At 68.6% G+C, this 55,896-nt stretch carries 54 protein-coding genes and 1 riboswitch (2 of these 55 only partly in view); of the genes, 29 read left to right on the forward strand and 25 right to left on the reverse strand.

Going from position 1 to position 55,896, the window contains the following annotated elements; genetic code table 11:
* Positions 1–65 carry the 5' end (the start) of an ArsR/SmtB family transcription factor gene (locus ACFVV5_RS06610; RefSeq protein ID WP_387240771.1) on the reverse strand. The gene continues 259 nt to the left of window position 1, outside the view, so 65 of the gene's 324 nt are visible here — the first part of the coding sequence; the start codon lies at positions 63–65; its stop codon lies off the left edge, out of view.
* 79 nt (positions 66–144) lie between these two features.
* On the opposite strand from ACFVV5_RS06610, the gene ACFVV5_RS06615 reads away from it, so the two are divergent.
* Positions 145–666, forward strand: a complete 522-nt coding sequence (locus ACFVV5_RS06615; protein WP_387240773.1) for a DUF2269 family protein — start codon at positions 145–147, stop codon at positions 664–666.
* A gap of 90 nt (positions 667–756) precedes the next feature.
* On the opposite strand, the gene ribH is transcribed toward ACFVV5_RS06615, so the two are convergent.
* Genes ribH through ribD form a run of 4 tightly spaced genes read right to left on the reverse strand, consistent with a single transcriptional unit; the run spans position 757 to position 4,224 of the window.
* Positions 757–1,227 carry a 6,7-dimethyl-8-ribityllumazine synthase gene (gene ribH, locus ACFVV5_RS06620; protein ID WP_387240776.1) on the reverse strand — a complete coding sequence of 157 codons (471 nt, stop codon included), beginning with the start codon at positions 1,225–1,227 and terminating at the stop codon, positions 757–759.
* Complete coding sequence (ribA, locus tag ACFVV5_RS06625) at positions 1,224–2,492, reverse strand: GTP cyclohydrolase II (RefSeq protein WP_387240779.1); 1,269 nt, start codon at positions 2,490–2,492, stop codon at positions 1,224–1,226. The genes ribH and ribA overlap by 4 nt, the downstream gene beginning before the upstream one ends.
* Positions 2,489–3,151, reverse strand: coding sequence for a riboflavin synthase (locus ACFVV5_RS06630; RefSeq protein WP_387240782.1), 663 nt, complete (start codon positions 3,149–3,151; stop codon positions 2,489–2,491). The genes ribA and ACFVV5_RS06630 overlap by 4 nt, the downstream gene beginning before the upstream one ends.
* Positions 3,152–3,153: 2 nt before the next feature.
* Positions 3,154–4,224 (reverse strand): bifunctional diaminohydroxyphosphoribosylaminopyrimidine deaminase/5-amino-6-(5-phosphoribosylamino)uracil reductase RibD, encoded by a 1,071-nt coding sequence (gene ribD / locus ACFVV5_RS06635; protein ID WP_387240785.1) that lies wholly within the window; start codon positions 4,222–4,224, stop codon positions 3,154–3,156.
* Positions 4,225–4,310: 86 nt separating this feature from the next.
* Positions 4,311–4,468: riboswitch (FMN riboswitch) on the reverse strand.
* 243 nt (positions 4,469–4,711) lie between these two features.
* On the opposite strand from ribD, the gene ACFVV5_RS06640 reads away from it, so the two are divergent.
* The gene (locus tag ACFVV5_RS06640; protein WP_387240788.1) at positions 4,712–5,947 is read left to right on the forward strand and encodes a DUF222 domain-containing protein; all 1,236 of its coding nucleotides are present in this window, start codon (positions 4,712–4,714) and stop codon (positions 5,945–5,947) included.
* A 17-nt stretch (positions 5,948–5,964) separates the two neighbouring features.
* Here the strand turns inward: ACFVV5_RS06640 and ACFVV5_RS06645 are convergent, their stop codons facing one another.
* On the reverse strand, positions 5,965–6,291 hold the full coding sequence (locus tag ACFVV5_RS06645) for a hypothetical protein (RefSeq protein WP_387240791.1): 327 nt from the start codon (positions 6,289–6,291) through the stop codon (positions 5,965–5,967).
* Positions 6,292–6,799: 508 nt separating this feature from the next.
* On the opposite strand from ACFVV5_RS06645, the gene ACFVV5_RS06650 reads away from it, so the two are divergent.
* Positions 6,800–7,381 (forward strand): dihydrofolate reductase family protein, encoded by a 582-nt coding sequence (locus ACFVV5_RS06650; protein WP_387240793.1) that lies wholly within the window; start codon positions 6,800–6,802, stop codon positions 7,379–7,381.
* A gap of 30 nt (positions 7,382–7,411) precedes the next feature.
* Here ACFVV5_RS06650 and ACFVV5_RS06655 read toward each other — a convergent pair whose 3' ends face one another.
* Positions 7,412–8,389, reverse strand: coding sequence for a sugar-binding transcriptional regulator (locus tag ACFVV5_RS06655; RefSeq protein ID WP_387240796.1), 978 nt, complete (start codon positions 8,387–8,389; stop codon positions 7,412–7,414).
* Between the two features lie 103 nt (positions 8,390–8,492).
* Between ACFVV5_RS06655 and ACFVV5_RS06660 the strand changes: the two genes are divergently transcribed.
* From ACFVV5_RS06660 to glpK, 3 genes are all read left to right on the forward strand, one after another.
* Positions 8,493–10,241, forward strand: a complete 1,749-nt coding sequence (locus tag ACFVV5_RS06660) for an FAD-dependent oxidoreductase (protein ID WP_387240799.1) — start codon at positions 8,493–8,495, stop codon at positions 10,239–10,241.
* A gap of 132 nt (positions 10,242–10,373) precedes the next feature.
* Entirely contained in the window at positions 10,374–11,150 is a 777-nt protein-coding gene (locus ACFVV5_RS06665; RefSeq protein WP_387240802.1) for an MIP/aquaporin family protein, read from the forward strand.
* 68 nt (positions 11,151–11,218) lie between these two features.
* Positions 11,219–12,739, forward strand: a complete 1,521-nt coding sequence (gene glpK / locus ACFVV5_RS06670; RefSeq protein ID WP_387240805.1) for a glycerol kinase GlpK — start codon at positions 11,219–11,221, stop codon at positions 12,737–12,739.
* Positions 12,740–12,833: 94 nt separating this feature from the next.
* Here glpK and ACFVV5_RS06675 read toward each other — a convergent pair whose 3' ends face one another.
* The 10 genes from ACFVV5_RS06675 to ACFVV5_RS06720 all read right to left on the reverse strand — a co-directional run bounded on the left by ACFVV5_RS06675 (position 12,834) and on the right by ACFVV5_RS06720 (position 22,094).
* The gene (locus tag ACFVV5_RS06675) at positions 12,834–13,571 is read right to left on the reverse strand and encodes an HAD family hydrolase (RefSeq protein WP_387240808.1); all 738 of its coding nucleotides are present in this window, start codon (positions 13,569–13,571) and stop codon (positions 12,834–12,836) included.
* Positions 13,568–14,179 (reverse strand): GNAT family N-acetyltransferase, encoded by a 612-nt coding sequence (locus ACFVV5_RS06680; RefSeq protein ID WP_387240811.1) that lies wholly within the window; start codon positions 14,177–14,179, stop codon positions 13,568–13,570. Before ACFVV5_RS06680 ends, ACFVV5_RS06675 begins: the two co-directional genes overlap by 4 nt.
* Positions 14,180–14,187: 8 nt before the next feature.
* The gene (gene trpS, locus ACFVV5_RS06685; protein WP_387240814.1) at positions 14,188–15,198 is read right to left on the reverse strand and encodes a tryptophan--tRNA ligase; all 1,011 of its coding nucleotides are present in this window, start codon (positions 15,196–15,198) and stop codon (positions 14,188–14,190) included.
* A 37-nt stretch (positions 15,199–15,235) separates the two neighbouring features.
* Positions 15,236–16,072 carry an exodeoxyribonuclease III gene (locus tag ACFVV5_RS06690; RefSeq protein ID WP_387240817.1) on the reverse strand — a complete coding sequence of 279 codons (837 nt, stop codon included), beginning with the start codon at positions 16,070–16,072 and terminating at the stop codon, positions 15,236–15,238.
* 9 nt (positions 16,073–16,081) lie between these two features.
* Positions 16,082–17,314, reverse strand: coding sequence for a YihY/virulence factor BrkB family protein (locus ACFVV5_RS06695; RefSeq protein WP_387240820.1), 1,233 nt, complete (start codon positions 17,312–17,314; stop codon positions 16,082–16,084).
* Positions 17,315–17,357: 43 nt separating this feature from the next.
* Positions 17,358–18,119, reverse strand: a complete 762-nt coding sequence (locus tag ACFVV5_RS06700; RefSeq protein ID WP_387240823.1) for a succinate dehydrogenase iron-sulfur subunit — start codon at positions 18,117–18,119, stop codon at positions 17,358–17,360.
* On the reverse strand, positions 18,119–19,921 hold the full coding sequence (gene sdhA / locus ACFVV5_RS06705; RefSeq protein ID WP_387240825.1) for a succinate dehydrogenase flavoprotein subunit: 1,803 nt from the start codon (positions 19,919–19,921) through the stop codon (positions 18,119–18,121). Before sdhA ends, ACFVV5_RS06700 begins: the two co-directional genes overlap by 1 nt.
* A gap of 22 nt (positions 19,922–19,943) precedes the next feature.
* A complete protein-coding gene (locus ACFVV5_RS06710) occupies positions 19,944–20,390 on the reverse strand; it encodes a succinate dehydrogenase hydrophobic membrane anchor subunit (RefSeq protein ID WP_387240828.1) in 447 nt (148 codons plus the stop codon).
* A 2-nt stretch (positions 20,391–20,392) separates the two neighbouring features.
* A complete protein-coding gene (gene sdhC, locus ACFVV5_RS06715; protein WP_387241331.1) occupies positions 20,393–20,731 on the reverse strand; it encodes a succinate dehydrogenase, cytochrome b556 subunit in 339 nt (112 codons plus the stop codon).
* Between the two features lie 238 nt (positions 20,732–20,969).
* Positions 20,970–22,094 carry a mannose-1-phosphate guanylyltransferase gene (locus ACFVV5_RS06720; RefSeq protein ID WP_387240831.1) on the reverse strand — a complete coding sequence of 375 codons (1,125 nt, stop codon included), beginning with the start codon at positions 22,092–22,094 and terminating at the stop codon, positions 20,970–20,972.
* A gap of 75 nt (positions 22,095–22,169) precedes the next feature.
* On the opposite strand from ACFVV5_RS06720, the gene ACFVV5_RS06725 reads away from it, so the two are divergent.
* The 11 genes from ACFVV5_RS06725 to ACFVV5_RS06775 all read left to right on the forward strand — a co-directional run bounded on the left by ACFVV5_RS06725 (position 22,170) and on the right by ACFVV5_RS06775 (position 33,772).
* Positions 22,170–23,324, forward strand: a complete 1,155-nt coding sequence (locus ACFVV5_RS06725) for a glycosyltransferase family 4 protein (RefSeq protein WP_387240834.1) — start codon at positions 22,170–22,172, stop codon at positions 23,322–23,324.
* 53 nt (positions 23,325–23,377) lie between these two features.
* Positions 23,378–24,517 carry a magnesium and cobalt transport protein CorA gene (locus tag ACFVV5_RS06730; RefSeq protein ID WP_387240837.1) on the forward strand — a complete coding sequence of 380 codons (1,140 nt, stop codon included), beginning with the start codon at positions 23,378–23,380 and terminating at the stop codon, positions 24,515–24,517.
* 171 nt (positions 24,518–24,688) lie between these two features.
* On the forward strand, positions 24,689–25,771 hold the full coding sequence (locus tag ACFVV5_RS06735; RefSeq protein WP_387240840.1) for a BMP family protein: 1,083 nt from the start codon (positions 24,689–24,691) through the stop codon (positions 25,769–25,771).
* 212 nt (positions 25,772–25,983) lie between these two features.
* The gene (locus tag ACFVV5_RS06740; protein WP_387240843.1) at positions 25,984–27,504 is read left to right on the forward strand and encodes an ABC transporter ATP-binding protein; all 1,521 of its coding nucleotides are present in this window, start codon (positions 25,984–25,986) and stop codon (positions 27,502–27,504) included.
* Positions 27,501–28,766, forward strand: coding sequence for an ABC transporter permease (locus tag ACFVV5_RS06745; protein WP_387240846.1), 1,266 nt, complete (start codon positions 27,501–27,503; stop codon positions 28,764–28,766). The genes ACFVV5_RS06740 and ACFVV5_RS06745 overlap by 4 nt, the downstream gene beginning before the upstream one ends.
* A complete protein-coding gene (locus ACFVV5_RS06750) occupies positions 28,763–30,052 on the forward strand; it encodes an ABC transporter permease (RefSeq protein WP_387240849.1) in 1,290 nt (429 codons plus the stop codon). The genes ACFVV5_RS06745 and ACFVV5_RS06750 overlap by 4 nt, the downstream gene beginning before the upstream one ends.
* Positions 30,053–30,075: 23 nt before the next feature.
* Positions 30,076–30,519 (forward strand): cytidine deaminase, encoded by a 444-nt coding sequence (locus tag ACFVV5_RS06755; RefSeq protein ID WP_387241334.1) that lies wholly within the window; start codon positions 30,076–30,078, stop codon positions 30,517–30,519.
* Positions 30,520–30,528: 9 nt separating this feature from the next.
* Complete coding sequence (locus ACFVV5_RS06760; protein ID WP_387240852.1) at positions 30,529–31,836, forward strand: thymidine phosphorylase; 1,308 nt, start codon at positions 30,529–30,531, stop codon at positions 31,834–31,836.
* A gap of 62 nt (positions 31,837–31,898) precedes the next feature.
* The gene (locus tag ACFVV5_RS06765) at positions 31,899–33,017 is read left to right on the forward strand and encodes an adenosine deaminase (protein WP_387240855.1); all 1,119 of its coding nucleotides are present in this window, start codon (positions 31,899–31,901) and stop codon (positions 33,015–33,017) included.
* A 24-nt stretch (positions 33,018–33,041) separates the two neighbouring features.
* Positions 33,042–33,503: a PTS sugar transporter subunit IIA gene (locus ACFVV5_RS06770; RefSeq protein WP_387240858.1), complete on the forward strand. Its 462-nt coding sequence runs from the start codon at positions 33,042–33,044 to the stop codon at positions 33,501–33,503.
* Positions 33,500–33,772, forward strand: coding sequence for a PTS sugar transporter subunit IIB (locus ACFVV5_RS06775; protein WP_387240861.1), 273 nt, complete (start codon positions 33,500–33,502; stop codon positions 33,770–33,772). The genes ACFVV5_RS06770 and ACFVV5_RS06775 overlap by 4 nt, the downstream gene beginning before the upstream one ends.
* A gap of 58 nt (positions 33,773–33,830) precedes the next feature.
* Here the strand turns inward: ACFVV5_RS06775 and ACFVV5_RS06780 are convergent, their stop codons facing one another.
* Positions 33,831–35,567 carry a phospho-sugar mutase gene (locus ACFVV5_RS06780; protein WP_387241337.1) on the reverse strand — a complete coding sequence of 579 codons (1,737 nt, stop codon included), beginning with the start codon at positions 35,565–35,567 and terminating at the stop codon, positions 33,831–33,833.
* 23 nt (positions 35,568–35,590) lie between these two features.
* Positions 35,591–36,424 (reverse strand): purine-nucleoside phosphorylase, encoded by an 834-nt coding sequence (locus ACFVV5_RS06785; RefSeq protein WP_387240863.1) that lies wholly within the window; start codon positions 36,422–36,424, stop codon positions 35,591–35,593.
* Positions 36,425–36,507: 83 nt separating this feature from the next.
* Between ACFVV5_RS06785 and ACFVV5_RS06790 the strand changes: the two genes are divergently transcribed.
* Both ACFVV5_RS06790 and ACFVV5_RS06795 read left to right on the forward strand, forming a co-directional pair.
* A complete protein-coding gene (locus ACFVV5_RS06790) occupies positions 36,508–37,944 on the forward strand; it encodes an NAD(P)H-quinone dehydrogenase (RefSeq protein WP_387240866.1) in 1,437 nt (478 codons plus the stop codon).
* A gap of 170 nt (positions 37,945–38,114) precedes the next feature.
* Positions 38,115–38,996, forward strand: coding sequence for a type IV toxin-antitoxin system AbiEi family antitoxin domain-containing protein (locus ACFVV5_RS06795; protein WP_387240869.1), 882 nt, complete (start codon positions 38,115–38,117; stop codon positions 38,994–38,996).
* 40 nt (positions 38,997–39,036) lie between these two features.
* Here the strand turns inward: ACFVV5_RS06795 and ACFVV5_RS06800 are convergent, their stop codons facing one another.
* Together ACFVV5_RS06800 and ACFVV5_RS06805 are read right to left on the reverse strand one after the other, a co-directional pair.
* On the reverse strand, positions 39,037–40,806 hold the full coding sequence (locus ACFVV5_RS06800) for an acetyl/propionyl/methylcrotonyl-CoA carboxylase subunit alpha (RefSeq protein ID WP_387240872.1): 1,770 nt from the start codon (positions 40,804–40,806) through the stop codon (positions 39,037–39,039).
* Between the two features lie 79 nt (positions 40,807–40,885).
* Complete coding sequence (locus ACFVV5_RS06805; RefSeq protein ID WP_387241340.1) at positions 40,886–41,524, reverse strand: Maf family protein; 639 nt, start codon at positions 41,522–41,524, stop codon at positions 40,886–40,888.
* Between the two features lie 24 nt (positions 41,525–41,548).
* Here ACFVV5_RS06805 and ACFVV5_RS06810 point away from each other — a divergent pair, with 24 nt between their 5' ends.
* Genes ACFVV5_RS06810 through ACFVV5_RS06825 form a run of 4 tightly spaced genes read left to right on the forward strand, consistent with a single transcriptional unit; the run spans position 41,549 to position 45,765 of the window.
* The gene (locus ACFVV5_RS06810; RefSeq protein ID WP_387240875.1) at positions 41,549–42,808 is read left to right on the forward strand and encodes a class I SAM-dependent RNA methyltransferase; all 1,260 of its coding nucleotides are present in this window, start codon (positions 41,549–41,551) and stop codon (positions 42,806–42,808) included.
* A 38-nt stretch (positions 42,809–42,846) separates the two neighbouring features.
* Positions 42,847–43,506 (forward strand): response regulator, encoded by a 660-nt coding sequence (locus ACFVV5_RS06815; protein WP_387241343.1) that lies wholly within the window; start codon positions 42,847–42,849, stop codon positions 43,504–43,506.
* A complete protein-coding gene (locus ACFVV5_RS06820) occupies positions 43,493–44,740 on the forward strand; it encodes a sensor histidine kinase (RefSeq protein WP_387240878.1) in 1,248 nt (415 codons plus the stop codon). Before ACFVV5_RS06815 ends, ACFVV5_RS06820 begins: the two co-directional genes overlap by 14 nt.
* Entirely contained in the window at positions 44,737–45,765 is a 1,029-nt protein-coding gene (locus tag ACFVV5_RS06825) for a hypothetical protein (protein ID WP_387240881.1), read from the forward strand. Before ACFVV5_RS06820 ends, ACFVV5_RS06825 begins: the two co-directional genes overlap by 4 nt.
* A 706-nt stretch (positions 45,766–46,471) precedes the next feature.
* Here the strand turns inward: ACFVV5_RS06825 and ACFVV5_RS06830 are convergent.
* Entirely contained in the window at positions 46,472–46,708 is a 237-nt protein-coding gene (locus tag ACFVV5_RS06830) for an acyl-CoA carboxylase epsilon subunit (RefSeq protein ID WP_387240884.1), read from the reverse strand.
* The gene (locus tag ACFVV5_RS06835; protein WP_387240887.1) at positions 46,705–48,318 is read right to left on the reverse strand and encodes an acyl-CoA carboxylase subunit beta; all 1,614 of its coding nucleotides are present in this window, start codon (positions 48,316–48,318) and stop codon (positions 46,705–46,707) included. Before ACFVV5_RS06835 ends, ACFVV5_RS06830 begins: the two co-directional genes overlap by 4 nt.
* 76 nt (positions 48,319–48,394) lie before the next feature.
* On the opposite strand from ACFVV5_RS06835, the gene ACFVV5_RS06840 reads away from it, so the two are divergent.
* Both ACFVV5_RS06840 and ACFVV5_RS06845 read left to right on the forward strand, forming a co-directional pair.
* The gene (locus ACFVV5_RS06840; RefSeq protein ID WP_387240890.1) at positions 48,395–49,159 is read left to right on the forward strand and encodes a biotin--[acetyl-CoA-carboxylase] ligase; all 765 of its coding nucleotides are present in this window, start codon (positions 48,395–48,397) and stop codon (positions 49,157–49,159) included.
* Positions 49,160–49,165: 6 nt separating this feature from the next.
* Positions 49,166–49,714 (forward strand): PH domain-containing protein, encoded by a 549-nt coding sequence (locus ACFVV5_RS06845; RefSeq protein ID WP_387240893.1) that lies wholly within the window; start codon positions 49,166–49,168, stop codon positions 49,712–49,714.
* On the opposite strand, the gene ACFVV5_RS06850 is transcribed toward ACFVV5_RS06845, so the two are convergent.
* Positions 49,676–50,257 (reverse strand): GtrA family protein, encoded by a 582-nt coding sequence (locus tag ACFVV5_RS06850; RefSeq protein WP_387240896.1) that lies wholly within the window; start codon positions 50,255–50,257, stop codon positions 49,676–49,678. The two genes, ACFVV5_RS06845 and ACFVV5_RS06850, sit on opposite strands and share 39 nt — an antisense overlap.
* A gap of 122 nt (positions 50,258–50,379) precedes the next feature.
* Here ACFVV5_RS06850 and ACFVV5_RS06855 point away from each other — a divergent pair, with 122 nt between their 5' ends.
* From ACFVV5_RS06855 to ACFVV5_RS06870, 4 genes are all read left to right on the forward strand, one after another.
* Complete coding sequence (locus tag ACFVV5_RS06855; protein WP_387240899.1) at positions 50,380–51,519, forward strand: 5-(carboxyamino)imidazole ribonucleotide synthase; 1,140 nt, start codon at positions 50,380–50,382, stop codon at positions 51,517–51,519.
* A gap of 18 nt (positions 51,520–51,537) precedes the next feature.
* Positions 51,538–52,044 carry a 5-(carboxyamino)imidazole ribonucleotide mutase gene (gene purE, locus ACFVV5_RS06860; RefSeq protein ID WP_387240902.1) on the forward strand — a complete coding sequence of 169 codons (507 nt, stop codon included), beginning with the start codon at positions 51,538–51,540 and terminating at the stop codon, positions 52,042–52,044.
* Positions 52,041–53,399: an LCP family protein gene (locus ACFVV5_RS06865; RefSeq protein ID WP_387240905.1), complete on the forward strand. Its 1,359-nt coding sequence runs from the start codon at positions 52,041–52,043 to the stop codon at positions 53,397–53,399. Before purE ends, ACFVV5_RS06865 begins: the two co-directional genes overlap by 4 nt.
* A gap of 88 nt (positions 53,400–53,487) precedes the next feature.
* A complete protein-coding gene (locus ACFVV5_RS06870) occupies positions 53,488–54,774 on the forward strand; it encodes an acyltransferase family protein (RefSeq protein ID WP_387240908.1) in 1,287 nt (428 codons plus the stop codon).
* Between the two features lie 15 nt (positions 54,775–54,789).
* Here ACFVV5_RS06870 and ACFVV5_RS06875 read toward each other — a convergent pair whose 3' ends face one another.
* Positions 54,790–55,896: the 3' portion of a glycosyltransferase family 4 protein gene (locus ACFVV5_RS06875; RefSeq protein ID WP_387240911.1), read on the reverse strand. The gene runs 42 nt beyond the window's last position; 1,107 of the gene's 1,149 nt are visible here — the last part of the coding sequence; its start codon lies off the right edge, out of view; it ends in the stop codon at positions 54,790–54,792.

The following is a 55,896-nucleotide window of genomic DNA, read 5'->3' on the forward strand; positions in this document are numbered from 1 at the left end:
AGCATCTCGACGATGCGCCGCCGGGTCGGGTCTCCCAGTGCATCCCACACCACATCCGTAGCCACCACGACAATATATAGCCGCTGAGCTAACTAACACAAGTACTGAAACGGCCCGAAATCCGGCGTTCGTTAGGCTGGCGGGATGGATACCTTGTTCAATGTTCTCCACGTCGCCACGGCCGTCTTCATCGTCGGGCCCATGGCGATCCTGCCGATGACGGCCATGCGCGCAGTGCGCGCCGGCAACGCCTCCCAGGTGAGGACGCTGGCCAAATCCACCAACCTGTTCGCGCTGCTCTCGCTGGCGACCGTCGTGTTCGGCTTCGGCGTGATGGGGATGTCCGACCCCAAGTACAAGCTCTCGGTGACGACGCCGTGGATCCTGTGGTCGATCATCGCCTACATCATCGCGCTCGGTCTCACCCTGCTCCTGGTGGTCCCTGCCATGCGCCGTGCGGCCGACGCCATCGAGACGCTGCCGGCCGCATCCGGCGTCGCGCCCGGTGCCGCCCCCGCCCCCGCCGCCGCCGTCGCGCCTGCCGCCGCCGTCGCGCCTGCCGCCGCCGGCCTCGAGTCGCGCGGCTACCCCGCGATCGCGGCCGGCTCCGGCGTCGCGAGCCTCCTGCTGGTGCTCGTCGTCGTGCTCATGGTCTGGAAGCCCTGACCTGACCCCCGACGCAATCGAGTCCGGACTTATTCGGCCGAAATCGATGATTTCGAGCGAACAAGTCCGGACTCGATGTCGTTGCTGCGGCTAGAGCGCCCGGAGTGCCAGCGCGGTGGTGAGCGCGGCGTGGGCCGACTCGGCGCCCTTGTCTTCGCGCGAGCCCTCCAGGCCGGCGCGATCCAGCCCCTGTGCCTCGTCGTCGAGCGTCAGCACGCCGAAGCCGACCGGCTTGCCCGTGTCGAGCGCGACCCGGGTCAGCCCGTCGGTCGCCGCCGACGACACGTACTCGAAGTGCGGGGTGCCGCCGCGGATGATCACGCCCAGGGCGACCACCGCATCCGCCCCCGCCTCGAGCGCGCGCTTCGACACCACCGGGAGCTCGAAGCTGCCGGGGACTCGCACGATCGTGTACTCGGCGCCCGCCGCGGTCAGCGTGCGCTCCGCGCCGGCGATCAGACCGTCGGTGATCTGTTCGTGCCAGGTGCCGGCCACGATCACGACCCTCAGGCCGCTCCCGTCGATCTGCTCCTCGGCGTTCGGCGCTCCTGCTCCGCTCATCGTGTGGTCCTCTCCGCTGCGATCTCTTCCTGGGGGATGACGTGACCCATCCGGTCACGCTTGGTCTCGAGGTAGCCCTCGTTGAATGCGCCGACGCCCACGACGAGCGGCACGCGCTCCTCGACGGCGACGCCGTGCTCTTCGAGCTGGCGCACCTTCTCGGGGTTGTTGGTGAGCAGGCGCACCGACTCGATGCCGAGGTCCTGCAGGATGGCCGTGGCCGCCCCGTAGTCACGGGAGTCGATCGGCAGGCCGAGCGCGAGGTTCGCGTCGAGCGTGTCGAGCCCCTCCTCCTGGAGCTTGTAGGCGCGGAGCTTGTTGATGAGGCCGATGCCCCGGCCTTCGTGCCCACGCAGGTACACGACGACCCCGCCTTCGCGCTGGATCGTGTCGAGGGCCGCGTCGAGCTGCGGTCCGCACTCGCACTTGAGCGAGCCGAACGCCTCTCCGGTGAGGCACTCCGAATGCACGCGCACGAGGGTGGCCTCGCTGGTCGGGTTCCCGGCCACGATCGCCACGTGGTCGGCCCCGGTCATCCGGTCGCGGTAGGCGCGCATCTTGAACGGGCCGTGCGTGGTCGGCACGGTCGTCTCGACCTCGAAGATCACCCGCGAGGACTCCGGGATCGGCGCGACCGACGCCAGCTGCTGGTCGCAGTGGAACTCCTGCAGGTAGGCGATCAGCGCCTCGATCGTGATGACCAGGACGCCTTCGCGCTCGCCGAGTTCGATGAGGCCGGGGAGCCGCATCATCTCGCCGTCGTCGGCGACGATCTCCGCGATCGCGGCCACCGGGGTGAGCCCGGCGAGCTTCAGGAGGTCGACGGCGGCTTCGGTGTGGCCGTCGCGCTCGCGCACGCCGCCGTCCACCGCCCGAAGGGGCAGGACGTGGCCGGGACGGTGCAGGCTCGCCGGCGTCGAATCGAGGTCGGCCAGCACGCGGAGGGTGTGCGCCCGGTCGGCCGCGCTGATGCCGGTGCTGAGACGGTTGGCCGCATCGACGCTCACCGTGTAGTTGGTGCCGCGGTCGTCCTCGTTCGTGGCCACCATCACGGGCAGCTCGAGGCGGTCGGCGATCTCGTTGGTCATCGGCGCGCAGATGAAGCCGGACGAGTTCTTCACCGTCCAGGCGATCCACTCCTGGCTGGCGAGCTCGGCGGCGATGATCACGTCGCCCTCGTTCTCACGGCTCTCGTTGTCGGCGACGATGACGGGCCGGCCGGCGCGCAGCTCGGTCAGTGCCTGGGGGATGGTGGCGAGGCTCATGAAGCGCTCCGTTCCGGTTCGATGATGGACGAGGGGAGGTCCGACTCTCGTCCGGCGTAGCCCAGGCCGAGCATCCGCTCGACGTGCCGGGCCAGGATGTCCGTCTCGATGTTCACGCGCTCGCCGACCACGCGGTCGCCGAGGGTGGTGGCGGCGAGGGTCTCCGGGATGAGAGACACCTCGAACCAGCCGTCGACGAGACCGCCGCCGACCTCGCTGACCGTGAGTGAGACGCCGTCGATGGCGATCGATCCCTTGCGGGCGACCAGCGGTGCGTGCTCGGGGTCGAGGCTGAGTCGCACGACCCGCCACGCGCTGCCCTCGGTGATGGCGAGCACGGTCGAGGTCCCGTCGATGTGGCCCTGGACGATGTGGCCGCCGAGCCGGTCGCCCACCTGAGCGGCGCGCTCGAGGTTCACCCGGCGGCCCGGCTGCACTCCGTCGAGGGTGCTCATCGCCAGCGTCTCGGCCATGACGTCGGCGGTGAAGGTCTCTGCGTTCTGGTCGATGACCGTCAGGCACACACCGCTGACCGAGATGGAGTCGCCGTGTTTCGCGTCGCTGACCACGATCGGGCCGCGCACGGTGACGCGTGCGGCGTCGTCCGCCCAGTCGACGGCGGTGATCTCGCCCAGCTCTTCGATGATTCCGGTGAACATTCTCAGTTTCCTTCTCTCTGTGCGTGCTCGTGCTCGTGCTGTGCGTGCTCAGGCTGTGCGTGCTCAGGCTGTGCCGGCACCGCCCGGATGAGCAGGTCGGCACCCAGTTGTTCGACCGACCGGATGTTCAAGCGACGTTGCTCTCCAATGGTTCTCACTCCGATGTCGCCGAGTGCGAGCCGGTTTCCGCCCAGCAACGTCGGCGCGAGGTAGATCGCGTACTCGTCCACGAGGCCCGCCGCCGCGAATGCGCTCGCAAGGGTCGGCCCACCCTCCACATAGATCCGCCGGAACCCCCGGGCCCGCAGATCGTGGACCACCTCGGCCACGTCGTGCGTGCCTTCGAAGATCACCGGATGCGGGTGGCGGAACACCGCCGCATCCTTGGGGATCGCCCGGGTGCCGACGATGACCGGAGCCGGCTGCCGCGCGAGCAGTTCGCCTGCGTCGCCGCGCGCGGTCAGACTCGGGTCGTCGGCGAGCACCGTGCCGGTGCCCACCACGATCGCATCGGAGGCCTCGCGCTGTTCGTGAACGCGCTGGCGGGCCGCGGCTCCCGTGATCCACTTGCTGGTTCCGTCGAGGGCAGCGATGCGTCCATCGAGGCTGCTCGCCCACTTGAGCGTGATGTAGGGGCGGCCGAGCCGGGCGGCGGTCAGCCAGTCGTCGAGGAAGGATTCGACCTCCTCGGCGAGCACGCCCGCGACCACGTCGACGCCCGCTTCGCGCAGCCGTGCTGCACCGCCGCCGGAGGCGTGGCCGGGATCGCTGACCGCGTAGACGACACGGCCGATCCCCGCGGCGATCAGGGCTTCGGAGCACGGTCCGGTGTGGCCGGTGTGGTTGCACGGTTCCAGGGTGACGACGGCCGTAGCGCCGCGTGCGCCTCCCTCCGGGAGCTTGCTGAGCGCGTCCACTTCGGCGTGCGCCGTCCCGACCCCGCGGTGCCAGCCTTCGGCGATCACGGTGCCGTCCGCGTCGAGGATCACGCAGCCGACGCGAGGGTTCGCCCCGGTCGCGGGCCCGTTGTGCGCCAGCTCGATGGCGGTGCGCATCGCCGCTTCCCACGTCATCCCAGTCAGTCCTGTCTCTCGTTCGAGACGTCTTCCGGGGTCGCGCGACGAAAGTCACCCGTGCAGCGCGGTCGCAATCGACCGTCTGCCGTGCTGCCTCCCATCCGGACTGAGTTGCCAGGCGACTGCCTGACCCCATTACCGTCGGTGCCGGAATTCCACCGGCTCAGCAGGCCTGCTCTCGCAGTCCCGCTCGCGGACTATCACCGCCGGTTCGGACTTTCACCGACCCCGGAGCACGTTTATGTTTCTGAGTCTAGATCAACGCGTCGGCGGGCGGTCTATTCCCGCCGACAGCGCGACGCTGCGCAATGGGGCTGCGCCGCGGGGTCGCGGCGTGGCCGGGGGAGTGCGGATGGACGGGCGCGTGGGGTTGCAGGCGCCCCTCCACAGATAACGGTCTTTTGAAGTTATCCACAGAAAATATCCTGATCAGGAGCCAGTTTCACGCCCCCTGAATGTCAGTGGCTCATGATGAACTGAATCCATGACCGCCACCGTCGCCTCCGGCATCCGGAGCCTGCTCGCGAACATCGCGACGCCCGCTCTGCTCGACCGCGACGACCTGCTGAACGCGCTGACCGTCCTGGGTGAGGCGCAGGCGGCCATCGATGCCGTCAAGCTGCGGGTTGTGGGCGAGCTCGTCGGGCGCTCGACCATGATCGGCGAGGCGAACCCGACCACGCGCGCCGGGCACGCACAGCCGGCTGCGCTGGTCGCCGAACGGTGGCAGATCGCACTCCCGGCGGCGCGACAGTACTGCCGGGTGGGCGAAGCCACGGCGCCCCGGATGAGCCTGGCCGCCGAAACGCTGCCCGCCCGCTTCCCGGCGCTGGCAGCCGCTCTGGGTGTCGCCGTCGACGACCACGACGCAGCGCCTCACGGCCGAATCTCCGTGGATCAGGCGGCGGTGATCGTGCGGGAGCTGGACAAGGCTGCGCCCGCGTGTTCGGCTGCGTCGCTGGCGCTGGGTGAGAAGACGCTGGTCGAGCATGCTCCCGGCCTGACCGTCGAGGACGTGCGGGTGCTGGCCGGGCAGGTGCGTGACCGGTTGGATCAGGATGGGGTCGAGCCGCGCGAGGACCGGCAACGGCGCAGACGCTCCCTCACCATCTCCACCACTACCGATGGCATGACCCATCTCGACTGGTTTCTGGATCCGGAGTCGGCGGGTTTCGTGGTCACTGCGATCGATGCGGTCGTCGGCCACGAGTTGCGGGCCGTGCGGTTCCGCCCGAGCACACCGGATCCCGATGATGAGACCGACGCCGATGATGTTCCGGAGTCGCGGAGCCTGGCGCAGCTCCGTTCGGATGCGGCGACCGACGTGTTCCGGCATGCCGCCGCCTGCACAACCCCGGCCGGCACCGGGAAACCGCCGGTGACGATGATCGTCCGGATCAGTCTCGACACCCTGCGAACCGGCACCGGCACCGGTGAGATCGACGGCATCCGCACCCCGATCAGCGCCCGCACCGCCCGCCGGCTGGCCGCCGACGCCCAGCTCATCCCCGCCGTCCTCGCCGGCCCCAGCGAGATCCTCGACCTCGGCCGCGCCCGCCGCCTGTTCACCCCCACCCAAAAACTCGCCCTCGCCGAACGCGACGGCGGCTGCGCCTTCCCCGGCTGCCCGCACCCACCCAACTACACCGAAGCCCACCACATCCGCTGGTGGGACGCCCACACCGGCCCCACCGACCTCAGCAACGGGACAAGTCGCTAATACGACCCCTAGGCGAACTAGCGCATGGCGTAATACCAACTGCCTTCAAAGTCTTGGTCCACAGTCTGCTGGGATTCCACGATGACGGCGCTTCTGGCCACATCAATCGGCGAGAAGCCGACCTCACGCAATACCTCGAGAGCGGTTTCGACAACAGTGGCATCGTTGCGTAAGGTGTCCCGTTCTCGATCGGTGGTCGTGCACAGCCATACACCTGCACCTGGAAGGTCCGGGAACGCCCCGACGAATCGTGTGGCGATTACGCCGCGCGCTCCAAATTCAGCTGTCAAGATGGGGCCCGCGCTGTCGAGAAGTTCCCAGCGTCGATCATTCGCCAATGACATGGTTCGACTCTATTCCGAAGGTGGTCTTACTTTCGGCTCGCCAGCCTGCAAATACGTCCAACAGGCGGGACGAACGGAATCCTCTTGTGCAGCCACCACCACCACCGGGTCCACGCCGACCACTGGGACATCCACCTCCGAAACGGCACCCCCCACTTCACCCCACCCACCCACATCGACCCCCACCGAACACCCCGCCCCGGCGGCCGCATCCACCTCCCGGAAAGGGCAGCAGCCCCACCCCAACGCCGGGCGTCATAGGGGGCGGTAAACCCGAGCGCGCCCAACCGGATCACGCGATCGCCGGTCAGGCGCGCCCCGAACCCCGGGCTCGCCCACGTGCCCCGACCCACCCCCGACCCCCGGCCCCAGCACGACCCACGCACCCGAACCCGGCCCGCATGGCCCGACCCGACGCCACCGATGCCCCGACCGCCGCCGCCGACGACCCACAGGCCCGCCACTCACGACTCGCTAATATGGGCAACCCCAAGCAAAGGAGGGCCCCGTGGGCACGGTGGTCATGTACAGCTCGGTGTCGGTGGACGGCTTCGTCGCGGACGAGAACGACCAGCCCGGACCGCTGTTCGAATGGCTGTCCAGTGGTGACGTCCCGTTGGACGAGAGCGGAGAGTTGAAGGTGTCGCAGGCGTCCTACGACTACACCCGGCCGTACTGGGACCAGATCGGGGTCACGATCGTCGGCCGCCACGTCTTCGACCTGACGGACGGCTGGGACGGGAAGCCTCCCAGCGGGGTCGACCACGTGGTCGTCGTGACGCACCGGCCGAGACCTGCTGGCTGGGATCCCGAAGCGCCGTTTCGCTTCGTCGACGGCGTCGAGGCCGCCGTGGCGACGGCGCAGGAGCGCGCGGGTGACCGGATCGTCGAGGTCGCAGCCGGTGACGTCGGTGGCCAGGTGCTTGCCGCGGGCCTGATCGACGAGGTGCGGATGGACGTCGTACCCGTCGTGTTCGGATCCGGCAAGCGTTACTTCGGGTCAGTCGACGCTCAGCACCTGTTGGAGGATCCCGACGTGGTGATTCAGGGCAGCCGGGTGCTTCACCTGCGCTGTCGGGTGCGCCGTTGACCGCCGGCACCAGCGCAGCACCTCGAGACCCTAGTCCCGCAACGCGACCAGGGCGCGCGCCGTGCCCTCGTCCACGATCAGGTCGGTGATGAGCTCGGCCGCCAGCGCCCCGCGGAGGCTGTGCACCTTCGATGGTCCCGAGACGACGCAGACACGGCGCGGCACCCGCTTGATGAGATCGATGTCGGGGCCGCTCGCGCGCTCGTTGAGCGGGATGCCGTGGTGGCTGCCGTCCTCGCGGAAGAAGACGGTCGCGACATCTCCGACGACACCGGATTCGTCGAGCGACGCATAGTCCGCCTGCTCGAGGTAGCCGCCGGCGTACACGTGCGAGCGCACTTCGGAGAACGGCGAGCCGAGACCGAAGATGGCGGCGTCCATCCGCTCCTGGATGTCGAGGATGCGACGAGTGCTGCGCTCACGCCACATGGCGGTCTTGGTCTGGGCGTCGTCGAACAGGGCAGGAACGGGGAACTCCTGAATGGTGCCCGAGAAGGTGTCGCCGAACCGGCGGAGGATCTCGCTCGCGTACAGCACACCCGTCGTGTAGGTGTTGCCGGCGCCGTTCAGCTGCACGAATTCCACGTTGTGCAGATCCTTCGGGATGAGGTGCCGGCTGAGTGCACTCATGGTCGATCCCCAGGCGAGACCGACGGTCATGTTGGAGTCGATGAACCGGTCGAGAATTCGTGCAGCGGAGATGGCGACGCGTTCGAGGCGATCGACGTCGCTGATGGCGCCGGGCATGGGCACGATGTGCGCTGCGATGCCGTACCGCTCGTGGATGTCCTGCTGGGTGCGGGTGGCGCCTTCGTGCGGTGTGGCGATCTGGATGGTCACGAGTCCGGATGCCCGGGCATAGCTGAGAAGCCGGGAAACACTGGACCGCGAGGTGTGCATCTCGTGGGCGATGGCCTCCATGGTGAGGTCCTGCATGTAGTAGAGGTGGCCGGCTTTGAGGGCGTCGCGGACCTTTTCGGGCAGGTTCTCGGTATCGGGTTGGGCCATCGGATCTCCTTGCACGTATGTGCACGGAGCTTGAACAAAGTGTCCGTGCACCGAAAACTATAGCTGTAGGAGAACGGCACCAACAGAAATTCAGGAGAAGACTGTGACGACGAAGTCGAACGCATCAGCTGTCCGGAGCGAGGTCAAGCGCCTCCGCGAGCGCCCCAACGCCCAGGTGCTCGTCATCGGCGGCGGCATCAACGGCCTCGGCACGTTCCGCGACCTGGCACTGCAGGGAGTGGATGTCGTGCTCGTCGAGCGCAACGACTTCGTCTCCGGTGCATCCGCGGCCTCGAGCCATATGATCCACGGCGGCGTCCGCTATCTGGAGAACGGCGAATTCCGGCTCGTCAAGGAGTCGGTGACGGAGCGCAACGGACTGCTGAAGATCGCGCCGCACTACGTGAAGCCGCTGCAGACGACGATTCCGATCTTTTCGACGTTCTCGGGCATCCTGGCGGCGCCGTTGCGTTTCCTCACGCACAAGCAGGGCAAGCCGAAGGAGCGCGGCGCGTTCCTGATCAAGACCGGCCTCACGATCTACGACGCGTTCTCGCGCGACGGCGGGTCGGTTCCGCGGCACCAGTTCCACGGACGCTCGAAGTCGCTTCAGACCCAGCCCGAGCTCAACCCGGACATCACGTACACGGCCACCTATTTCGACGCCTCTGTGCACGACCCGGAGCGACTCGCCCTCGACGTGCTCGCCGACGGACTCGCCGCGGGACCGCAGGCCCGGGCAGCCAACTATGTGGAGGCGATCGGGGTGAAGGACGGCGGCGTCCTCGTCCGTGACCGTGAGACCGGAACCGAGTTCTCCATCGTCGCGGACGTCGTGGTCAACGCATCTGGACCCTGGACCGACCTGACCAACCAGGCTCTCGGCCGCACGACGGAGTACATGGGCGGCACGAAGGGCTCGCACATCGTGCTCGACAATCCCGAGCTGCTCGAGGCGTGCAAGGGCCGCGAGATGTTCTTCGAGAACGACGACGGCCGCATCGTGCTCATCTACCCGCTGAAGGGCCGCGTGATGGTCGGCACGACCGACCTCGAGGCCGACATGTCGGAGCCGGCCGTCTGCACGGAAGACGAGATCGACTACTTCATCGAGCTGGTCTCGCACGTTTTCCCAACCGTCCCGGTCACCCGTTCGCAGATCGTCTACAGCTTCTCGGGCGTGCGGCCGCTGCCGCACCATGACGACACCCAGCCCGGATTCGTCTCCCGCGACTACCGCATCGTGCCGGGCGTGATCGACGGGCTCGGCGCCACGACGGTGCTCAGCCTCGTCGGCGGCAAGTGGACCACATTCCGCGCGCTCAGCGAGCACCTCGCGAACGAGACGCTGAAGGCGCTGGGCTCGACCCGTTCGGTCTCGACCGCCGGTCTGGCGATCGGCGGCGGCGCCGGGTACCCGACGACACCCGCGGCGGAGCGCGACTGGGTCGCACGCTACGGCGCCGACGTGGGGACGGCGCGCGCTGCACAGCTTCTGCATCGCTACGGCACGAAGGCGGCGTTCGTGATCGACGCCATCGCCGGCTCGGACGACGACGATCGGCGGCTGGCGGCGGCTCCCGAGTATTCGCGTGCAGAGCTCGACTACCTCGTGCGCACGGAGCACGTGGTGCACCTCTCCGACGTCTTCCTGCGTCGCACGAGCCTCGCCTTCACCGGGAACATCACGGGCGCGTTGGTCCGCGAGATCGGCGAAATCGTGTCCACAGCCCTCGGATGGTCGCCAAATCGGCGCTCGGAGGAGGAAGATGCATTCATAGCGGAACTCGCCGACGCCCACCGGGTGCACCTCGAGTCGGAGGACGGCAGCGAAGCCGCAGCGCTCCGATAATGCACGAACGTGCATAGCACGGTCCTTGTCCCGGTGGACCAGACGCGAATAGCGTTCAGTTGCCCACCCTGGTAGGGACTTCCCAACAACGCACAACAGGGTGCAGGTCAACTGAACAACTGGAAGGTCAACGTGGACAATATCGGTATTGATTTCCTGTCGGAGATCGTGGGCACGGCAATGCTCGTCCTCCTTGGAACCGGCGTCGTGGCGAACGTCGCCCTCATCAAGAACAAGGGGTTCAACGGCGGGTTCCTGATGGTGAACTTCGGCTGGGGTCTCGCGGTCTTCGCGGGCGTCACCGTCGCTTACAACTCAGGTGCCCACCTGAACCCCGCCGTAACGCTCGGCCTCGTCGCCAACGGTGCGAAGACGTTCGGTAATGCGGCGCTGCACACCCTCGTGCCTGTCAACATCGGCACGATCCTCATCTTCATCGCGGGGCAGTTCATCGGTGCCTTCATCGGCGCTGTGCTGACCTTCCTGGCGTACAAGAAGCACTTCGACGAAGAACCGGAACCCGCCAACAAGCTGGGCGTGTTCTCGACCGGTCCGGCCATCCGCACCTACACCTGGAACCTCATCACGGAGATCATCGGCACGTTCGTGCTGGTGTTCGTCGTGATCGCCTTCGGGCACCAGCCCGGTGTCTCGGGTCTCGCCGCTCTCGGCGCACTGCCCGTCGCCCTCCTGGTGACCGGTATCGGCGCCTCACTCGGTGGCCCGACCGGGTACGCCATCAACCCGGCCCGTGACCTCGGTCCGCGCATCGCGCACGCGGTGCTGCCGATCAAGGGCAAGGGTTCGAGCGACTGGTCGTACTCCTGGATCCCGGTGGTCGGTCCGGTCATCGGTGGTCTTGCCGCCGGATGGCTCGCCCTCGTGCTGCTTCCCGTCATCACCAAGTAGTACCTGCGCGCCGGCCCCGATCGGTGGGGCCGGCGCCTGCAGCCCACCCCAAAACAAAGGAGTTACCTATGGCCGACTACGTTGTCGCCATCGATCAGGGCACCACGAGTACCCGTGCGATCATCTTCGACAAGTCCGGATCGATCGTCTCGTCGGGCCAGCTGGAGCATGAGCAGATCTTCCCCAAGGCGGGGTGGGTCGAGCACAACCCGGTCGAGATCTGGAACAACACCCGTGAGGTGATCGGCCTGGCCCTGTCGAAGGCCGACCTCACCCGCCACGACATCGCCGCCGTGGGCATCACCAACCAGCGCGAGACTGCGGTGGTCTGGGACAAGAACACCGGCGAGCCCGTCTACAACGCCATCGTCTGGCAGGACACGCGCACGCAGCCCATCGTCGACCGCCTGGCGGCCGACGGCGGAGTGGAGCGGTTCAAGCAGATCGTCGGGCTGCCGCTCGCGACCTACTTCTCCGGCACGAAGATCGTCTGGATCCTCGAGAACGTCGAAGGCGCTCGCGAGCGTGCCGAAGCCGGCGACCTGCTGTTCGGCAACACCGACGCGTGGGTTCTGTGGAACCTGACCGGCGGGCCGGACGGCGGCGTGCACGCCACCGACGTGACCAACGCGTCCCGCACGATGTTCATGGACCTGGAGACGCTGACCTGGCGCGACGACATCCTCGAGGTGTTCGGCGTGCCGAAGTCGATGCTGCCGGCGATCAAGAGCTCGTCCGAGATCTACGGCAATGTCGAGTCGTCGAGCCTGCTCCGCGAGGTACCCGTCGCGGGCATCCTGGGGGACCAGCAGGCCGCCACCTTCGGCCAGGCCGCGTTCGACCCGGGCGAGTCCAAGAACACCTACGGAACCGGCAACTTCCTCATCTTCAACACGGGTGAGGAGATCGTCCACTCCAAGAACGGTCTGCTGACGACGCTGGGCTACAAGCTCGGCGACGACAAGCCGCACTACGCCCTGGAGGGCTCGATCGCCGTCACCGGTTCGCTGGTGCAGTGGCTCCGCGACAACCTGGGCCTCATCTCGAGCGCCCCGGAGATCGAGGAGCTGGCGAAGACGGTCGAAGACAACGGCGGCGCGTACTTCGTGCCGGCGTTCTCCGGTCTGTTCGCCCCGTACTGGCGTTCGGATGCGCGCGGAGCTCTCGTGGGCCTCACGCGCTACGTGAACAAGGGCCACATCGCCCGCGCCGTGCTGGAGGCCACCGCCTTCCAGACGCGCGAGGTGCTCGACGCCGTCAACGCCGACTCCGGTGTGGACCTGCAGGAGCTCAAGGTGGACGGCGGCATGATCGCCAACAACACCCTGATGCAGTTCCAGGCCGACATCCTCGGTGTCCCGGTGGTGCGCCCGGTGGTCGCGGAGACCACCGCCCTCGGCGCCGCCTACGCGGCCGGCCTCGCGGTCGGCTTCTGGGAGAACCTCGACGACCTGCGCAAGAACTGGCAGGAAGACAGCCGCTGGAACCCGGAGATGGAGCCCGGTGAGCGGGACCGCCAGCTCCGCCTCTGGAAGAAGGCCGTCACGAAGACGTTCGACTGGGTCGACGACGACGTGCGCAACGCCTGACGTCTCAGCACCACGAAGCGCCGTCCGGCCACGCCGGGCGGCGCTTCTGCGTGCGCGCTGTTCCGCCGGCGGGGTGCGCCGGTCTGGCTGTGGGTTAGAGCGCGAGCAGCGTCGCGGGCAGCTCGGCGAGGCCGGCGATCTCGTGGACGCCCGCAGCCAGCGCCTCAGCGGCCTCATCGTCGGCCGGGATCACGGCTGCGCGGTTCAGCCAGACGCCGGTGAGCCCGGCCCGTGCGGCGCCGACGGCATCTGTGTGCAGACGGTCGCCGACGTAGGCGGCCTCCTCCGTCGCGACGCCGAACACGGCGCACGCGTGCCGGAAGATCTGCGGATCCGGTTTGACCACGCCGACCTCTCCGGAGGCGATCACGTGCTCGACGCGAGCATCCAGCCCCACCGTCGTGATCTTGCGGGTCTGGAACGCGAGGTCGCCGTTGGTGATCAGGCCGAAGCGCACGTTCGGGATGCGCGCGGCGAGCTCGTCGAGACAGGGGAGCGCGTCGTCGTGCAGCTCCCAGCTCTCCACGTAGCGCTCGAAGTAGGTGGCGAACCACAGGCTGGCGGCATCGTCGTCGAGCGTGACCCCGTGACGTGCGGCGAAGTCGCGCGCGCGTGCCTGTCGTTGCCCTTCGAAGTCGAGACGGCCGGCGAGGTACGAATGGTAGTGATGTTCCTCGAGGTCGTGCCAGAGCGCGACGACGGATGCCGTGTCGAGCGAGCGGTACGGGTCGCCGAGCGAGGCGACGTGCGCCTCGATGCCGCGCGCGACGGCCGCTCGATGCGCGAACAGGGTGTCGTCGAGATCGAAGAGCACGACCTGCGGGACCGTCATGGCAGCGCCACCGGATCGTGCTGCACGAACGTCGCATCGGGCCAGTCGTTCGCCGGCGTGCGAGGGTCGTCGCGGAGGAGCGCGGCCTGCCAGTCGTCGAGCCGGCGGCCGCGCTGGGCGCCGCCGAGACGGCGCAGACCCTCGAAGCGGAAGCCGGCGCGGCGAGCCACGGCGGCCGATGCTGCGTTGCCGACGAACGCGTGCCAGACGAGCCGCTGGAGACCCAGGCCGCCCTCGGGTGCGAAGGCGTAGTCGATCGCCAGCGAGACGGCTTCGGTCATCACGCCGAGGCCCCGGACTTTCGGCGCGAGCCAGAAGCCGATCTCCGCCTCGTCGTCGCGGATGCCGTCGAGCCCGAGCATCCCGACGAGCTCTCCGTCGTCGCTCAACCGAATGGCCCAGGTGCACGATCGTCCGTCGGCCCAGCCTTCGACGACCAGTCCGAGCACGAACTCTTCGGCGTCGGCGCGACTGTACGGCGACGGCACGGTGGTCCATCCGGCGACGGCGGGGTCCTGGCAGAGCACGGTGACCCGGTCGAGATCGCCCTCTGCCGGAGCCGAGAGCACGACGCGTGGGCCCGTCAGCACGACGGGCTCACGCGGCACGGCGAGGCTCATCGTGCGGGACGCAGGAAGCCGATGCGCTCGTACGCCTTTGCGAGGGTGACTTCGGCCACCTCGCTCGCGCGGTCGGCGTTGCGGGCCAGGATCCGGTCGAGTTCGGCCGGGTCGTCCAGGAGGTCGAGGGCACGCTGGCGCACCGGCGCGAACGTCTCTACGACGACGTCGGCCAGACCCTTCTTGAAGTCGCCGTAGCCTTTGCCCTCATACTCGAGCTCGACGGATTCGATGCTGCGGCCGCTGAGCGACGAGTAGATGGTGAGCAGGTTGGAGATCCCGGGCTTGCCCTCGCGGTCGAACGACACGACGCCATCGGTGTCGGTGACGGCGCGCATGATCTTCTTGCGGGTCACGTCGGGCTCGTCGAGCATCCACACCACGCCGGCGTGCGACTCGGACGACTTCGACATCTTCGCCGTCGGGTTCTGCAGGTCGTAGATGCGGGCGCTCTCTTTGAGGATCATCGCCTGCGGCACCACGAAGGTGTCGCCGAACCGGCTGTTGAACCGTTCGGCCAGGTCACGGGTGAGCTCGACGTGCTGGCGCTGATCGTCGCCGACCGGCACGATCTCGGCGTCGTAGAGCAGGATGTCCGCGGCCATCAGCACCGGATACGCGAACAGGCCGACCGAGGTCGCCTCGGCGCCCTGCTTGGCCGACTTGTCTTTGAACTGCGTCATGCGCGACGCCTCGCCGAAACCGGTGATGGTGTTGAGCACCCAGGCCAGCTGGGCGTGCGCCGGCACGTGCGACTGCACGTAGAGGGTGGAGGCCGAGGGGTCGATGCCGGCGGCGATGTACTGCGCTGCGGTGCGGCGGGTCTTCTCGCGCAGGTCGTCGGGGTCTTGTGACACGGTGATCGCGTGCATGTCGACCACGGAGAAGAACGCATCGTGCGTGGTCTGCAGCTCTTTCCACTGAAGGAGGGCTCCGATGTAGTTGCCGAGCTGGAGCGAGTCGGCGGAGGGCTGCATGCCCGAGTAGAGCCGGGGGAGTTGTGTCATGGGTGATACCTCGAAGTGAAGAGTCGGAAGAAGGGGTTCAGACGGCGTAGTCGACGACCACGGGGGTGTGGTCGGACCATCGCTCGTCGTAGGCCGCAGCCCGGTCGACGGAGTAGTCCGTCACGGTCGCGGCGAGGGCTGGAGTGGCGAGCTGGTAGTCGATGCGCCAGCCGGAGTCGTTGTCGAAGGCCTGACCGCGCCACGACCACCAGGTGTAGGGGCCGTCGACGTCACCCGCCCACTTGCGCCCGACGTCCACCCAGCCGAGGCCGGCGCCGTCGTTGTAGCCGTCTTCGCCTTCGGCGCCGACGATGCGGTCGAAGTACTCCCGCTCCTGCGGCAGGAAGCCGGCGCGCTTGACGTTGCCCTTCCAGTTGCGGATGTCGAGGGTGCGGTGCCCGACGTTGAGATCGCCGAGGACGACCGCGTAGTCGCTGTGCTTCTGCAACTCGGGCAGGCGCGCTTCCATCTCATCCAGGAACCGGAACTTCTCGACCTGCTTGGGGGAGCCGGCCTCACCGGAGTGCACATAGGTGCTCACCACCGTGACCACCTTTCCGTTGACCTCGTAGTCGGCCTCGAGCCAGCGGCCGGCGCTGTCGAAATCGTCGGGACCGAGGACGACCCGATGGATCGACGCCGCGCTGCGGCTGGCGATCGCGACCCCCGCGCGGCCCTTGGCAGTCGCCGGGTCGTGCAGTACGTCCCACTCCTCGCCGAGGAGCTGCTGGATGTCTTCGGTCGTGGCGCGCACTTCCTGGATCGCGAGGATGTCGACATCCCGCTGATCGAGCCAGGCGCCCATGCCCTTGCGGTACGCGGCGCGGATGCCGTTGGTGTTGATCGTGGCGATACGCAGGGGCTTTGCAGGCATGCAGCAAGCCTACCGGGAGCCTCCGACGAGCCCTTCGTCGAGGATGTCGTTCAGCCGGTGCTGGGCGCGCTCCACGGACCTCTGGGCGATCAGCTTCGAGTACCAGCGGGCGGAGGCGAGCTCGGCCTTCGCGTCGTCGAGCTCGGCCCGGGCGACGAGGACCCGTGCGTCGTATTCCGCCGCCGCCTTCTCGGCCGCCTGCTGCTCGGGGCTGACGACGCGCGGTGAGAGTCCGCGATCGAACATGCCGACCGCGATCCAGGATGCCGCCAGCAGGATGACCCTGGACACGAAGTTGAACCAGATGAGCAGACCGACGAACACGGCGAACGTCGCCAGGAGCGGATTCCTGGTCGCTCCGCCGAGGAACAGGCCGGCGAGGGCGCTGAGCCCGGCCAGCGCGGCACTGCCGAGGAGCGATCCGAAGAACAGGTTTCGCCAGGGGATCGACACGCGCGCCAGCACGCGGAACATCACCCCGAGGGTGACGATGTTGAGGATCACGGAGACCACGAGCCCCGACACCCGCGTGACGAGCGACGTCCAGTACGAGTCGCTCAGTCCGAGCACGTCCAGGAAGAAGGTGAGCGCCTCCGTGCTGACGATGGTGAGGAGCGCTGAGAACAGCAGAACGACACCGAACAGCAGCGCGAGCCCGAGGTCGCGGATCTTCTGCAGCGCGTAGTTGGTGGTGTCCCGGCTGAGGCCGAAGACGGCACGGACGGCCTGCCGCGTGTAGTACAGCCAGCCGATCGCCGTCCAGAGCAGACCGATCGCGGCGATGATGCCTGTCCACCCGAAGGGGGCGGCGCTGTCCAGTTGCGACGGCTCGATCACCCCGGGCTGGCCGTCGACCGCGATCAGCCCGGGGACCGCTCGGTTGATGAGGCCGGCGAGCGCCTCGAAGACCTCCGTGTTGCTCGTCAGCCAGATGCCCGCGGCCGAGAAGGCGACCCAGATCGCGGCGAAGACGGCGAACAGCGACTGGTAGCCCATTCCCGCGGCGCGGAGGTTGCCGTCGCTGTGGGAGAAGTTGATGTAGACGCGGTAGGGGCGCAGCGACTGCACCCATTTGGCGATGCCGGTCACCCGGGCCACCGGCTTCTCGAGACGCTCTCTCAGCGGCTCGGTCGCCTCGGACAGCCGTTCCTTCAGCGGCTCGGGCTCGATCGTCCCCTCGGCGCGCTGCAGCGACGGGTCGGGCTGCGCCGGCTGCGCGTCCTTGGTCTTCTTCGCGGCCACGGCCTCAGCCTAGCGACGGGCCGGTGGGCGGAGAGCCTGGCTGCTAAGCCTTTCCGCGCATGATCGCCTGCTTGACCTCGGCGATCGCCTGGGTCACCTGGATGCCGCGCGGGCACGCGTCGGTGCAGTTGAACGTGGTGCGGCAGCGCCAGACGCCCTCTTTGTCGTTGAGGATGTCGAGGCGCACCTGCGAGTTGTCGTCGCGCGAGTCGAAGATGAAGCGGTGGGCGTTGACGATCGCCGCCGGTCCGAAGTACTGGCCGTCGGTCCAGAACACCGGGCACGACGAGGTGCACGCCGCGCACAGGATGCACTTGGTGGTGTCGTCGAAGCGGGCGCGATCGGCGACCGACTGGATGCGCTCCTTGTCTTTCGGCGGCGTCGAGTTGGCCACCAGGAACGGCTGGACCTCGCGGTAGGAGGCGAAGAACGGCTCCATGTCGACGATGAGGTCCTTCTCGAGCGGCAGGCCCTTGATCGCCTCGACGTAGATCGGCTTCGAGATGTCGAGGTCTTTGATCAGCGTCTTGCAGGCGAGCCGGTTGCGGCCGTTGATGCGCATCGCATCCGAGCCGCAGATGCCGTGCGCGCAGGAACGGCGGAAGGTCAGCGACCCGTCCTGCTCCCATTTGATCTTGTGCAGGGCGTCGAGGATGCGGTCGGTCGGGAACATCTCGACGTCGAAGTCCTGCCAGCGCGGCTCGGTGTCCACATCGGGGTCGAAGCGGCGGATGATCAGCGTGACGGTGAACGACTGGATCGGCGCCTCGGGCGCCGGGGGAGTCTCGAGGACGGCGTTCGACATCAGTACTTCCTCTCCATCGGCTGGTAGCGGGTCACGACGACGGGCTTCCAGTCGAGTCGAATGTGGTCGGCGGCGTCGGACGAGTGCGGGTCGCCCGAGAGGTACGCCATGGTGTGCTTCATGTAGTTCTCGTCGTCGCGCTTGGGGAAGTCGTCGCGCATGTGGCCGCCGCGGCTCTCCTGGCGATTGCGGGCCGAGTAGACGACGACCTCGGCGAGGTCGAGCAGGAAGCCGAGCTCGACGGCCTCGAGCAGGTCGGTGTTGAAGCGCTTGCCTTTGTCTTGCACGACGATGTTGCGATACCGCTCGCGCAGGCCGTGGATGGTCGCGGTGACCTCGGCCAGCGACTCGTCGGTGCGGAACACCTGGGCCTTCTTGTCCATCTCGTCTTGCAGCTCTTTGCGGATGGCCGCGATCCGCTCGGTGCCCGTGCCGGTGCGCAGGCCGTCGATCATGCCGCGCACGTAGGCGGCGGGGTCGTCGGGAAGCGGCACGGCGGTGGCCGTCTTCACGTACTCCACGGCGTTGTTGCCGGCACGCTTGCCGAACACGTTGATGTCGAGCAGCGAGTTGGTGCCGAGACGGTTGGAGCCGTGCACCGACACGCAGGCGCACTCTCCGGCGGCGTAGAGACCCGGGACGACGGTCACGTTGTCGCGGAGCACTTCGGCGTTGTTGTTGGTCGGGATGCCGCCCATCGCGTAGTGCGCCGTCGGCATGACCGGGACGGGCTCCACGACCGGGTCGACGCCCAGGTAGGTGCGGGCGAACTCGGTGATGTCGGGGAGCTTGGTCTCGAGCACCTCGGCGCCCAGGTGGGTGCAGTCGAGCAGCACGTAGTCCTTGTGCGGACCGGCGCCGCGGCCTTCCGCGACCTCCTGCACCATGCAGCGGGCGACGATGTCGCGCGGCGCGAGGTCTTTGATGGTGGGGGCGTAACGCTCCATGAAGCGCTCACCGCTCGCGTTGCGCAGGATGGCTCCCTCGCCGCGGGCGCCTTCGGTGAGCAGGATGCCCAGGCCGGCCAGTCCGGTCGGGTGGAACTGGAAGAACTCCATGTCTTCGAGCGGGAGCTTCTTGCGCCAGATGATGCCGACGCCGTCGCCGGTGAGGGTGTGGGCGTTGGACGTGGTCTTGAAGATCTTGCCGAAGCCGCCCGTGGCGAAGATGATCGCCTTGGAGTGGAAGACGTGCAGTTCGCCGGTGGCGAGCTCGTAGGCCACGACGCCCGCCGGCTGCTCGACGCCCTCGACCTCGTTCATGATCACGTCGAGGACGTAGTACTCGTTGAAGAAGTTGATTCCGAGGCGGACGCAGTTCTGGAACAGCGTCTGCAGGATCATGTGGCCGGTGCGGTCGGCCGCATAGCAGGCGCGGCGGACCGGCGCCTTGCCGTGGTCGCGGGTGTGGCCGCCGAAGCGCCGCTGGTCGATCTTGCCTTCGGGCGTGCGGTTGAACGGCAGGCCCATGTTCTCGAGGTCGATGACCGCGTCGATCGCCTCTTTGGCCAGGATCTCGGCGGCGTCCTGGTCGACGAGGTAGTCGCCGCCCTTGACGGTGTCGAAGGTGTGCCACTCCCAGTTGTCCTCCTCCACGTTGGCGAGCGCCGCGGCCATGCCGCCCTGCGCAGCGCCCGTGTGGGAGCGGGTGGGGTAGAGCTTGGAGATCACAGCGGTCTTCGCGTGGGGCCCCGCCTCGATCGCCGCCCGCATGCCGGCGCCGCCGGCGCCGACGATGACGATGTCGAACTCGTGGTAGTGGACGCCGTCGATGACGGTGGATTCAGAGGTTTCAGTTGTCACAGCTTTTTCCGTGTTCGGTGGGCTACTTGACCGTGCAGAACGACGGCAGCGTTCCGGCTGCCGCCCCTGCGGGGCACGGGTCGAAGGTGAAGATCACGAGCGTGCCGAGCACGACCAGCACGACGACGGCGGCGAGGATGGCCCACTTGAGGATGCCGTTGACCAGCCGGTTGTGCGCGTAGTCGTTGACGAGCGTGCGCATCCCGTTGCCGCCGTGGATCAGCGCGAGCCACAGCATGAGCAGGTCCCAGACCTGCCAGAACGGCGTCGCGTACTTGCCGGCGACGAAGGCGAAGTCGATCTGCTTGACGCCTTGGCCGAGCACGAGGTTGATGAGCAGGTGGCCGAAGATGAGGACCACGAGCACCAGGCCCGAGGCGCGCATGTAGATCCAGCCCCATTTCTCCCAGTTCACGCCTCGGCGGCGGACGGGACGGGCCGGTGTGCGGGGAGCGTCGATGGTGGTCATGATCAGCCGGCCTCCCCGAAGATGTGGACGAGTTGTACAGGGACGAAGCCGGCCATCAGCACGACCCAGATCGCGATGACGATCCAGAACATGAGCCGCTGGTACTTGACGCCCTTGCTCCAGAAGTCGATGGCGATGATCCGAAGGCCGTTGAAGGCGTGGAACGTGATGGCGCCGACGAGGGCGATCTCACCGAGTCCCATGATCGGGTTCTTGTAGGTGCCGATCACCGCGTTGTACGCCTCGGGGCTCACCCGGATGAGCGACGTGTCGAGGATGTGCACGAGGAGGAAGAAGAAGATGGCGACGCCGGTGATGCGGTGGAGCACCCACGACCACATTCCCTCTCGGCCCCGGTACAGTGTGCCGCCCGGCCTGTTCTTGGTCGGTTGCAGGGTTCCTGCCGCTTGGTCTGGCACGAACAACCCTCCCTGGTTGTGGTCGCGGAGTACGCGCGAGAAGCGCTCCACCAGTGTATGCCGACCTCACCGCCGGTGCGGGTTAGGTGCGCCTAAGTGTCTCGACGTCGAGACAAATCAGCGCGTCCGGACTGGCAGCACGTCGGTCACGGCACGACGCTCACAGCACGTCGCTGGAGCCGGTGAGCCGGAGCGCGTCGACCACGGCCTTCACACGCTGGGCGTTCTCGCTCGTCGTGACCAGCAGAGCATCCGGAGTGTCCACCACCACGATGTCCTTGACGCCGATCAGGCTGATGACCCGGCCGGACTGGCTGATGACGATGCCGCTCGACGCGTCGGAGAGCACGCGGGCGTTCTCGCCGAGGATCGCGAGGTCGGACTTGCGGCCGCCCGAGTTGAGCTTGGCGAGCGAGGCGAAGTCTCCCACGTCGTCCCAGTCGAAGTATCCGGGGATGACGGCGAGCTTGCCGGCGGCCGCCGCCGGCTCGGCCACCGAGTAGTCGATCGCGATCTTCTTGAGGGCGGGCCAGATGCGGTCGACCGCCGGACCGCGCGTCGCGGGGTCGTCCCACGCCTCGGCCAGCTCGAGCAGGCCGGCGAGCAGTTCGGGCTCGGAGCGGCCGATCTCTTCGAGCAGCCGGTCGGCGCGCGAGATGAACATCCCGGCGTTCCAGAGGTACGTGCCGCTCTCGACGTAGCCCTCGGCGGTCTCCAGGTCGGGCTTCTCGACGAACTCGGTCACGGAGAGGGCGCTGGGCGCGCCGCCGATGGCGATCTCGCCGCCGCAGTGGATGTAGCCGAAGCCCACAGCGGGCTCGGTCGGGCGGATGCCGATGGTGGTGATGTAGCCGGCGTCGGCCGAGGCGACGGCTTCGCGCACGGCCGCGCCGAACAGCCGGTGGTTCTTGATCACGTGGTCGGCGGCGAAGGAGCCGATGATCACGCCGGGCTCGCGCTTCTCGAGGATGGCGGCGGCGAGACCGATCGCGGCGGTCGAGTCGCGCGGCTCCGACTCGAGCACCACGTTGGGGTCGGCGAGGGCAGGCAGCTGCGTCTCGACGGCGGCACGGTGAGCGCGACCGGTGACCACCATGATCCGCTGCTCGCCCGACAGCGGCACCAGCCGGTCCCAGGTGTCGCGCAGCAGGGTCTGCCCCGAGCCGGTGAGATCGTGCAGGAATTTCGGCGCGTCCGCGCGGGAGAGCGGCCACAGACGGGAACCGATGCCGCCGGCGGGGATGACGCTGTAGAAGCGGTCGATCGGGGCGTGTGCGTGAGCCATGCCGAAAGGATACAGAGCCGACCCCGTCACCGGCTGTTCACGGGGCGGCCATCCGGGCCCCATAGCGTCGGAACCATGCGGATCGCGGTCGTCAGCGAGAGCTTCCTCCCCACGGTCAACGGGGTCACCACCAGCGTGTGCCGGGTGCTCGAGCATCTGGCCGACGCCGGGCACGAGGCGATCGTGATCTGCCCGGATGCGGGGGCGCCGGCCGAGTACGCCGGCTTCCCGGTGCATCAGGTGCCGTCGATCGCGTACCGCCAGTTCCCGGTCGGGCTCCCGAGCCCGCAGGTGCAGCGCATCCTGGCCCGGTTCGGCGCCGACGTGCTGCACGCGGCGTCCCCCTTCCTGCTGGGAGCGCAGGGGATCGCGGCGGCCAATCGGCTGGGCATCCCGTCGGTGGCCGTCTATCAGACGGATGTCGCCGGCTACGCGCGGACCAACGGTCTCGGGATCACCTCGTCGCTCGCCTGGAAGTACGTGCGCTGGGTGCACGACGGCGCCGACCTCACCCTCGTGCCGTCGTCGGCGTCGGAGTACGACCTGCGCTCCGCCGGCGTGCGGATCCTGGCCTGCTGGGGACGCGGCGTGGACCTCGAGCGGTATCACCCCAACAATCGCCGCACGGCCGCGGCGAAGGAGCTGCGCGAGCACCTGTCGCCCGACGGCGAGCTCGTCGTCGGCTACGTCGGCCGGATCGCGCCGGAGAAGCAGGTGGAACGCCTGCGCTCGCTGCGCGGTCTCCCCGGGCTCTCCATCGCGATCGTCGGCGACGGTCCCGCGCGTCCCGCGGTCGCCGACGCCCTGCGGGGGATGCCCGTCACCTGGCTGGGCCGCCTGGGCGGGGCCGACCTCGGCGCGGCCTACGCCGCATTCGACGTGTTCGCCCACACCGGCACGGAGGAGACGTTCGGCCAGACCGTCCAGGAAGCGCACGCCTCCGGGCTGCCGGTGGTGGCCCCGCGCGCGGGCGGCCCGATCGACCTGATCGAGCACGGCGTCGACGGGCTCCTCTTCCCTGCGGGAGACGACCGCGGGCTGCGGGCGGCGGTCGGGATGCTCGTGGCCGACGCGCCCCTCCGGCTCCGGATGGGGGAGGCGGGCCGCCGCCGCGTCCTCGGACGGTCCTGGGCCGTCGTCTGCGACGACCTCCTGCACCACTACGAGCAGGTCATCCTGGATCGCGCAGAAGAAGTCGAGCGCGACGGCAGGGAGCGCGCGTACAGTTGAGTGGCCCTCCGCACGGGCCGCATTCGAACGCACGGATCCACTGGAGGTGACCCATGGCCCCCAACACCAACCGACGCGGCATCCCGATGCCCTTCGTCTCCCGGGCACGCCGGGTGGACCCTCCCTCAGCCGTGGTCACGGCCAGGGCGCCGGAGGTGGCACGCGAGCCGCGACCGAGCATGGTCGACAGCGCCATCTACTCGAAGGGCGTCCGCGTCGCCTCGCCGCGCTCGCTGGCCGAGACCTACCGGGCGCTCGACGCGACGCCCGACGGCGTGGCCTGGATCGGCCTCTACCGGCCGAGCGCTCAGGAGCTCATGTCGCTCGCCGACGAGTTCGAGCTGCACCAGCTGGCCATCGAAGACGCGATCGTCGCGCATCAGCGTCCCAAGCTGGAGCGCTACGACGGCGTGCTCTTCGTCGTGCTCAAGGCGGCGAACTACCTCGACGTCCCTGAGGAGGTCGATTTCGGCGAGCTCCACCTGTTCGTCGGTCCCAACTTCGTGATCACGGTGCGCCACAGTGAGTCGCCCGACCTCTCGCATGTTCGGCAGCGCATGGAGCGCGAACCGGAGCTGCTCGCCCTCGGCACCCAGGCCATCCTGTACGCCATCATCGACGCGGTCGTGGATGCGTACAGCCCGGTCGTCGCCGGTCTCGCCAACGACATCGACGAGATCGAGACGCAGGTGTTCGGCGGGGACGCGCTGGTCTCCCGGCGTATCTACGAGCTCTCGCGCGAGGTCATCGACTTCCAGCGGGCGACGCATCCGCTCACCGCGGTGATGGTGGCGCTGGAGCACGGGTCGGCGAAGTACGGCGTGACGCAGGAGCTGCAGCGCGCCCTCCGCGACGTGTCCGACCACCTCATCCAGGTCAATGAACGCGTGGACGGGTTCCGGCAGCTGCTGCGCGACATCCTCACGGTCAACTCGACCCTCGTCGCCGAACGCCAGAACGAGGAGACCGTTCGTCTCGCCCATGCCGCCAACCGGCAGGGGGAAGAGGTCAAGAAGATCTCCTCCTGGGCGGCCATCCTGTTCGCGCCGAGCATCATCGGCACCATCTACGGCATGAATTTCACGAACATGCCGGAGCTGGAATGGACGTGGGGCTACCCGGCAGCGCTCGGGGCGATGGTGCTGAGCGGGTTCGGGCTCTATTTCGTCTTCAAGAGGCGCGGCTGGCTCTGATGAGCAGAATAGGAATGGCAGCTGCTCAAATGAGCAGGTGCCATTCGCGCGCGTGTTTGTAACGCTTACATGAAGAAGCCGGATTTCGGACGGAGCTGTTCGTCACATTCGGTAACGTGAATCACACTTGGCCCCCCTTACCCGCGGGGCCTGCATCTTGGAGGACACACCTTGACAATCACAGCGCGTAAGGCAGGCCTGCTCGGCCTGGCGGCGGTCGGCGTAATGTCGCTGCTCGCCGCATGTTCCGCGGCGCCATCGGACACCTCGTCCAGCGGCGCAGCGAAGAGCGACTTCCTGCCCTGCATGGTCTCCGACTCCGGCGGTTTCAACGATCACTCGTTCAACCAGCTCGGCTTCGAAGGCCTCACCCAGGCAGCCGACAAGCTCGGCGTCAAGCCGAAGACGGCCGAGTCGAAGAGCGAGAACGACTTCGCTCCGAACATCCAGAGCATGGTCGACGCCAACTGCAACCTCGTCGTGACCGTCGGCTTCCTGCTCGCCGACGCCACGAAGAAGGCTGCCGAGGCCAACCCGGACGTCGACTTCGCCATCATCGACGACAGCTCGATCACCGCGAAGAACGTGAAGCCGATCATCTTCGACACCGCGCAGGCGGCGTTCCTGGCCGGCTACGCGTCTGCCAGCTACTCGAAGACCGGCATCGTCGGCACCTTCGGCGGCATGCAGATCCCGACCGTCACCATCTTCATGGACGGCTTCGCCGACGGCGTGAAGTACTTCAACGACCAGAAGGGCAAGTCCGTCAAGGTCGTCGGATGGGACGTCGCGAAGCAGAACGGCTCCTTCACCGGTGGCTTCGACGCCAACGAGACCGCGAAGAACACGGCTCAGGGCATCATCGACCAGAACGCCGACGTGATCATGCCGGTCGGTGGTCCGATCTACCAGAGCGCCGCACAGGCGATCAAGGACTCGGGCAAGCCGATCGCGATGATCGGCGTCGACGCCGACGTCTACCTCTCCGACCCGACCGTGAAGGCTCTGCTCCTCACCTCGGTGATGAAGGGCATGAAGCCGGCGACGAACGATGTCGTCACCGCGGCCGCCAACGGCAAGTTCGACAGCACGCCCTACGTGGGCACGCTGAAGAACGACGGCGTCGGCCTGGCTCCGTTCCACGACTTCGAGTCGAAGGTCGACAGCAGCCTGCAGGGTGAACTCGACAAGATCAAGGCCGGCATCATCGACGGCTCGATCAAGGTCACCTCGCCGTCGTCGCCCAAGCAGTAATCCAGCAGCACCCAGAGAAACGGGGAGGTCGGCTCGCGCCGGCCTCCCCGGTCTTTTGACCCGTATCGATCTGTCGCCCCTTGTGACCACTGCTCAACTGAGCACACACTGACATATGTGCAAAAGGTTAGGGTGAATACGCGCATCGTGGCCATCTGCCGTTTCGCGCGCTTTCGCTCCACCCGGGCGAGTAGAGAAGGAACCCCACCCGAATGAAGCTCGAACTTCGCGGCATCACCAAACGGTTCGGTGCCCTGGTCGCCAACGACCACATCGACCTCATGGTCGACCCAGGCGAGATCCACTGTCTCCTCGGTGAGAACGGCGCCGGCAAGTCCACCCTCATGAACGTCCTCTACGGGCTGTACCAGGCCGATGAGGGGGAGATCCTGCTCGACGACGTGGTCCAGCACTTCTCCGGACCCGGCGACGCCATGAAGGCGGGAATCGGCATGGTGCACCAGCACTTCATGCTCATCCCGGTCTTCACCGTCGCCGAGAACGTGATGCTCGGCCACGAGCAGACCAAGTTCGGCGGCCGCCTCGACCTGCCCGCCGCACGCAAGCGGGTCCGCGAGATCTCGGCGCAGTTCGGCTTCGATGTCGACCCGGATGCTCGCGTCGAAGATCTTCCCGTGGGCGTGCAGCAGCGCGTCGAGATCATCAAGGCGCTGTCCCAGAACGCGAAAGTGCTCGTGTTCGACGAGCCAACCGCCGTCCTCACCCCGCAGGAGACCGACGAGCTGATGGGCATCATGCGCCAGCTCAAGGACCAGGGCACGGCGATCGTCTTCATCACCCACAAACTGCGCGAGGTGCGCGAGGTCGCCGACCGCATCACGGTCATCCGCCTCGGCAAGGTCGTCGGCGACGTCGCGCCCACCGCCACCAACACCGAGATGGCCTCCATGATGGTCGGCCGCGCCGTCTCACTGACCGTCGACAAGGAGCCCGCGACGCCCGGCGAAGCGGCCCTCGTCGTGCGCGACCTGTCGGTCATCGACCCGATCGGCCAGCTCGTCGTCAACCGTGTGAGCTTCGACGTCAAGGCGGGCGAGATCCTCGCGATCGCCGGCGTGCAGGGCAACGGCCAGACCGAGCTCACCGAGGCGATCCTGGGACTCCAGCCGCGCGTCGAAGGCGAGATCGTGCTCGACGGCCAGAGCATCCAGGGGCACAGTGTGCGCAGGGTGCTCGACGCGGGCGTCGGCTTCGTGCCGGAGGACCGCAACGAAGACGGCCTCGTCGGCGAGTTCACGATCGCCGAGAACCTGATGCTCGACCGCTCCAGTGGTGCGCCGTTCGTCAAGGGCGCCAACCTCCAGCTCGGCTACCTCAACCAGTTCGCCGAAGAGAAGGTGCGCGAGTTCGACGTGCGCACCCAGAGCATCGAGACCAAGGTCGGCCGCCTGTCGGGCGGGAACGCGCAGAAGGTCGTGCTGGCCCGCGAGCTGAGCCGCGACCTGCGCCTCTTCGTCGCCGCCCAGCCGACCCGCGGACTCGACGTCGGCTCGATCGAGTTCGTGCACAAGCGCATCGTCGAGACACGCGATTCGGGCATCCCGGTCATCGTTGTCTCCACCGAGCTCGACGAGGTCGCGGCGCTCGCCGACCGCATCGCGGTGATGTACCGCGGGGGGATCGTCGGAATCGTGCCGGGAGGCACGTCACGCGAGGTCCTCGGCCTCATGATGGCCGGCGAGATGCCGGCGGATGCGGGAGTTGCAGCATGACCGGGACCGAGACCGCGCCTGGCCTCGCCAAACAGGAGACCCCCGGCGAGGAGCCCTCGCGCTGGAACAAGGCCGTGCGCGACATCATGGGCGGCAGCGTCGTGATCTCGATCCTCGCCGTCGTGATCGCGCTCATCATCGGCGGACTCCTCATCGCGTTCACCGACCCCACCGTGCAGAAGGCCGCCGGCTACTTCTTCGCGCGTCCGGGCGACACGTTCGCCGCCATCTGGACGTCGGTGTCGAACGCCTATGTCTCGATGTTCCAGGGCGCGATCTACAACTTCCGCCGGCCGACGTTCGAGGCGGGCATCCGGCCCCTCACCGAGACGCTCAACTTCGCGACGCCGCTGATCGTCGGCGGTCTCGGCGTCGCTCTCGCGTTCCGCGTCGGACTGTTCAACATCGGTGGACAGGGACAGATCCTCATCGCCGCCGCCGCAGCGGCCTGGGTGGGCTTCTCGTTCGACCTGCCGCCGGTCGTCCACCTGGTGGTCGCGGTCCTCGCCGGCATCGCCGGTGGCGCGATCTGGGCCGGAATCGTCGGACTCCTGAAGGCCAGGACGGGCGCGCACGAGGTGATCGTGACGATCATGCTCAACTACATCGCGTTCTACCTGATCTCGTTCCTGCTGCGCACGCAGGGTCTCCTGCAGGCGCCGGGCTCCAACAACCCCAAGGCGCCCGCGGTGCACGCCAACGCGATCTTCCCGCCGCTCTTCGGCGCGCGGTACAACCTCACCTGGGCGCTCGTGCTCGTCATCGGGGCGACTGTGTTCGTGTGGTGGCTGATCAACCGGTCGAACCTCGGCTTCCGCTTCCGCGCGGTCGGCGAGAACCCGAACGCTGCTCGCGTCGCCGGCATCAACGTCAAGAACATGTACCTGTACGCGATGCTGTTCGCCGGCGGGATGATGGGCATCGCCGGTGCGAGCCAGGCGCTCGGCGTGTTCCCGCAGGGCATCAGCTCGGGCGTGGATGCGGGCATCGGCTTCGACGCCATCACCGTCGCCCTGCTCGGGCGGTCCAAGCCGTGGGGCGTCTTCGCCGCCGGCCTGCTGTTCGGCGCGCTCAAGGCCGGCGGTTACACGATCCAGGCCGCCAACGACATCCCGATCGACATCATTCTCGTCGTCCAGTCCCTGATCGTCCTGTTCGTGGCGGCCCCGCCGCTCGTGCGGGCGATCTTCCGCCTGCCGACTCCGGGATCGACGCCCCGTCGAGAGAGCCCCACCGTCACGAAGGAGGTGGCGGCGAAATGAGCACCGCGACTGCCGTAATCCCCGATTCCTCCCCGATCGTCCTCGAGAAGGCCAAGATCCGCAGCTGGAAGGCTCCGATCGCTTTCGGCGTCTTCGTCGTGCTCAGCGTGATCCTGTTCTTCGGCTTCCCCCGGCACGGCACCAGCACGTTCCGGTTCAGCGAGTCGAGCGACAAGATCTCGCTGCCGAACCTCACGGTCGACACCTTCACCACCACCGTGCTGGTCACGATCATCCTCGTGCTCCTCACCGCGGTGAGCGTCTGGATGTCGTGGCAGGCCCGCAAGACCAGCATCTGGCTGGTCATCGCGTTCGCGTTCTTCTTCATGTTCGGCTTCCTGTCCTGGGCGGGCTCGGGCGAGCTGCCCGTTCCGGTCACCGGCCTGCTGCTCGGAACGGTGAGCCTCTCCGTGCCGCTCGTGTTCGGCGCCCTCGGCGGCGTCATCTCCGAGCGCGGCGGCGTGGTCAACGTGGCCATCGAAGGCCAGCTGCTCGCCGGCGCGTTCGTCTCGGCCATGGTGGCGACGCTCACCGGCAGCTGGGCACTCGGCCTGATCGCCGCGCTCGTCGCCGGCGTGCTCGTCTCGTTCGTGCTCGCAGCGTTCTCGATCAAATACCTCGTCGACCAGGTGATCGTCGGCGTCGTGCTCAACGTGCTCGTCACCGGCCTCACGAGCTTCCTGTACTCGAAGGTGCTCGCCGGCAACCCGAACCTGCTGAACAACCCCCCGCGCCTGCCGGAGTGGCCCATCCCGCTCCTCAGCGACATCCCGATCATCGGGCCGGTGCTGTTCCATCAGACGATCATCGAGTACCTCATGTACATCGCGATCTTCGCCGTCTGGTTCGGCCTGTTCCACACGCGCTGGGGCCTGCGCCTGCGGTCGGTGGGCGAGCATCCGGAAGCCGCCGACACCGTCGGCATCAACGTGAACGGCACCCGGTTCTGGAACGTCTCGCTCGCGGGAGCGGTCGCCGGACTCGGTGGCGCGTACTTCACGCTCGGTTCGGTCGGAGCGTTCTCCAAGGAGATGACGGCGGGTCAGGGCTTCATCGCCCTCGCCGCGGTGATCTTCGGACGCTGGGACCCCATCCGGGCCACACTCGCCGCCCTGCTGTTCGGGTTCGCGTCCAACCTGCAGAACGTGCTCGGCATCATCGGCTCTCCGGTGCCGAGCGAGTTCATGCTGATGCTGCCGTACGTCGTGACGATCTTCGCGGTCGCCGGCCTGGTCGGGCTCTCCCGGGCGCCCGCCGCCGACGGCAAGCCGTACACCAAATCGTGAGCGGCGACAGCGGCGTGAGCGATATGACGAACGACCTGCCCGACAGCGACGCGATCGACTGGGATGCCCTGCGCGAGTCGGCCCGCGAGGCGATGACGCATGCGTATGCTCCGTACTCGAACTTCCCCGTCGGCGCGGCCGCGCTCGTCGACGACGGGCGGGTCATCACCGGCTGCAACGTCGAGAACGCCAGCTACGGCGTCACGCTGTGCGCCGAATGCGGCCTCGTGTCGGCCCTGCACCTGTCGGGCGGCGGCCACCTCGTCGCGTTCACCTGCGTGGACGGCCACGGCAACATCCTGATGCCGTGCGGCCGGTGCCGCCAGCTGCTCTACGAGCACTCGGCGGAAGGGATGCTGCTCGAGACCGTGTCCGGCATCCGGACGATCGACCAGGTGCTCCCGGATGCGTTCGGCCCGCGACAGCTCGTCGAGTACGCCGAAGAAACCGCCCAGATCAACGACTAAGGACTCTCCGTGACCACCTCCGGCACGGTCGAGGCGTTCGACGCCGTCGACCTCATCCACACCAAGCGCGACCGCGGCGAGCTCTCGACCGCCGAGATCGACTGGCTGATCGACGCGTACACCCGCGGCTACGTCGGCGACGAGCAGATGGCCGCCATGACGATGGCGATCTTCCTCAACGGCATGACGCGCCGTGAGATCCGCGACATGACCATGGCGATGATCGCCAGCGGCGAGCGGATGAGCTTCGAAGGCCTCGGCAAGCCGACCACCGACAAGCACTCGACCGGCGGCGTCGGCGACAAGATCACGCTGCCGCTGATGCCGCTCGTGGCCGTGTTCGACGTGGCCGTCCCGCAGCTCTCCGGCCGCGGGCTCGGGCACACCGGCGGAACTCTCGACAAGCTGGAATCCATCCCGGGCTGGCGTGCGAACCTCACCAATGCCGAGATGTTCGCCCAGCTGCGCGACGTCGGCGGAGTGATCTGCGCGGCCGGATCGGGGCTCGCGCCCGCCGACGGCAAGCTGTACGCGCTTCGTGACATCACCGGTACCGTCGAGGCGATCCCCCTCATCGCGTCGTCGATCATGAGCAAGAAGATCGCCGAAGGCACGGGTGCGCTGGTGCTCGACGTGAAGTTCGGCTCCGGCGCGTTCCTCAAGGACATCGAGCGCTCGCGTGAGCTCGCCCGCACGATGGTCGACCTGGGCAAGGATGCGGGAGTCGCCACCTCGGCGCTGCTCACGAACATGAACGTGCCGCTGGGGCTCGCGATCGGCAACGCGAACGAGGTGCGCGAATCGGTGGAGGTGCTCGCCGGCGGCGGCCCCGCCGACATCGTCGAGCTGACGGTGGCGCTCGCCCGCGAGATGCTGGCGCTGGCCGGCAAGACCGACGTCGACGTGGAGGCCGCGCTGACGGACGGCCGCGCGATGGACAAATGGCGCGAGGTCATCCGGGCGCAGGGCGGAGACCCCGATGCCCCGCTGCCCGTCGCGAAGGAGACCCACACGGTCGTCGCCGAGCGCGACGGCGTGCTGGTGGAGCAGCAGGCGCTGCCGTTCGGCATCGGCGCGTGGCGTCTCGGCGCCGGCCGGGCCCGCAAGCAGGACCCGGTGCAGCACGCGGCGGGCATCGACCTGCACGCGAAGCCGGGCGACACCGTTCGTGCGGGTCAGCCGCTGTTCACGCTCTCGGCCGACGAGCCTGCCCGGTTCGAGCGCGCCCTCGAGGCGGTCGACGGCGCCTACCGCATCGGCGACCCGGGCGAGCCGGTCATCACCGGCGGCCCGCTCATCGCCGACCGCATCTCCTAGCCACCGGCGCCGGCTCGCCTGCGCCGCCGCCCAGCCGTACGCGGACCGATAGATTGAGAACCATGAGCGAGAAGACCCACGAGTACACGCTGAGCGACGGCACGAGCATCCGGGACCTGCCCAAGGTATCGCTGCACGACCACCTCGACGGCGGCCTGCGCCCCGCGACCATCATCGAGCTCGCCGCCGAGATCGGCCTCGAGCTTCCGGCGACCGACCCGGATGCCCTGGGCGCCTGGTTCGCGGAGAAGTCCAACTCGGGCTCGCTCGTCGAATACCTCAAGACCTTCGACCTGACCACGGCCGTGATGCAGACCCGGGAGGGCCTCACACGGGTCGCCCGTGAGTTCGTCGAGGACCTCGGCGACGACGGCGTCGTCTACGGTGAGATCCGCTGGGCGCCCGAGCAGCACCTCGGCCGGGGACTCAGCCTCGACGAGACCGTCGAAGCAGTGCAGGAGGGCATCGAGCAGGGCATCGCCGACGTGAGCGCCACCGGCCGGCCGATCCGCGTCGGCCAGCTCGTCTCGGCCATGCGCCACCTCGACCGCGGCCTCGAGATCGCCGAGCTCGCCGTGCGCCACCGCGACCGCGGGGTCGTCGGCTTCGACATCGCCGGTCCTGAGGCGGGCTTCCCGGCGGCCGACCACAAGGCGGCGTTCGACTATCTGGCGTCGCAGTTCTTCCCGACCACCGTCCACGCCGGCGAGGCCGACGGTCTGGAGAGCATCCGGGGCGCCATCCTCGACGGACGCGCGCTGCGGCTCGGCCACGGTGTACGCCTGGCCGAAGACATCGTGATCGAGCGCTCGGACGACGAGAACACGTACGTGACGCTCGGGACGCTCGCCCAGTGGGTGAAAGACCGCGAGATCGCCCTGGAGACCAGCCCGAGCTCCAACCTGCAGGCCGGAGCGATCGCCGCGTGGGGGGACGACATCCTCGACCACCCGTTCGACCTGCTCTACCAGCTCGGCTTCCGCGTCACCGTGAACACCGACAACCGTCTGATGAGCGGGACGACCCTCACCCGCGAGCTGTCCATCCTGGCCGACGCGTTCGCCTACGACCGCACCGACCTCGAGGTCTTCCAGCTGAACGCCGCCGCATCCGCCTTCCTCCCCCTGGAGGAACGCGAAGAGCTGGCGGAGATCATCACAGCGGGTTTCGAGGGTTCCTAGACCGCCGAACGATACGCTTGCAGCATGCCTCTCCCTCCTCTCCCCGATTCCGCCATCACCGTCGGAGCGCACGCGTCCGACTGGCGTGAGGCCGTGGAGCTGGCGGGAGCCGCGCTCACGCGCTCCGGCGCGACCGAGGCGGGCTACGGCGCCCGCATGATCCAGGTGATCGACGAGTTCGGCGCCTACATCGTGATCGCGCCCGGGCTCGCCCTGGCGCACGCGCGACCGGGTCCGGATGTCCTCCACGACGGTCTCTCGGTGGTCACGCTGGCCGAGCCCGTGGTCTTCGGGCATCCGCACAACGACCCGGTCGGCGTGGTGATCGGCCTCGCCGTCGCCACCCCGGATGCGCACGTGACCTCGGTCGCCGAGCTCGCCAACATCTTCAACGACCCGGGCGCGATCCCCGCGCTCACGGCCGCCTCCGACGTCGCCGAGGTGCAGCGCATCATGGCCGCGAGCGAAGAAGGAGCCGCCCGATGAAGATCGTCGCGATCTGCGGTGCGGGAGTCGGAACGTCGGGCATCCTGAAGGTCAACGCGGAGCGGGTGCTGAACCGTCTCGACATCGACGCGAGCGTCACGGCCTCCGACCTGGCCAATGTGTCGACGGCCGCCGCCGACGCGCAGGTGATCCTGACGTCGCCGGAGCTGGTGGACTCCATCGGCCCGACGAACGCGGACGTCGTCGTGGTCGAGAACTCCTTCGACCTCGACGAGCTCGAGCGCAAACTGGACGAAGCGCTGGGCTGAGAGGCATAGCCGCTGTCGGGCGGCGGGGTCTCGCGCAGGCCGGGCGGGCAGGCCTCGGTCAGGCCTCCGTCAGCTCGCGCATCGCCGCTGCCAGGGCCGCCACCCGCGCCTCGGCGGTCGCCTGGCGCTCCGCGGCCGAACCGTCGTCGCTCGACGCGTCGATGTAGATCTTGAGCTTCGGCTCGGTCCCACTCGGCCGCACCATCACGCGCGAGCCGTCCTCGAGCAGGATGCGCAGCACATCGCTCGGCGGGAGGGCGCCGAAGCCGTCGCTGAGATCGTCGATCTGCGAGACACGCACGGCGCCGAGCGCTTTGGGCGGGGTCGCCCGGAGTGCGGCCATGATGCGGTCGATCTCGCTCAGGTCGGTGACCCGGATCGAGATCTGATCGGACGCGAAATGCCCGAACCGCTCAGAGAAGGCGACGAGCTGGTCCGCGATGGTGCGACCCTCGGTGGCCAGGCTGTTAGCGAGGTCGAGGAACGCGACGGCAGCAGAGATACCGTCTTTGTCGCGGATGCTCCCCGGGTTCACGAGGTAACCGAGCGCCTCCTCATACCCGTAGAGCAGGCCGGTCGCCCGCGAGACCCATTTGAAGCCGGTGAGCGTCTCCTCGAAGTCGAGACGGTAGGCGCCGGCGACGGCCTTGAGCGCGGGCGACGAGACGATCGAGCAGGCGAGCGTTCCGAACGAGTCGCGGTCGTCGCCGGCGTCTGCGGCTGCGGCGGCCAGCTCGGCCGCGCGCCAGCCGAGCAGAGCGCCGACCTCGTTGCCGCTGAGCCGGCGGTAGCCGTCGGGCGCCGACGGATCCGGGATGGCGACGGCGAGCCGGTCGGCGTCGGGATCGTTGGCGATCACCAGGTCGGTGCGTGCCTCCCGGGCCGTCGCGAACGAGAGGTCCATGGCCCCCGGCTCCTCCGGGTTGGGGAAGGCGACCGTGGGGAACGCCGGGTCGGGATCGATCTGCGCGGCGACGATCGCCGGCTCCGCGAAGCCGGCCCGCGCGAACACCTGCTGCGCGGTACGCCAGCCGACGCCGTGCATCGCGGTGTAGGCGAACGAGACGGCATCCCGAGGCGCCGACGACCGTGCGACGCCGGCGGTGGCGGTGACGTAGTCCTGCTCGAGGTCCTCCGGGGCGATCTCGTACGCTTCCGAGCGCACCAGTTCGGTGACGCTGCCCTGGGCGACTTCGAGGATGCGCGACGCGATCTCGGAATCCACCGGGGACACGATCTGGGACCCGTGGTCCTCGCCGCCCAGGTAGACCTTGTAGCCGTTGTCGTTCGGCGGGTTGTGGCTGGCGGTCACCATCACGCCGGCGCTCACGTCGAGGTGGCGCACGGCGAACGCGAGCACCGGGGTCGGCATCAGCCGGGGGAGCAGGATGGCGCGGATGCCGGCTCCCGCCATGAGTTCTGCGGTGTCGCGGGCGAAAACGTCGGAGTTCTTGCGCCCGTCGAAGCCGATGACGACCGACGGGGTCCCGCCTTCGGCGTGATCGAGGAGGTAGCGGGCGAAACCGGCGGCGGCCTGGGCAACCAGCACTCGGTTCATCCGGTTGGGTCCCGCAGCGATCTCGCCGCGCAGGCCTGCGGTGCCGAACGCGAGACGCGTGTCGAAACGCGAGTGCAGGTCGTCGACCGCCTCACGGGAGCCGGCGTCGGCCTCGATCACGAGTGTGGACAGCTCGTCCCGGGTCTCCGGGTCGGGGTCCTGCGCGATCCAGGCGCGCGCCTGCTCGATCAGGCCGGCGGTCTCGAGGACGGCGTCCGTGGCGTTCGTCGCGTTCATGCCGTTCGTCTGGTTCGTGTCGCTCACAGCGCCCCCACGATCTTGGCGAGCAGGGCGCTGATCACCGGCTCGGCCTCGCGTCCGGCCTCGATGACCTCATGGTGGCTGAGCGGGGTCTTCTGGATGCCCGCCGCCAGGTTGGTGATCAACGACATGCCCAGGATCTCCATGCCGGCCTGACGCGCCGCGATGGCCTCCAGGGCGGTGGACATGCCGACGATGTGGCCACCGATGGTCTTCGCCATCTGCACTTCGGCCGGCGTCTCGTAGTGCGGGCCGCGGAACTGGGTGTAGACGCCCTCGTCCAGGCTCGGCTCGATGCTCTGCGCGAGCGCACGCAGGCGGCTGGAGTAGAGGTCCGTGAGGTCGATGAACGTGGCGCCTTCGAGCGGCGAGTCTGCGGTGAGGTTGATGTGGTCGCTGATCAGCACGGGTGTGCCCGGCTTCCAGTGCTCCTTGATCCCGCCGGCGCCGTTGGTGAGGACCATGGTGGTCGCGCCCGCCGCCGCCGCGGTGCGGACGCTGTGAACGACCCGGCGTACACCGTGGCCTTCGTAGTAGTGCGTGCGCGCGCCGATGACGAGGGCTCGCTTGCCGCTGGGGAGCAGGACCGAGCGCAGGGTTCCGACATGGCCGGCCAGCGCCGGGGCGCCGAAGCCGACGATCTCCGTGGCCGGGATGGTCGCGGTCGTCTCACCGATGAGATCGGCCGCTTTCCCCCATCCGGAGCCCAGGGTCAGGGCGATGTCGTGCCGGGCGACGCCGGTCTTCTCTGCGAGCTGTTCGGCGGCCTGCTGCGCGACCGCGAACGGGTCGGTGGCCGGATCGTCGAGCGGGTTCGTGAAGGATTCAGGCATGGACCAACTCTAGTGAGGGAGGCCCGGACTCGGCCTCATCCGCTTTTGCGCATCGGTGCACCAACGTGCGAGAGAATAGAGGCATGGCCTATGAATTCGAGCGCAAGCAGAGGATCGCTGTACTCGGGGGTGGGCCTGGAGGATACGAGGCCGCGCTTGCCGGCGCGCAGCTCGGCGCAGACGTCACGCTCGTCGAACGCACCGGGGTCGGCGGCTCGGCCGTGATCACCGACGTCGTCCCGTCGAAGAGCCTGATCGCCACCGCGGAGGCGGCCAACGCCATCGGCGAGGCGGCCGACCTGGGCGTGCAGTTCTTCAGCCGGGGCGAATCGGGCAAGGCCGTCCGGCCCGAGGTCGCGGTGAACCTGACCGCGGTCAACAAGCGTCTGATGGGCCTCGCGCGCCAGCAGTCCGAAGACATGAAGGCCGAACTGATGCGCGCCGGCGTCCGCATCGTCACCGGCGAGGGCCGACTCGACGGGTCGCACGCGATCATCGTGTCCACGGCCAAAGGTGACACGGGCACCGACTTCGACCGGATCGAGGCCGACACCTTCGTCATCTCGGTCGGGGCCCGCCCGCGCATCCTGCCCTCTGCGGTGCCGGACGGGGAGCGCATCCTGACCTGGACGCAGCTCTACGACCTCCCGAACGTGCCCGAGCACCTCATCGTTGTCGGCTCGGGCGTGACCGGCGCGGAGTTCGCCTCGGCGTACACGGCGCTCGGCTCCAAGGTCACCCTCGTCTCCAGCCGCGACCAGGTGCTGCCGGGTGAGGACGCCGACGCCGCCCGCGTCATCGAGAACGTGTTCAAGCGCAACGGGATGCAGGTGCTCTCGAAGTCCCGAGCGCAATCGGTCGTCCGTACCGAAGGCGGCGTGCGCGTCACTCTGTCCGACGGCCGTACCGTCGACGGCAGCCACTGCCTGATCGCGGTCGGCTCCGTGCCGAACACCGGCGGAATCGGGCTCGAGGAGGCCGGCGTGCAGCTCACCGAGTCCGGGCACATCCGGGTGAACCGCGTCGCGCGCACGTCGGTCCCCAACATCTACGCCGCCGGCGACTGCGCCGACCTGATGCCGCTCGCCTCGGTGGCCGCGATGCAGGGGCGCACGGCCGTCTTCCACGCGATGGGCGACGCGGTGAACCCGTTCGAGCTGCGCAATGTGACGTCCAACATCTTCACCCAGCCCGAGATCGCGACGGTCGGCTGGAACCAGAAGCAGATCGAAGAGGGGATCGCGCAGGGCGACATCTACAAGCTGCCGCTCAAGTCGAACCCGCGCGCCAAGATGCTGGGCATCAAGGACGGCTTCGTCAAGCTGTTCGCCCGCACCGGCTCCGGCACGGTGATCGGCGGCGTGATCGTCGCCCCGCGCGCCTCGGAGCTGATCTTCCCGCTCGCGCTCGCCGTCGAGCATCGCCTGACCGTCGACCAGGTGGCGCGCGCCTTCACCGTCTACCCGTCGCTTTCCGGCTCCATCTCGGATGCCGCCCGCGCGATGCACATCGTCCTCTAGCCCCGCAGTCGGTAACTCCGGAGAATTCCGCCGGTTGCGGCCGTACGCTCCGGAGTCGCTCGCCGTGCGTCGGCGCGTCGGCCGGTTCCTCCGGAATTGGTCGCGCGCTACTTATCCACAGATTCCGGATGTCCGCTCCGCCCGATCCTCGAGGCCAGGAGGATCGTCCCGTGACCTCCTGGAACACCGTCCTCTGCTCCCAGGGCGGCGCGGCGTCGCTCGCGCAACTCGCCGCCGCCGGTGCGACACCGCGTGCGCTGACGCAGGCGGTGCGTGAAGGGCGCCTCCTGCGTCCACGCCGGGGGATGTACGCGCTGCCGTCGATTCCTGGGCCGATGCTGGAGGCACTCCGACTCCGCGGCCGTCTCAGCTGTGTGTCGGCGGCGCGAACGTATGGCCTGTGGGCGGGCTCCGACGATCGCACGCACGTGCACCTGCCGGCGCAGTCGACGCGGATTCCCTCACCGGGCGCCCGCACGGTACTTCACTGGAGGCACAGCGACCCTCATCGGGAGCCGGGCCGCGTCTCCGTCTCCGACTGCCTGAGAAGCGTCGCACGATGCGCCGACGAGGAGACGGCCGTGGCTGTCCTCGACACGGCGATCGGCGCCGGACTCGTCTCGCTCGGCGCGCTCCGAAGGATCTTCGAGGGCGAGACACGGAGGGCGTGCGATCTTGCCGCCAAAGCGCGACCGGGTTCCGATTCGGGGGTGGAGTCGATCGTCAGGCAGCGACTGAGCTCGGCCGGGCACCTCGTCGAGCAGCAGGTGGCGATCCCGGGGATCGGGAGAGTCGATCTGCGCGTGAACGGCACCCTCCTCATCGAGATCGACGGCTTCGCCTTCCACTCGAATCGTGAGGCGTTCGAGCGGGATCGGGCACGCGACACTGCGCTCGTGCTCTCCGGAGCGAGGCGGCTCCGATTCTCGGCGAATCAGGTTCTTCGCGAGTGGGGGTATGTCGCGGAGGCCGTCGACGCGGCGCTGGCAATTCCGGAGGATCGATACGACGCGCCGCCAGAACGAGCGCAACTCCGGAGAATCGGGAGCTGAGCGCTCATGTTCTCCGGAGTTGCGGACGAGGAGGCGTCGCCTAGACGATGTTGAGCAGGAGGTGCCCGGACGAAACGGTCTCGCCGACGTTTGCGTTGATCCCGGAGACGGTGCCGTCCTTGTGGGCGGTCAGCGGCTGCTCCATCTTCATCGCTTCGAGCACCAGCACGAGGTCGCCCTTGACGACCTCGTCACCGTCGGCGACCGCGAGCTTGACGATCGTGGCCTGCATGGGAGCCGTGACCGAGTCGCCGGTGGCCGTGTCCACCGCGTGTGCGCCTCCGCGGCGCCGCGGAGCAGGGGTGGATGCGGCACCCGCGGTCTCCGAGCCGGTCGCCAGCAGCCGGGCGGGCAGCGACACCTCGATGCGCTTGCCCTCCACCTCGACGACGACGCTGTTGCGGCGTTCGGCCGGTGCGGCACCGCCGAGCTCGCCGGTCCACGGTTCGATCTCGTTGACCCACTCCGTCTCGATCCAGCGCGTGTAGATCGAGAACGGCTCGCCGTCCTGCGGCGCAAAGGCGGGGTCTCGCACGATGGCCCGGTGGAAGGGGAGGACGGTCGGCAGACCGGCCACCTCGAACTCGTCGAGGGCGCGGCGCGAGCGTTCCAGCGCCTCCTCGCGGCTGGCGCCGGTCACGATGAGCTTGGCGAGCATCGAGTCGAAGGACCCGCTGATTACGTCGCCGGCCTGGATGCCGCTGTCGACGCGCACGCCGGGGCCTCCGGCGGGCTTGAACACGTGCACGGGGCCGGGGGAGGGGATGAAGCCGCGACCGGCGTCCTCGCCGTTGATGCGGAACTCGAACGAGTGGCCCGTGGCGACGGGGTCGTCGTAGTCGAGCTCGCCGCCCTCGGCGAGACGGAACTGCTCGCGTACGAGATCGATCCCGGTGACCTCTTCCGAGACCGGATGCTCGACCTGCAGGCGCGTGTTCACTTCGAGGAACGAGACGGTGCCGTCCTTGCCGATGAGGAACTCGCACGTGCCGGCGCCGCGGTAGCCGACCTCTTTGAGGATGGCCTTGGACGCGCTGTAGAGCTGCTCGGTCTGCGCGGGGGTGAGGAACGGCGCGGGCGCCTCCTCGACGAGCTTCTGGTGGCGACGCTGCAGCGAGCAGTCGCGCGTGGAGACGACGACCACGTTTCCGTAGGCGTCGGCCAGGCACTGGGTCTCGACGTGGCGCGGCTGGTCGAGGTACTTCTCGACGAAGCACTCGCCGCGGCCGAAGGCCGCGATCGCTTCGCGCGTGGCCGACTCGAAGAGCTCGGGCACCTCGTCGCGGGTGCGGGCGACCTTGAGGCCGCGGCCGCCGCCGCCGAACGCCGCCTTGATGGCGACCGGCAGACCGTGCTGGTCGACGAAGTCGAGGACCTCGGAGGCGTCCGCCACCGGGTTGAGCGTTCCGGGGGCGAGCGGGGCGCCGACCTTCTCGGCGACGTGCCGGGCGGAGACCTTGTCGCCGAGGCGCTCGATGGCGTCGGCCGACGGGCCGATCCAGGTGAGACCCGCACCGATCACCGCGCGGGCGAAGTCGGCGTTCTCGGCGAGGAAGCCGTAGCCGGGGTGGACGGCGTCGGCGCCGGACCTCCGGGCGATCGAGAGGAGCTTGTCGATGACGAGGTACGTCTCCGCGCTGGTGGTGCCGTCGAGCGCATACGCCTCGTCGGCGAGCCGGACGTGGAGGGCGTCTCGATCCTGGTCGGCGTACACCGCGACGGACGCGATTCCGCTGTCTTTCGCGGCACGGATGACGCGGACGGCGATCTCGCCCCGGTTTGCGATGAGGACCTTGGTGATACCTGGCACAGTTCTCTAGCCTATTGCTCGGTCGGGGTGTCCTTTTGGACGAACCCGACAAAAATGGATGGGCGGCAGGTCGGGATGCCTACAAAACGCGGTTCCAGAGGCTGGGCCACTCGACGCCCAGCTCGATGAAGAGTTCACGCAATGTCGCGAGGGACAGCCCTACGACTGTACTGGGGTCTCCGTCGACGCGTGTGATGAAGGGGCCGCCCAGGCTGTCGATCGTGAACGCTCCTGCGACCTCGAGCGGCTCGCCGGTGGCGATGTAGGCGTCGATTTCGCGCTCGCTGACGTCGGCGAAGGTCACCGCGGCGACGGCCGTGCGGCCGGACGCGACGTTCTCCACACCGTTGCGGTGGTCGATCAGCCAGTGCCCCGAGTGCAAGTGCCCGGTGCGCCCGCGCTGCGCGAGCCACCGCTCCCGTGCCACCTCCGGGGTGTGCGGCTTTCCGTAGATGGCGCCGTCCAGCTCGAAGGCCGAGTCGCCCCCGAAGATGAAGCCGTCCAGCGGCCGGCCGTCGAGTGCGCCGCGCACCGCCTCCGCTTTGAGGCGCGCGAGAAGCCGCACCATCGCATCCGGGGACAACGGCCCGTGCTCGGCCTCTGCCGCTGCGACGGCCGCGGTCTCGTCCACGTGCGACGGGACGACGATGGGCTCGATGCCGGCGGCGCGCAGGAGCGCGAGCCTCGCCGGCGAGGTGGAGGCTAAGTAGAGGCGCATGGATTCCTGTGGGATGCTCGACGGATGCCCCAGATCGATGAGGTCGACCTCGACATTACCAACGTCGCCCATGGCGGCGTCTTCGTCGCACGTCACGAGGGCCGCGTCGTCTTCGTTCCCGACACGATGCCGGGGGAGCGCATCCGGGCCCGCATCACCGATCGCACGCATGACAGCTTCTGGCGCGCCGAGGCGATCGAGGTGCTGGATGCTGCGCCCGAGCGGCAGGACCATGTGTGGTCCTCCGCCTCCATCGACCGCGCCCCCGCGCAGCGGGCGGGCGGAGCCGAGTTCGGCCACATCCGGATCGAGCACCAGCGCGAGCTGAAGCGCCGGGTGATCGCCGACGCGCTGCAGCGCATGGCCAAGCTGGACATCGACGTGGTCGTCGAGCCGGTCGAGGACGAGACCGTCGACGGCACGGGCTGGCGCACCCGCGTCCGCCTGCAGGTCGGGCGCGACGGGGGCTTCGGCCCGTACGCCGCCCGCTCGCACACCATCGTCCCCGTCACCGAACTCCCGCTCGCCACCGGGCAGGTCGGCGAGACCACTCCGTTCGGGCAGACCTTCGCGGGTGCCGAGTCGATCGACGTCATCGCGACGGGGTCGGGCGCCGGCCACGTACTGGTCAACGAAGCACCGGTGAAGCGCGGCAAACGCTTCGTCCGTCCGCGGCAGCGTCCTGTTCCGATCCGCGAGACGGTGGGCGACCGCGAGTTCCGCCTGGACGCCCGCGGCTTCTGGCAGGTGCACCGTCAGGCCGCGGCGACGCTGACCGAGGCCGTGCAGTCCGCAGTGGACGAGGCGCTCTTCGATCCCCGTGCGGCGAACCTCGACCTCTACGGCGGCGTGGGCCTGCTGGCAGCTGCGCTCGGCGACCGGTTCGGGAGCACGCTGCGCATCACCTCCGTGGAGAGCGACGAGGCCGCCACTGACAACGCCGCGGAGAACCTCGCGGACTGGCTGGGGGCCTCCGCCGTCACGGAGCGCGTCGAGCGTTTCGTGACGCGGACCGCATCCGAATCGTCCGCGGCTGAGCGGGCCCGGCTGCGTGCAGCGACCGTCGTGCTCGACCCGCCGCGCTCGGGAGCCGGCCGTGCCGTCGTGGATGCGATCGCCTCGCTTGCGCCCGCGCAGATCGTCTACGTCGCCTGCGACCCGGTCGCGCTCGCCCGCGACGTCGCACTGTTCGCCGAACGGGGCTACCCGTTGCGCACGCTCCGCGCGTTCGATCTCTTCCCGAACACCCACCACGTCGAGGCCGTCGCCACGCTGGCGCCGTGACGTCAACCGCGAAGTCCCACCCCACTACGATGGGGAACATGGTGCGGGTGGCAATCGTAGACGATCATGAGTCGGTACGTCTTGGGCTGAAGGCGGCCTGTCAAGACGCCGGCTACGAGGTGCTCGTCACCGCGGCCACCGTCGACGAGTTCGTCGTCCTCCTCGGGTCGCAGGAATGCGACGTCGTCGTGCTCGACCTGTCGCTCGGCGACGGCTCGCGTGTCACGGACAACGTCAAGCGCGCCCAGGCCACCGGCGCCGCCGTGCTGGTGCACAGCATCGCCGACCGGGTGGCGAGCGTGCGCGAGGCCCTCGCGGCGGGAGCGGCGGGTGTCATCCCCAAGTCGTCGCCGACCACCACGGTCATGAATGCCATCAAGACGGTGGCGAGCGGCGATGTGCTCAACAATCTCGAGTGGGCCACCGCCATCGACGCCGACAGCGACTTCGCCAAGGCTCAGCTCGGCAGGCGCGAACGGGATGTCCTCCATCTGTACGCATCCGGCCTGCCTCTCAAGGCGGTCGCCGCCCAGCTCGGCATCGCCAACTCCACCGCACGCGAATACCTGGACCGCATCCGGGTCAAGTACGTCGAGGTCGGGCGCCCGGCCCCCACCAAGGTCGATCTGCTCCGGCGCGCCGTCGAGGACGGGATCCTGCCCGGGCTCGATCCCGACACGGGCAATGAGCGCAACTAGCGCGGCGGAGCGGTCGCCCCTTCCAGCGACGTCGCAGCCGCGCAATCCGATCAGTCGCGCGCGCTTCGAGCGCATCGCCGGTCGCAGCGTCTCCGCATTCGGCCTGGTCTTCGGGCTGCAGACCTTCCCAGCGGCCGTAGCGCAGCTGCCCGGCATCAAGGAGCCGTGGGGGATGGTCACCGTCACGGTGATCTTCGCCGGCCTCGCCATCATCGTCCTGCTGGCGATCGTGCAGAAGTTCGTGCGCGCCGCGATGGGCATCCTGGCGGTGGCCTACTTCTTCGCGATCGTGACCTGGCCGCTGCTGGCCGTCGACCCGGACGCGATCGGGCCGAAACCGTGGGTGTGGTTCCTCTGCTCGGTCTTCACCGCCTTCGCTGCGGTGGCGTTCCCGCTCTGGCTGGCGACGGCGTACACGTTCATCACCCCGATCGCCTACGGCGTGATCCGCGCCCTCCCGTCGGGCGGGGGCGTCGGCGCCGAGATCGCCGGGCTGGACGCGCTCTACGCGATCATCCTGGGCGGGGTCATCCTGGTGATCATCGCGATGCTCCGCCAGGCGGCGTCGGCGGTGGACGCCGCGCAGAGCCAGGCGCTCGCCAAATACGCCAACGCGGTCCGCCAGCACGCGACCGAGGTCGAGCGCGTCCAGGTCGACGCGATCGTGCACGACAGTGTGCTCACCACGCTGCTCTCCGCCGCCAGCGCGCGCACCCCGGAGGCCAAAGAGCTTGCCGCACGCATGGCGTCCGACGCGATCGGGCACCTGCACGCCGCCGAGGCGTCCAGCCCCGAAGACCAGTCCCTCGTCGGGCTCGACCGGCTGAGCGAACGGATCTTCACCGCGGCCAACGCTTTCTCGTCGCCGTTCGACCTGGACGTGCGCGACGTCGAAGTGCACACCCTGCCGGTGAACGTCGCGGAGGCGGTCTACTCGGCCACCGTTCAGGCGATGGTGAACAGCATGCAGCACGCCGGGGGCGGTGACGTCCCGCGCACGCTGTCGATCCGCGGGGGCAGTCCGCTTGCGACGGTGCACATCGTGGTGCACGACGACGGGCGCGGGTTCGACGCGCGCGAGGTGCCTGCCGAACGGCTGGGGCTCCGCGTGAGCATCCGGGAACGCCTGTCGAAGGTGGGCGGCCACGCCCGCATCGAGTCGGCCGTCGGCGAGGGCACGACGGTGACCATCCTGTGGCCGTCGTCGGAGAGCGATCCGGAGGTGCTGGCGTGATCACGCTGCCGCGGTTCCTCTTCCTCGGCCTCGGGGCGCTGTTCTCGGCCTACCACCTGTTCCTCGGCCTGTCGTCGCTGTCGATCCCCGCCAACCCGGGCCCGGCGATCGCCGCGATGATCCTGTACGCGGTCGCGACCGTGATCAGCCTCTGGCCGACGAGCCCGACCAAGATGCCGCTCTGGCTGGCCGCGTTCGATCTCGCGGTGTGCGTGGCGATCCCCATCCTGGTGACCAGTCAGCTGGACCCTTCGAGAGACAACGGCTACGCCACCTGGTACGTCGCCGCCGTCGGCACGCTGATGACGATCGTGGCGGTGCGCCGCCAGCAGTTCGCGGCGTGGGTCGGCGTCGGCTACCTAGCCGTCCAGACCATCGTGTGGGCGGGTGTGGCTGCACTCGCGGGCCTCGGCGTGATCGGCTCGGTCGTGTGGGTCGGCGTCGCGGTGGTGATCTCCGGCTCCCTGGCGAAAGCGGGGCGGGATGCTCTGCAGTTCGCGCGTGCCGAACGGGAGGCCACCGAGTGGCAGGCCGCCCAGGAGGCGCACGTCATGGAGCGCCAGATGCGGCTGCGCCAGACGTACCGGGTGGCGGCCCCGATGCTCGCCGAGATCGTCCGCCGGGGCGGGGACCTCACCGAGGCCGAGCGGCGCGAATGCCGGTACCTGGAGGGGGCCATCCGGGACGAGATCCGCGGGCGGCGCCTGCTCAACGACGATGTCCGACGCCAGGTGATGGATGCGCGCCGCCGCGGCGTCGTCGTCAGCCTGCTCGACGAGGGCGGCATCGACGACCTGGACGAGCGCTCGCTCATGACGGTGCTCAAACGGCTGGCGGACGCCATCCGGGGGACGACGACGGACAAGCTGATCGTGCGCACGGTTCCGCGCTCGTCGAAGACGGCCGTGACGGTGGTCGGGCTGCGGATGTCGGACGACGGCAACGCGAACGCGCTGGGCGCCGACACGGAGGACGACGAGGTCGACCTGTGGCTGGAGATCCCGCGGCCGGTGCGCGAGGCCTGAGCGCGGCGCTGGCGGCCTGGGCGGGGCGCTGGCGGCGTGTCGGCGGCGTGGGCGGGCGCGCTCGCGGCGTGAGCGGGGGCGCTCGCGGCGTGGGCGGGGCGGTCATAGCGTGCGCGATGGTCGGGAGTGCAGTGTGCTCGCTGGGTGCGGGTGGGCGCGAAACGGCCGGCAGCGCAAGGCCGGGTCCTGTATTCAGGAGGATCGGCACGCCCCCGACCGCTGGGTCCTGAATTCAGGAGCCCCGTCGACGGGGAGTGCGCGTAACGACGGAGATCTCGCGTGACGCGCCGACGATTCTTCGCCCAAGACGGCGATTTCGCGCCGTGCGGCGCGGATTCTCCGGAGTTACGTGCAGCGCACCAGCGAGACAGCCAGAAGAACGCAGCCCGGAAACGGGAGAAGGGGCCGGCACCCGAATGGCCGGCCCCTGTCTGAAACCCCGAGTCAGGGCGACAACCCGAATATCGCCCTGACTCGCCCCCAAAACACTCGCCCGCTTACCCTAGTCGGCGAGTGATTGGCGGTGTAACTCACGAGGAGAGACACCTAGCAATAACAATATTGGCGTCGGGCGAGGGAATTGCAAAGTCGTCATTTTGGAGGACACGCGGGGGACAATCGGTGAGGCCCTTAGCGGACGGGCCGCGAAAACGCGCGCCCCCCGCTTACGGGGGACACCCGAACCGGGGTACATGCGCCCTTTCGGTCAGCCCGAGAACGACCGCCAGGTGCCGTCGCCGGGGTGCAGAGGGTGGCGCAGCGTGCGCTGGCTGCGAGCCCACGCATCCGGTCCGCCCGACGGTCTGGCGGACCGCGCGTCCTGCTCCTGCTCGGCGATCGCGGCGGTGAGCACGGCGGTGACGGCCGCGACCTCCTCCGCCGTCACGCCGGGCGTGACGATACGGATCCGGCCGGCCGCGGCGTCGGTGTCGGCGTCGGTCACAGCGGGATGTTCCCGTGCTTCTTGGGCGGCATGGACGAGCGCTTGGTGCGCAGCGCCCGCAGCGCCTTTATCACCGAGACACGGGTCGCCGCCGGCTCGATCACGCCGTCGAGCTCTCCGCGCTCGGCTGCGAGGAACGGGCTGGCGACGTTGTACGTGTACTCGTTGGCGAGCTTGGTGCGCACGGCGGCGACGTCTTCGCCCGCCTCCTCGGCGCGCTTGATCTCGCCGCGGTACAGGATGTTGACGGCGCCCTGGCCGCCCATCACGGCGATCTCGGCGGTCGGCCACGCGAGGTTGATGTCGGCGCCGAGCTGCTTGGAGCCCATGACGATGTACGCGCCGCCGTAGGCCTTGCGCGTGATGATGGTCACGAGTGGCACGGTGGCCTCGGCGTAGGCGTACAGCAGCTTCGCGCCGCGGCGGATGACGCCGGTCCACTCCTGGTCGGTGCCGGGCAGGTAGCCGGGCACGTCGACGAGGGTCAGGATCGGGATGCTGAACGCGTCGCAGAACCGCACGAAGCGCGACGCCTTCTCGCCGGCGTCGATGTTCAGCGTGCCCGCCATGGCGCTCGGCTGGTTGGCGACGATGCCGACCGAGCGGCCCTCGACCCGCGCGAAGCCGATCACGATGTTGGGGGCGAACAGCGGCTGGATCTCCAGGAACTCGCCCTGGTCGACGATGCCCTCGATGATCGACTTCACGTCGTACGGCTGGTTGGGGGAGTCGGGGACGATCGTGTTGAGCCTGCGGTCGGCATCCGTGATCTCGAGCTCGGCCTCGGACTCGTAGACGGGCAGCTCGGCCAGGTTGTTCTGCGGCAGGTACGACAGCAGGGTGCGCGCGTAGTCGAGCGCGTCCTCCTCGTCGCTGGCGAGATAGTGCGAGACGCCGGAGATCTTGTTGTGCGTGAGGGCGCCGCCGAGCTCCTCGAAGCCGACATCCTCTCCGGTGACCGTCTTGATGACGTCGGGGCCGGTGACGAACATGTGGCTCGACTTGTCGACCATGATCACGAAGTCGGTGAGGGCAGGGGAGTAGACCGCACCGCCGGCGGCGGGACCCATCACGATGGAGATCTGCGGGATCACGCCGGAGGCGGCAGTGTTGCGCCGGAAGATCTCGCCGTACTTGCCGAGAGCCACCACACCCTCCTGGATGCGTGCGCCGCCCGAGTCGAGGATGCCGATCATCGGGACGCCGGTCTTGAGGGCGTGGTCCATGACCTTGATGATCTTCTCGCCCGCCACTTCGCCGAGCGAGCCGCCGAAGATGGTGAAGTCCTGGCTGAACACGGCGACGTTGCGGCCGTGGATGGTTCCGACTCCGGTGACGACGGCGTCGCCGTACGGACGCTTGTTCTCCATGCCGAAGGCGTGGGTGCGGTGGCGGACGAACTCGTCGAACTCCACGAACGAGCCCTGGTCGAGCAGCAGGTCGATGCGCTCGCGAGCGGTGAGCTTGCCCTTGGCGTGCTGCTTCTCGATGGCGGCCTGTCCACTCGCGGTCACGGCTTCGTGAAAGCGGTCCTTCAGGTCGGCCAGTTTGCCGGCGGTCGTGTGCAGATCGGGGGTCTGGCGTGGTTCAGTGTCGGTCACGCCGTTCACTCTACCGGCCAGCAGATGGCGCGTGGCGTTGAGGAAACCCTACAAAAAGGGGTGCTCGCGCTGGCAGACTGAGGCAATGGAGTTCCGTCGCAGTCGCGCAGTCGTCCCCGTCCTGGAGTATCTGGAGGAGGCGGGCTCCACCAACGACGTGCTGGTCGGCCGGGCATCCGGTCTGCCCGACCTGGCGGTGGTCGTCACCGGCAACCAGACCGGGGGCCGGGGGCGCCTCGGCCGCGTCTGGGTGTCGCCTGCCGGCAAGTCGCTCGCGATCTCGATCCTGCTGAAACCGGCCGGACTCGACGTCACGAGCTACGGCTGGTTCCCGCTGCTCGCCGGGCTCGCGATGAGCAGGGCGCTGTCGACATTCGTGGACGGCGGCGTCTCGGTCAAATGGCCGAACGATGTGCTGATCGACGGCGACAAGGTGAGCGGCACCCTCTCCGAGCTGCTCCCCGACCTGTCGGGCGTGGTGATCGGCGCCGGCGTGAACCTCAGCCTCGACCGCGACGAGCTGCCGACCGACTCCTCCACGTCGCTGCGGCTTGCGGGAGCATCCGCCGACCTCGACCCGGATGCGGTGCTCGCCGCCTACCTCACCGCGTTTACCACGCTCTACCGCGAGTTCCTGACCGCCGGAGGCGACCCGGTCGCCAGCGCCCTCCTCGACGAGGTCGTCGAGGCCTGCCACACCGTCGGCCGTGCGGTGCGCGTCGAGCTGCCCTCCGGCGACACCCTGCTCGGCACCGCGACCGGCATCGACGAAGACGGACGACTGATCGTCGAGTCGGATGCGGGCATCACGGCTGTCGCGGCCGGCGACGTGACGCACCTGCGGTATTAATGGGTCATGAGCAACACGCCTGAGGGAGCGCCGACAGCGCCTCCCGAGCGAATCGTGGCGCGTCTGCGTCCGAACGCCCGCGCGCTGTTCTGGCCGAGCATCGTCCTGATCGCGACCTGCGGCGGGCTCGGCTATCTCGCCGGCCAGTTCGACGAGGTGTGGGAGAACGTACTGCTCTGGTCGACGGCGGCGGCTGTCGTGCTGCTGCTCTTCCTGCTGCCGCTGGCGTTCTGGTTGAGCAAGCGCTACACGATCACGACGCGCCGCATCATCCTGCGTCACGGGTTCTTCATCCGGGTGCGGCAGGAGCTGCTGCACAGTCGGGGCTATGACATCACCGTCAAGCGCAACTGGCTGCAGAGCGCATTCCGCTCAGGGGATGTGCGGATCAACTCCGGGCTCGAACGCCCGGTGGTGCTGAAGGACGTTCCGAAGGCCGACACCGTCCAGCGTGCGCTGAACGACCTGATGGAGCACTCGCAGACCGTCGTCGGAACGCGGCGTCAGCAGACCGAGTCAGTCTCCGACGAGACCACGGTCTGGGGCTCCCGGTAGGTTCGCGACCTTCGCGACCTTCGCGACCTGAGCCGCGACCGGAGCGGTCGTGGTCGTGGTGGTCGTCGCAGCCGACCCGGCCTCGACCGCACGCTTGGCGCGCTGCGGGGAGAACACCCACCACCGGTAGAAGGTGAAACGGAACAGGGTGCCGAGGGCGAGCCCGATCACATTGTTGGAGATGTTGTCGGCCAACAGCGACGTGTAGCCGAGCAGGTAATGCGACACCCAGATGCACAGCAGCGGGATGCACATGCCGGCGAGACTCACGATGAAGAACTCGACACCCTCGCGCGCGGTGTTGGTCTGCCGCTGCCCGGAGAACGCCCAATAGCGGTTGCCCACCCAGTTCGTCGCGATCGCGACGATCGTCGCGATGATCGTGGCGAAGATCGTGCCGTGGTGCATTTTCGAGAACACGGTGAGCAGCAGCCCGTTGAAGACGACGAAGTTGACCGCGAAACCCACGGCCCCGACAGCACCGAATTTCACCAGCTGTGGCAGGAGCCGCGAGCGGTGCGTCCGGGGAGTGTCGATAGCCATGCTTCCAACCGAATCGAATGCGGGAAGATAGAGAATGCGCTCGCTAGCGTACGCGAGAATTCGAGGCCCAATCTGGGAGTTGTCCCGGGTCAGCCTGAAGAAAATCGAGGAGAGCACGGTTAATGGCTAAGAACACGGTGGGAGTCATCGGCGGGGGTCAGCTGGCACGGATGATGATCCCTCCGGCGATCGAGCTCGGCGTGGACATCCGCGTGCTGGAGGAGGCCGAGGGCATGAGCGCCGAGATCGCGGCGACGGGAGTCGGCGACTATCGCGACCTCGACACCGTCCTCGCGTTCGCCGAGACCGTCGATGTGGTGACCTTCGACCACGAGCACGTCCCGCCGGCCATTCTGCGTGAACTCGTCGCGCGCGGCATCGAGGTGCACCCGGGTCCGGATGCGCTGCTCTACGCACAGGACAAGCTCCACATGCGCGCCAAGCTCACCGAGCTCGGCCTGCCGGTGCCCGACTGGGCGTCGATCGAGTCGGCCGACGAGCTCGGTGCGTTCCTCGCCGACCACGGAGGCCGCGCGGTGGTCAAGACCGCGCGCGGCGGTTACGACGGAAAAGGCGTGCGCGTCGTCACGGATGCGTCGGGCGCCGACGACTGGTTCCTCGCGCTCGCCGAGGACGGCCGCGGGGGCGCGCTCCTGGTCGAGGAGCTGGTCTCCTTCCGGCGGGAGCTCGCCCAGCTGGTGGCACGCCGGCCGTCGGGCGAGATGGCCGCGTGGCCGGTGGTCGAGACCATCCAGCGCGACGGAGTGTGCGCCGAGGTGATCGCGCCGGCCCCCGGCACGGCCGGCCGGGTCGCCGATCTCGCCGCCGGGATCGCCCGCAGCGTCGCTGAAGGCCTCGGGGTCACCGGCGTCCTCGCGGTCGAGCTGTTCGAGACGACCGACGGGCGACTGCTCGTCAACGAGCTCGCCATGCGCCCGCACAACAGCGGCCACTGGTCCATCGAGGGGGCTGTCACGAGTCAGTTCGAGCAGCACCTGCGTGCCGTGCTCGACCTGCCGCTGGGCGCACCGGATGCCCGCGACGACTGGTCGGTGATGGTGAACATCCTCGGCGGGCCGGCGGAGGGGACGCTGCAGGACCGGTACCCGGCTGCTCTGGCTGCGCATCCGGAAGCCAAGGTCCACGGGTACGGCAAAGAGCCGCGCCCGGGCCGCAAGGTCGGCCACGTCACGGTCACCGGCGACGATCTCGAAGACGTGGTGTACATCGCCCGGAGTGCCGCGGCGTTCTTCGCCGACTGAGCTTCTAGCATGGAGGCCATGCCTGCCACCTCCAGCCAGCCGCGCGTCGCCGTCGTCATGGGGTCGGACTCGGACTGGAACGTGATGCAGGAGGCGTCGCAGATCCTGACCGAGTTCGGCATCGCCCATGAGGTCGAAGTGGTCTCCGCGCACCGCACGCCCGAGAAGATGATCGACTTCGGCAAGCGCGCCGCCGGTCGCGGCCTCAAGGTCATCATCGCCGGAGCCGGGGGCGCCGCGCACCTGCCCGGGATGCTCGCGTCGGTCACCACCCTCCCGGTCGTCGGGGTGCCCGTGCCGCTCGCCCGACTCGACGGCCTCGACTCGCTCCTCTCGATCGTGCAGATGCCGGCCGGGGTGCCGGTGGCCACCGTGTCGATCGGGGGCGCGAAGAACGCGGGACTGATCGCGATCAAGATCCTCGCTACCTCCGACGACGAGCTCACCGCCGCCCTCGAGCGCTTCGCGGCCGACCTCGAGGCGTCCGTGGAGCAGAAGAACCAGGCCCTCAAAGCACGACTATGACCATCGCAAGCCCGCTCCGTCACCCGGACACCGCATCCGCCCCGACCATGACCAGGCGGGGCTGGTGGCTCGTGGCCGCCAACCTCCTGCTGCCCGGTTCAGCCCAGGTGCTCGCCGGAAACCGCCGGCTCGGCCGGATCGGCATCGTCGCGACCCTCCTGCTCTGGCTGCTCGCGATCGTGACGCTCGTGGTCTACCTGATCTGGCCGACGGTGCTCTACACGCTGTTCACCCAGACCGGCAGCCTCCTGACCCTGCAGCTCCTCCTCGTGGCATACGCGGTTCTCTGGGTCGTGCTGACGCTGGACACCCTGCGGCTCATCCGGCTCGTGAAGACGTCGGCCTCGGCGCGCGGCTGGATCGCTGCCTTCGCAGTGATCATGCTGGTCGGCATCACCGGGACCGCCGGTTACGCCTCCGTCGTCGCCGGGTCGGCCCGCGGCGCCCTCGGCGACATCTTCTCGGCGGGACCGTCTCAGCCTCCCGTTGCCGGGCGGTACAACATCATGCTGCTCGGCGGGGACGCCGGGCCCGACCGCGACGGTCTCCGCCCGGACAGCATGTCGGTGGTCAGCATCGACGCCAGCACGGGCCAGGCGGTCACCATCGGCCTGCCGCGCGACCTCGACCCGGTGCCGTTCCCTGCGACGTCGCCGCTCCACGCGCTCTACCCGGACGGATACGGCTACAACGGGCGCTGCGACGTCGACGTGTGCCAGCTCAACTCGATCTACACCGAGGCGGCGCTCTACAAGTCCGACCTGTTCCCGGCTGCGAAGAAGCACAACAGCGATCCGGGCATCGAGGCGATGCGGGATGCGCTCGAGGGGGCGACCGGACTGACCATCCAGTACTACGTGCTCATCGACATGCAGGGCTTCGCCGACCTCATCGACTCGCTGGGCGGCGTGGAGGTCACCGTGAAGGAGCGTCTCCCGATCGGCGGCGACGAGAATCTCAACGGCGTCGTCTCGTGGATCAAGCCGGGTGTGCAGCACATGAGCGGCTACACCGCCCAGTGGTACGCCCGCTCCCGTCACGGCACCAGCGACTACGACCGGATGGCGCGGCAGCGCCAGCTGCAGGATGCCATCCTGAAGCAGGTGAACCCGGTGAACGTCGTCTCCAAGTTCCAGGGCATCGCGAATGCGGGCACTCAGGTCGTCAAGACCGACATTCCGCAGTCGATGCTGGGGTACTTCGTCGACCTCGGAATGAAGACGCGCAAACTCCCGGTGAAGCAGCTCGAGCTGGTCCCGCCGCTGATCGCACCGGACGATCCGGACTACACGCAGATCCACCGGCTGGTACAGGCCTCCTTCGCCGCACCGACGCCGAAACCCACGGGAAAGTAGGGTTTTCGCTCACATCTGACCCCTGAACGGGTCACAGGATCTTCAGAGGCGCCAGGGGTACCGTAGCCGCCCTATGTCGAGTACTGGTGTGAAGGTGAAGACGAAACCGAGCGAGCGGCTCGCCGCTCTTGATGGACTGCGCGGGCTTGCCGCGCTGATTGTTCTCGCCCATCACGCCATGTACACGAACCCTGCGTTCCCCGGTACTCCGGGCGCCGGAAACGTTCAGACCGGCTCCCCGATGTGGTGGATCAGCTACACGCCGCTGAAGCTCGCGACGGCCGGCTGGGAGTCCGTGATCGTGTTCTTCGTGCTCTCCGGACTGGTGGTGTCGCTCCCGGTCGTCCGCAAGCGCGGATTCGACTGGGTGGCGTACTTCCCGCGTCGCGTCGTCCGGCTCATGGTTCCCGTGATGGGGGCCGTCGTCGTGGCGGCGGCGTTCGTCATCGCCATCCCGCAGCGTTCGGTGCAGCCCGCCGGAACGTGGCTGAGCGACTCGTCGACCCCGAACTTCTCGTGGGAGTACATCGTCAAGGCCTGGGACCTGCTCGGCGGCGACGGGCAGATCGACAACCCGCTGTGGTCGCTCCGCTGGGAGCTGGTCTTCTCGCTGGCGCTGCCCGTGGTCGCGATCGCCGCGATCGCGGTGCGCAAGTGGTGGATGGCCGGGCTGGCCGGTGCTGTCGTACTCACCTGGCTCGGCGTCCGCACCGACTCGGGGGCGCTCAGCTACCTGCCCGCCTTCTTCGTCGGCGCTGTGCTCGCGGTCCGGCTGGATGCCGTGCGCCTCTTCGCCGACCGGATGAACGCCCGCCGGTTCCGGCATCCGCTCTGGTTCCTGATCGCTCTGGGCGGTTCGATGCTGATGATCGCGCCGTGGCTGCTCGGCCAGGGCGCGGGCGACGCCGGTGAGCTGGTCGCCGTGCTCAAGGGCCTCGCGCCGCTCGGCGCCGCCGCCATCGTGGTGGCCGCCATCGGCTGGAAGCCCCTGCACCTGCTGTTCGAGTCGCGTCCGCTGCAGTTCGCCGGTGCGATCTCGTTCAGCCTGTATCTGGTGCATGTGCCGATCCTCATCTTCAGCAGCTACCTGTTCGCAGGCCAGCCGTGGTTCGTGCCGCTGCTGTTCGCCGTGCCGGTGGCGATCCTCGTGGCGGTCGGGTTCACCTGGCTGGTCGAGAAGCGCAGCCACGGATGGTCGCGCTCGGTCGGCGCCTGGGCCTCGGCCCGCTATACCGCCTGGTTCGGACGCGAGGAGATCGACGCGGATGCCCGTCCGGCTCGCGACCGTGCGGAGACCGGCTCAGCGGCCGGTGGTCGTGTCAGTGAAGGTGCCCGTGCCGACGCCGAGCGCGAGCGGGTGAGCGCCGACCGGTGACGGCCGTCCGCCGGCCTACAGGTCGGCGTGGAGCTGCCAGACCCGCTCGGCTGAGTCGCGCCAGCTGAACGCCCTCGCCCGGTCGGCCGAGAGGATGCTCAGCCGCGAGCGCAGCGTGTCGTCGGTGAGCACCCGGCCGATCGCCTCGGCGAGCCGTTCCGCATACCCGTCGGTGTCGTCGGGCCTCGAAGGACGCTCGACGATGAGGCTCGCACCGGCGGCCACCTCGACGAGCGCGGGGTCGTCGGAGTGGATCACCGGCGTGCCGAACTTGAACGCCTCGACGATGGGGAGCCCGAACCCTTCGGCCAGGCTCGGATAGACGAAGACCGTCGCACGGTCGAGCACGACCGCGAGGTCGGCATCGTCGAGGTACCCGAGCGCACGCACGCGGTCCTCGGGCAGCCCGGCGGCAGCGGCGACGCCCGTGGCCGAGCCCTCGCCGTAGCGGTCGGGACCGGCGATGAGCAGGGGGATGCTCTGGGCCTCCGGTCGCGCGATGCCCCGGATGAGCGGCACGAGGCCTTTGCGGGGCATGATCGAGCCCAGCGTCAGCGCGTAGCGGCCGGGGAGGCCGAGCCGCGCGGCGCGCTCGTCGGCATCGGCCGGCAGCCGGAGCGTAGTGGCCGGTGCGCCGCCGATGACCCGGACGCGGTCGCCCAGGTCGACGAACTCGGCCAGCCGATCGGCGACGGCGTGCGTCGGCACCACCACGGCGTCGGCGTGCTTGCGGGCGCGTTTGGCCATCGCCTTCTGCCAGATCACGGTGGTCGACGAGAGTGATTCCGGGTAGGTCCACGGCACGACGTCGTGGATCGTCACGGCGATCTGGTCGCCGTCGTTGACCCGGTCGTGCTTGCGCAGGGGAGCGAGCAGGGTGGGGGCGTGGATCATGCCGCCCGCGCCGGGCAGCGCCAGGCCCGACTGCCAGGCCATGATCAGCTCGCGGCGGGCGAGCGGCAGCCGGACGAGCCGTGCGATGCCGGGCAGCCGCGCCGTCAGGTCGTCGAGGGTCTCCTGCGGAACGTTCGACACGATGCCCTCGACCTCGCAGCCGGGAGGGGCCGTGGCGATGATCTGCCGGGTCAGCTCCTCGGCGTAGCGGAGGGACCCACCGGGAGC

The sequence above is a fragment of the Leifsonia sp. NPDC058248 genome (assembly GCF_042881905.1).
Lineage (GTDB): Bacteria > Actinomycetota > Actinomycetes > Actinomycetales > Microbacteriaceae > Leifsonia.

Excerpts from the sequence above, each read along its gene's own strand:
- ACFVV5_RS06615 (WP_387240773.1), top strand. The coding sequence starts at position 145 with ATGGATACCTTGTTCAATGTTCTCCACGTCGCCACGGCCGTCTTCATC.
- ribH (WP_387240776.1), bottom strand. The coding sequence starts at position 1,227 with ATGAGCGGAGCAGGAGCGCCGAACGCCGAGGAGCAGATCGACGGGAGC.
- ribA (WP_387240779.1), bottom strand. The coding sequence starts at position 2,492 with ATGAGCCTCGCCACCATCCCCCAGGCACTGACCGAGCTGCGCGCCGGC.
- ACFVV5_RS06630 (WP_387240782.1), bottom strand. The coding sequence starts at position 3,151 with ATGTTCACCGGAATCATCGAAGAGCTGGGCGAGATCACCGCCGTCGAC.
- ribD (WP_387240785.1), bottom strand. The coding sequence starts at position 4,224 with ATGACGTGGGAAGCGGCGATGCGCACCGCCATCGAGCTGGCGCACAAC.
- ACFVV5_RS06640 (WP_387240788.1), top strand. The coding sequence starts at position 4,712 with ATGACCGCCACCGTCGCCTCCGGCATCCGGAGCCTGCTCGCGAACATC.
- ACFVV5_RS06645 (WP_387240791.1), bottom strand. The coding sequence starts at position 6,291 with ATGTCATTGGCGAATGATCGACGCTGGGAACTTCTCGACAGCGCGGGC.
- ACFVV5_RS06655 (WP_387240796.1), bottom strand. The coding sequence starts at position 8,389 with ATGGCCCAACCCGATACCGAGAACCTGCCCGAAAAGGTCCGCGACGCC.
- glpK (WP_387240805.1), top strand. The coding sequence starts at position 11,219 with ATGGCCGACTACGTTGTCGCCATCGATCAGGGCACCACGAGTACCCGT.
- ACFVV5_RS06675 (WP_387240808.1), bottom strand. The coding sequence starts at position 13,571 with ATGACGGTCCCGCAGGTCGTGCTCTTCGATCTCGACGACACCCTGTTC.
- trpS (WP_387240814.1), bottom strand. The coding sequence starts at position 15,198 with ATGACACAACTCCCCCGGCTCTACTCGGGCATGCAGCCCTCCGCCGAC.
- ACFVV5_RS06690 (WP_387240817.1), bottom strand. The coding sequence starts at position 16,072 with ATGCCTGCAAAGCCCCTGCGTATCGCCACGATCAACACCAACGGCATC.
- ACFVV5_RS06700 (WP_387240823.1), bottom strand. The coding sequence starts at position 18,119 with ATGTCGAACGCCGTCCTCGAGACTCCCCCGGCGCCCGAGGCGCCGATC.
- ACFVV5_RS06710 (WP_387240828.1), bottom strand. The coding sequence starts at position 20,390 with ATGACCACCATCGACGCTCCCCGCACACCGGCCCGTCCCGTCCGCCGC.
- sdhC (WP_387241331.1), bottom strand. The coding sequence starts at position 20,731 with ATGTGGTCGTGGGTGCTCCACCGCATCACCGGCGTCGCCATCTTCTTC.
- ACFVV5_RS06720 (WP_387240831.1), bottom strand. The coding sequence starts at position 22,094 with ATGGCTCACGCACACGCCCCGATCGACCGCTTCTACAGCGTCATCCCC.
- ACFVV5_RS06725 (WP_387240834.1), top strand. The coding sequence starts at position 22,170 with ATGCGGATCGCGGTCGTCAGCGAGAGCTTCCTCCCCACGGTCAACGGG.
- ACFVV5_RS06730 (WP_387240837.1), top strand. The coding sequence starts at position 23,378 with ATGGCCCCCAACACCAACCGACGCGGCATCCCGATGCCCTTCGTCTCC.
- ACFVV5_RS06740 (WP_387240843.1), top strand. The coding sequence starts at position 25,984 with ATGAAGCTCGAACTTCGCGGCATCACCAAACGGTTCGGTGCCCTGGTC.
- ACFVV5_RS06745 (WP_387240846.1), top strand. The coding sequence starts at position 27,501 with ATGACCGGGACCGAGACCGCGCCTGGCCTCGCCAAACAGGAGACCCCC.
- ACFVV5_RS06750 (WP_387240849.1), top strand. The coding sequence starts at position 28,763 with ATGAGCACCGCGACTGCCGTAATCCCCGATTCCTCCCCGATCGTCCTC.
- ACFVV5_RS06755 (WP_387241334.1), top strand. The coding sequence starts at position 30,076 with ATGACGAACGACCTGCCCGACAGCGACGCGATCGACTGGGATGCCCTG.
- ACFVV5_RS06765 (WP_387240855.1), top strand. The coding sequence starts at position 31,899 with ATGAGCGAGAAGACCCACGAGTACACGCTGAGCGACGGCACGAGCATC.
- ACFVV5_RS06770 (WP_387240858.1), top strand. The coding sequence starts at position 33,042 with ATGCCTCTCCCTCCTCTCCCCGATTCCGCCATCACCGTCGGAGCGCAC.
- ACFVV5_RS06775 (WP_387240861.1), top strand. The coding sequence starts at position 33,500 with ATGAAGATCGTCGCGATCTGCGGTGCGGGAGTCGGAACGTCGGGCATC.
- ACFVV5_RS06780 (WP_387241337.1), bottom strand. The coding sequence starts at position 35,567 with ATGAACGCGACGAACGCCACGGACGCCGTCCTCGAGACCGCCGGCCTG.
- ACFVV5_RS06785 (WP_387240863.1), bottom strand. The coding sequence starts at position 36,424 with ATGCCTGAATCCTTCACGAACCCGCTCGACGATCCGGCCACCGACCCG.
- ACFVV5_RS06790 (WP_387240866.1), top strand. The coding sequence starts at position 36,508 with ATGGCCTATGAATTCGAGCGCAAGCAGAGGATCGCTGTACTCGGGGGT.
- ACFVV5_RS06805 (WP_387241340.1), bottom strand. The coding sequence starts at position 41,524 with ATGCGCCTCTACTTAGCCTCCACCTCGCCGGCGAGGCTCGCGCTCCTG.
- ACFVV5_RS06810 (WP_387240875.1), top strand. The coding sequence starts at position 41,549 with ATGCCCCAGATCGATGAGGTCGACCTCGACATTACCAACGTCGCCCAT.
- ACFVV5_RS06815 (WP_387241343.1), top strand. The coding sequence starts at position 42,847 with ATGGTGCGGGTGGCAATCGTAGACGATCATGAGTCGGTACGTCTTGGG.
- ACFVV5_RS06820 (WP_387240878.1), top strand. The coding sequence starts at position 43,493 with ATGAGCGCAACTAGCGCGGCGGAGCGGTCGCCCCTTCCAGCGACGTCG.
- ACFVV5_RS06840 (WP_387240890.1), top strand. The coding sequence starts at position 48,395 with ATGGAGTTCCGTCGCAGTCGCGCAGTCGTCCCCGTCCTGGAGTATCTG.
- ACFVV5_RS06845 (WP_387240893.1), top strand. The coding sequence starts at position 49,166 with ATGAGCAACACGCCTGAGGGAGCGCCGACAGCGCCTCCCGAGCGAATC.
- ACFVV5_RS06850 (WP_387240896.1), bottom strand. The coding sequence starts at position 50,257 with ATGGCTATCGACACTCCCCGGACGCACCGCTCGCGGCTCCTGCCACAG.
- ACFVV5_RS06855 (WP_387240899.1), top strand. The coding sequence starts at position 50,380 with ATGGCTAAGAACACGGTGGGAGTCATCGGCGGGGGTCAGCTGGCACGG.
- purE (WP_387240902.1), top strand. The coding sequence starts at position 51,538 with ATGCCTGCCACCTCCAGCCAGCCGCGCGTCGCCGTCGTCATGGGGTCG.
- ACFVV5_RS06865 (WP_387240905.1), top strand. The coding sequence starts at position 52,041 with ATGACCATCGCAAGCCCGCTCCGTCACCCGGACACCGCATCCGCCCCG.